The organism is Pontibacter anaerobius (assembly GCF_026241195.1).
Lineage (GTDB): Bacteria > Bacteroidota > Bacteroidia > Cytophagales > Hymenobacteraceae > Pontibacter > Pontibacter anaerobius.
Genome location: NZ_JAPFQO010000009.1, coordinates 229,805 through 287,475, shown reverse-complemented (window position 1 = coordinate 287,475; position 57,671 = coordinate 229,805). Strand labels below are relative to the sequence as shown.

General features: G+C 51.6%; 43 protein-coding genes (2 of these 43 running past the window's edge). 27 read left to right on the top strand and 16 right to left on the bottom strand.

The window, feature by feature from the left end:
• From OO017_RS14750 to OO017_RS14695, 12 genes are all read left to right on the top strand, one after another.
• Window positions 1-272: the final stretch of an NADH-quinone oxidoreductase subunit N gene (locus tag OO017_RS14750; RefSeq protein WP_266053337.1), read on the top strand. Its footprint begins 1,192 nt before the window's first position; 272 of the gene's 1,464 nt are visible here — the last part of the coding sequence; its start codon lies beyond the left edge, outside the window; the stop codon is at window positions 270-272.
• Window positions 273-338: 66 nt separating this feature from the next.
• Window positions 339-986 (top strand): hypothetical protein, encoded by a 648-nt coding sequence (locus OO017_RS14745; RefSeq protein ID WP_266053335.1) that lies wholly within the window; start codon window positions 339-341, stop codon window positions 984-986.
• 590 nt (window positions 987-1,576) lie between these two features.
• Complete coding sequence (locus tag OO017_RS14740; protein ID WP_266053334.1) at window positions 1,577-2,224, top strand: CatA-like O-acetyltransferase; 648 nt, start codon at window positions 1,577-1,579, stop codon at window positions 2,222-2,224.
• 120 nt (window positions 2,225-2,344) lie between these two features.
• Window positions 2,345-2,662 carry a hypothetical protein gene (locus OO017_RS14735; protein ID WP_266053333.1) on the top strand — a complete coding sequence of 106 codons (318 nt, stop codon included), beginning with the start codon at window positions 2,345-2,347 and terminating at the stop codon, window positions 2,660-2,662.
• A gap of 1 nt (window position 2,663) precedes the next feature.
• Complete coding sequence (locus OO017_RS14730; RefSeq protein ID WP_266053332.1) at window positions 2,664-3,158, top strand: DUF2231 domain-containing protein; 495 nt, start codon at window positions 2,664-2,666, stop codon at window positions 3,156-3,158.
• A 98-nt stretch (window positions 3,159-3,256) separates the two neighbouring features.
• Window positions 3,257-3,688: an HYC_CC_PP family protein gene (locus OO017_RS14725; RefSeq protein ID WP_266053331.1), complete on the top strand. Its 432-nt coding sequence runs from the start codon at window positions 3,257-3,259 to the stop codon at window positions 3,686-3,688.
• 94 nt (window positions 3,689-3,782) lie between these two features.
• Window positions 3,783-7,553 (top strand): efflux RND transporter permease subunit, encoded by a 3,771-nt coding sequence (locus OO017_RS14720; RefSeq protein WP_266053330.1) that lies wholly within the window; start codon window positions 3,783-3,785, stop codon window positions 7,551-7,553.
• A 173-nt stretch (window positions 7,554-7,726) separates the two neighbouring features.
• The gene (locus tag OO017_RS14715) at window positions 7,727-9,154 is read left to right on the top strand and encodes a TolC family protein (protein ID WP_266053329.1); all 1,428 of its coding nucleotides are present in this window, start codon (window positions 7,727-7,729) and stop codon (window positions 9,152-9,154) included.
• Window positions 9,155-9,381: 227 nt separating this feature from the next.
• On the top strand, window positions 9,382-11,145 hold the full coding sequence (locus tag OO017_RS14710) for an efflux RND transporter periplasmic adaptor subunit (protein WP_266053327.1): 1,764 nt from the start codon (window positions 9,382-9,384) through the stop codon (window positions 11,143-11,145).
• An 11-nt stretch (window positions 11,146-11,156) separates the two neighbouring features.
• A complete protein-coding gene (locus OO017_RS14705) occupies window positions 11,157-11,285 on the top strand; it encodes a hypothetical protein (RefSeq protein WP_266053326.1) in 129 nt (42 codons plus the stop codon).
• A gap of 30 nt (window positions 11,286-11,315) precedes the next feature.
• Window positions 11,316-11,948 carry a DUF3347 domain-containing protein gene (locus tag OO017_RS14700; RefSeq protein WP_266053324.1) on the top strand — a complete coding sequence of 211 codons (633 nt, stop codon included), beginning with the start codon at window positions 11,316-11,318 and terminating at the stop codon, window positions 11,946-11,948.
• A 431-nt stretch (window positions 11,949-12,379) separates the two neighbouring features.
• On the top strand, window positions 12,380-14,818 hold the full coding sequence (locus tag OO017_RS14695; protein ID WP_266053322.1) for a TonB-dependent receptor: 2,439 nt from the start codon (window positions 12,380-12,382) through the stop codon (window positions 14,816-14,818).
• 169 nt (window positions 14,819-14,987) lie between these two features.
• On the opposite strand, the gene OO017_RS14690 is transcribed toward OO017_RS14695, so the two are convergent.
• Together OO017_RS14690 and OO017_RS14685 are read right to left on the bottom strand one after the other, a co-directional pair.
• The gene (locus OO017_RS14690) at window positions 14,988-15,584 is read right to left on the bottom strand and encodes a hypothetical protein (RefSeq protein ID WP_266053321.1); all 597 of its coding nucleotides are present in this window, start codon (window positions 15,582-15,584) and stop codon (window positions 14,988-14,990) included.
• The gene (locus OO017_RS14685) at window positions 15,585-16,970 is read right to left on the bottom strand and encodes a glycoside hydrolase family 30 protein (protein WP_439651316.1); all 1,386 of its coding nucleotides are present in this window, start codon (window positions 16,968-16,970) and stop codon (window positions 15,585-15,587) included.
• Between the two features lie 213 nt (window positions 16,971-17,183).
• Here OO017_RS14685 and OO017_RS14680 point away from each other — a divergent pair, with 213 nt between their 5' ends.
• Window positions 17,184-18,233, top strand: a complete 1,050-nt coding sequence (locus OO017_RS14680; protein ID WP_266053319.1) for an iron-sulfur cluster-binding domain-containing protein — start codon at window positions 17,184-17,186, stop codon at window positions 18,231-18,233.
• Between the two features lie 110 nt (window positions 18,234-18,343).
• On the top strand, window positions 18,344-19,807 hold the full coding sequence (locus tag OO017_RS14675) for an aminoacyl-histidine dipeptidase (protein ID WP_266053318.1): 1,464 nt from the start codon (window positions 18,344-18,346) through the stop codon (window positions 19,805-19,807).
• Window positions 19,808-20,802: 995 nt separating this feature from the next.
• Here OO017_RS14675 and glgP read toward each other — a convergent pair.
• Window positions 20,803-22,458: an alpha-glucan family phosphorylase gene (gene glgP, locus OO017_RS14670; RefSeq protein ID WP_266053317.1), complete on the bottom strand. Its 1,656-nt coding sequence runs from the start codon at window positions 22,456-22,458 to the stop codon at window positions 20,803-20,805.
• 272 nt (window positions 22,459-22,730) lie between these two features.
• Between glgP and OO017_RS14665 the strand changes: the two genes are divergently transcribed.
• The 5 genes from OO017_RS14665 (at window position 22,731) to OO017_RS14645 (ending at window position 29,556) form a co-directional block, all read left to right on the top strand.
• The gene (locus OO017_RS14665) at window positions 22,731-23,192 is read left to right on the top strand and encodes a GbsR/MarR family transcriptional regulator (protein WP_266053316.1); all 462 of its coding nucleotides are present in this window, start codon (window positions 22,731-22,733) and stop codon (window positions 23,190-23,192) included.
• Between the two features lie 82 nt (window positions 23,193-23,274).
• Window positions 23,275-24,630, top strand: coding sequence for a TolC family protein (locus OO017_RS14660; RefSeq protein ID WP_266053314.1), 1,356 nt, complete (start codon window positions 23,275-23,277; stop codon window positions 24,628-24,630).
• A 28-nt stretch (window positions 24,631-24,658) separates the two neighbouring features.
• Window positions 24,659-25,714 carry an efflux RND transporter periplasmic adaptor subunit gene (locus OO017_RS14655; protein WP_266053313.1) on the top strand — a complete coding sequence of 352 codons (1,056 nt, stop codon included), beginning with the start codon at window positions 24,659-24,661 and terminating at the stop codon, window positions 25,712-25,714.
• 251 nt (window positions 25,715-25,965) lie between these two features.
• The gene (locus tag OO017_RS14650; protein ID WP_266053312.1) at window positions 25,966-29,145 is read left to right on the top strand and encodes an efflux RND transporter permease subunit; all 3,180 of its coding nucleotides are present in this window, start codon (window positions 25,966-25,968) and stop codon (window positions 29,143-29,145) included.
• 150 nt (window positions 29,146-29,295) lie between these two features.
• Entirely contained in the window at window positions 29,296-29,556 is a 261-nt protein-coding gene (locus OO017_RS14645; RefSeq protein ID WP_266053310.1) for an acyl carrier protein, read from the top strand.
• 132 nt (window positions 29,557-29,688) lie between these two features.
• On the opposite strand, the gene OO017_RS14640 is transcribed toward OO017_RS14645, so the two are convergent.
• The 3 genes from OO017_RS14640 to OO017_RS14630 all read right to left on the bottom strand — a co-directional run bounded on the left by OO017_RS14640 (window position 29,689) and on the right by OO017_RS14630 (window position 32,760).
• Window positions 29,689-30,435, bottom strand: coding sequence for a metallophosphoesterase family protein (locus OO017_RS14640; RefSeq protein ID WP_266053309.1), 747 nt, complete (start codon window positions 30,433-30,435; stop codon window positions 29,689-29,691).
• A gap of 3 nt (window positions 30,436-30,438) precedes the next feature.
• Window positions 30,439-31,197: a nucleotidyltransferase gene (locus OO017_RS14635; protein WP_266053308.1), complete on the bottom strand. Its 759-nt coding sequence runs from the start codon at window positions 31,195-31,197 to the stop codon at window positions 30,439-30,441.
• A 234-nt stretch (window positions 31,198-31,431) separates the two neighbouring features.
• Window positions 31,432-32,760: a glycoside hydrolase family 2 TIM barrel-domain containing protein gene (locus tag OO017_RS14630; RefSeq protein WP_266053307.1), complete on the bottom strand. Its 1,329-nt coding sequence runs from the start codon at window positions 32,758-32,760 to the stop codon at window positions 31,432-31,434.
• Window positions 32,761-32,960: 200 nt separating this feature from the next.
• Here OO017_RS14630 and OO017_RS14625 point away from each other — a divergent pair, with 200 nt between their 5' ends.
• Window positions 32,961-34,763 (top strand): glycosyltransferase, encoded by a 1,803-nt coding sequence (locus OO017_RS14625; RefSeq protein ID WP_266053306.1) that lies wholly within the window; start codon window positions 32,961-32,963, stop codon window positions 34,761-34,763.
• Window positions 34,764-34,839: 76 nt separating this feature from the next.
• Window positions 34,840-35,796, top strand: a complete 957-nt coding sequence (locus OO017_RS14620; RefSeq protein ID WP_266053305.1) for a hypothetical protein — start codon at window positions 34,840-34,842, stop codon at window positions 35,794-35,796.
• An 867-nt stretch (window positions 35,797-36,663) separates the two neighbouring features.
• Here OO017_RS14620 and OO017_RS14615 read toward each other — a convergent pair.
• Window positions 36,664-37,485 (bottom strand): glycoside hydrolase family 25 protein, encoded by an 822-nt coding sequence (locus OO017_RS14615; RefSeq protein WP_266053303.1) that lies wholly within the window; start codon window positions 37,483-37,485, stop codon window positions 36,664-36,666.
• A gap of 53 nt (window positions 37,486-37,538) precedes the next feature.
• On the bottom strand, window positions 37,539-38,657 hold the full coding sequence (locus OO017_RS14610; protein ID WP_266053302.1) for an alanine racemase: 1,119 nt from the start codon (window positions 38,655-38,657) through the stop codon (window positions 37,539-37,541).
• A gap of 159 nt (window positions 38,658-38,816) precedes the next feature.
• Here OO017_RS14610 and hemN point away from each other — a divergent pair, with 159 nt between their 5' ends.
• From hemN to OO017_RS14595, 3 genes are all read left to right on the top strand, one after another.
• A complete protein-coding gene (gene hemN, locus OO017_RS14605; protein WP_266053301.1) occupies window positions 38,817-40,193 on the top strand; it encodes an oxygen-independent coproporphyrinogen III oxidase in 1,377 nt (458 codons plus the stop codon).
• 371 nt (window positions 40,194-40,564) lie between these two features.
• Window positions 40,565-41,095, top strand: coding sequence for a CopD family protein (locus OO017_RS14600; protein ID WP_266053299.1), 531 nt, complete (start codon window positions 40,565-40,567; stop codon window positions 41,093-41,095).
• A 361-nt stretch (window positions 41,096-41,456) separates the two neighbouring features.
• Window positions 41,457-42,083 (top strand): hypothetical protein, encoded by a 627-nt coding sequence (locus OO017_RS14595; RefSeq protein WP_266053297.1) that lies wholly within the window; start codon window positions 41,457-41,459, stop codon window positions 42,081-42,083.
• Between the two features lie 72 nt (window positions 42,084-42,155).
• On the opposite strand, the gene OO017_RS14590 is transcribed toward OO017_RS14595, so the two are convergent.
• Together OO017_RS14590 and OO017_RS14585 are read right to left on the bottom strand one after the other, a co-directional pair.
• Window positions 42,156-43,073, bottom strand: coding sequence for an AEC family transporter (locus OO017_RS14590; protein ID WP_266053296.1), 918 nt, complete (start codon window positions 43,071-43,073; stop codon window positions 42,156-42,158).
• A 147-nt stretch (window positions 43,074-43,220) separates the two neighbouring features.
• Entirely contained in the window at window positions 43,221-44,801 is a 1,581-nt protein-coding gene (locus OO017_RS14585) for a PQQ-dependent sugar dehydrogenase (protein WP_266053295.1), read from the bottom strand.
• Window positions 44,802-45,194: 393 nt separating this feature from the next.
• Here OO017_RS14585 and OO017_RS14580 point away from each other — a divergent pair, with 393 nt between their 5' ends.
• Window positions 45,195-47,378 (top strand): T9SS type A sorting domain-containing protein, encoded by a 2,184-nt coding sequence (locus OO017_RS14580; protein WP_266053294.1) that lies wholly within the window; start codon window positions 45,195-45,197, stop codon window positions 47,376-47,378.
• A 55-nt stretch (window positions 47,379-47,433) separates the two neighbouring features.
• Here the strand turns inward: OO017_RS14580 and OO017_RS14575 are convergent, their stop codons facing one another.
• The 6 genes from OO017_RS14575 to OO017_RS14550 all read right to left on the bottom strand — a co-directional run bounded on the left by OO017_RS14575 (window position 47,434) and on the right by OO017_RS14550 (window position 54,891).
• On the bottom strand, window positions 47,434-49,341 hold the full coding sequence (locus OO017_RS14575; RefSeq protein ID WP_266053293.1) for a DUF294 nucleotidyltransferase-like domain-containing protein: 1,908 nt from the start codon (window positions 49,339-49,341) through the stop codon (window positions 47,434-47,436).
• On the bottom strand, window positions 49,331-50,041 hold the full coding sequence (locus OO017_RS14570; RefSeq protein ID WP_266053292.1) for a 3'-5' exonuclease: 711 nt from the start codon (window positions 50,039-50,041) through the stop codon (window positions 49,331-49,333). Before OO017_RS14570 ends, OO017_RS14575 begins: the two co-directional genes overlap by 11 nt.
• Window positions 50,042-50,788: 747 nt before the next feature.
• Window positions 50,789-52,564: an aminopeptidase P family protein gene (locus OO017_RS14565; RefSeq protein WP_266053291.1), complete on the bottom strand. Its 1,776-nt coding sequence runs from the start codon at window positions 52,562-52,564 to the stop codon at window positions 50,789-50,791.
• Window positions 52,565-52,640: 76 nt separating this feature from the next.
• Entirely contained in the window at window positions 52,641-53,078 is a 438-nt protein-coding gene (locus OO017_RS14560) for a DoxX family protein (protein ID WP_266053290.1), read from the bottom strand.
• 80 nt (window positions 53,079-53,158) lie between these two features.
• Window positions 53,159-53,842 carry a 2'-5' RNA ligase family protein gene (locus OO017_RS14555; protein WP_266053289.1) on the bottom strand — a complete coding sequence of 228 codons (684 nt, stop codon included), beginning with the start codon at window positions 53,840-53,842 and terminating at the stop codon, window positions 53,159-53,161.
• Window positions 53,843-53,892: 50 nt separating this feature from the next.
• The gene (locus OO017_RS14550) at window positions 53,893-54,891 is read right to left on the bottom strand and encodes a hypothetical protein (RefSeq protein WP_266053288.1); all 999 of its coding nucleotides are present in this window, start codon (window positions 54,889-54,891) and stop codon (window positions 53,893-53,895) included.
• A gap of 304 nt (window positions 54,892-55,195) precedes the next feature.
• On the opposite strand from OO017_RS14550, the gene OO017_RS14545 reads away from it, so the two are divergent.
• Window positions 55,196-56,443: an efflux RND transporter periplasmic adaptor subunit gene (locus OO017_RS14545; protein ID WP_266053287.1), complete on the top strand. Its 1,248-nt coding sequence runs from the start codon at window positions 55,196-55,198 to the stop codon at window positions 56,441-56,443.
• 183 nt (window positions 56,444-56,626) lie between these two features.
• Window positions 56,627-57,671, top strand: the 5' portion of a protein-coding gene (locus OO017_RS14540; RefSeq protein ID WP_266053286.1) for a TolC family protein. It continues 437 nt past the right edge of the window; the window shows 1,045 of its 1,482 coding nt (coding positions 1-1,045); its start codon is at window positions 56,627-56,629; its stop codon lies off the right edge, out of view.

Below are 57,671 nucleotides of genomic sequence, written 5' to 3'. Positions count from 1 at the left end.
GCACACAGTTGTGGCTGCTGGTGGCTATGCTGGTGCTTAACAGCGTCATCGGTTTATACTATTACATCAAAGTGATTGCCGTGATGTTCCAGCAACCGGAAACCGAAGCAGAGACTCCCAAAAAGCGGTTACGGCCGTCTATCTACCTGGCTAGTGTGGGAACGCTGGTGGTGCTTACTCTGCTGCTGCTTATAGTGGGCGTGTACCCTGCTGCGCTGGTTGAGATCATCCAGAATGTATTTGCAACGGCACCGGAAATGGTGGCCAGGTAAACTTACTCTTTCAAGCACAACATCCGGCATCCTTACCAAGTATGACTACTGTAGGAGGATGCGGGGATGATAAAGACACTTATAAGGCTGTTAGCCATACTTTTACCTTTTGCTGTTGATGGCCAGGATCGTTCCTGGGAAGTAGCGGTGGCCGGTGGTGGTGCCCATAATTTTCGTACGCCCCTGCATGTACAACAGCGAAACGCCGAGGATATCGAAGTTGACGCCAGGTACCGCACAGAGCCATTTAAGCCGCCGGTATATTATGATGTGCGGGTGAGTAACTGGCAAAACGAACGCGGCTGGGAGCTAAAGTTCACGCATCACAAACTTATACTTGATAACCTGCCCCCGCAGGTGCAGCGCTTTTCCATCACCAACGGCTATAACCTGCTCTCTTTAAACCGCCTTTGGCAGCTGCACGGCCTCACCTTTTCCGCCGGGGCCGGACTTGTCATCACGCATCCGGAATCCACCATATTTCACAAGGCATACCCCGAGAACAAAGGCATCTTTAACAAGGGCTATTACATCTCGGGGCCATTAGCAGAAGTGGCTGTGGCGAAACGCTACTACTTCTCTAAAAGATGGTTTATACTTGCCGAAGGCCGTTTTACAGCCTCTTATGTAGAAGTGCCGGTTGCCAACGGCGAAGCGAGCCTCTCTCAAATGGCAGTACACGGGCTGCTGGGCTTGGGGTTCAAGGTGAAGTAACTGGTTGCGTGCAGTCCAACCTCTCCTCAGCGCTACGCTCTCGACCTGTTTAGAGTTAGGGAAGGGTGAACCCACCCCAGGCCCCTCCAAGGAGGGGAGTTGATCGGGAACGATTGTCATCCCCCTTCCCACTTCCGAATCAAGTCCGGGATCTGCGACTTCAAAGTGGGACTCGGTTCAAGCTCCGTTAGCGGCTACTATCGAAACTGATCCCAGTCTTTGGGTTGAGCGCCTATGCGAGTTTTTCCGGTGACGAACGAAAGTGAGGCAGCCCGAGGCACGAGGGCAGGAAAAGCTCCCAGCGCGATGCCCGAAGACGAGGCCTCCCGGCCTCGAGGGAGCCAAAGCCACGGATGCAACGATAGGCAAATAAGACTGAGGATGAACGGCAGCTAGGAAGGATAGCTTGTTTCAAGTTGCAGGAAGCAGGGGCTATGAAAGTATAGTTTGCCTCAACTTAAAAAAACCAGCTACAGTACACACCAGAAGATCGATAGCAAAATCAGCAAGCTCCCCTACCAAAACTAATCCCAAAACTCCTTTTCGGCCTTTTCCCAAAGCCGTACCTTTGCGGCATATTTCAAGATTACATGACCACGCAAACACGATACGCGAAAACGCCATTCGATACCGAGAACTGGGAGCGACGGGAGCATTTCCATTTCTTCCGAAACTTCACCCAGCCTTTCTTCAACGTGCACACCGAAGTTGATCTCACCAGCCTTTACCAGTATTGCAAACAGAACGGGCTATCAGTTTTTCTGGCATACCTGCACGCCGCCACCGAGGCAATACGGCAGACGGAAAACTTCCTGTTGCGGCTGGAGGGGGATGCCGTGGTAAAGTATGAGGCTGTGGATATCTCCACCACCATCCTAAAAAACAACCATACGGTATCCTTCGTGCACCTGCCGCACCACCCCGACCTCCATATTTTTTGCAAGGAAGCCTCAGGGATAGTGGAAGAGGTGAAGCAAGGCGATCAGCTTTTTTGCGGCTACAACGGCCCGGACCTGGTACACGCCACTACCCTGCCCTGGTTTAAGTTTAACGGCATGGAGCACGCCCACATGGATAACCCCGATGACGCGATCCCGAAACTGGCTTTTGGCAGAATTGAGAAGCAGGGTGACAAAACTATACTTCCGATAAGCATGCGGGTACACCACGCGCTGGCCGATGGATACCACATACACTTGTTCCTGCAGCGCATGCAGGCAAGTATAAATAAGTGGTGACGGGACACCTTGTTCAGCCGATTACCGTATCCAAGGGGTGCGAAACAGCACAACTTCTCCTGACGCTAGGGGATAAATAGAAATTTGTTTATATTTAAACTTTAACCATATAAAAAAACTATGAACCGTATCAAACCGATTTTATTCGCCTTCCTGTTTATGGTCCCATTCCTGTTCTCTTGCCAGGAGGGTACCGATGTAGTAGAGTCTGGCACCTACCAGGGTACTGTGGATGAGGTAGAGGCAGAGAAAACCGAGATCTACGTGAAGACCGACGATAACAAGCGCCTGGAACTATACTTTACGGAAAGCACCACCCTGACCAGAAATGGCGAGACAGTGGCTTTTGACCAACTGCAGGAAGGCCAGCGTGTAGAGGTTGAAGTAGAGAAAACAGGCCAGCGCCTGGACCCTAAAGCAGTGAGAATACTGGAATAGCATGACCGAACCCGCATTCTGGCGAACAGAAGTATGGCACCCCCTCACAGTGCATTTCCCGATTGCGCTGCTGACCTTTGCCACCCTTCTGAAACTGTTTGCTATCTTTTTAAAGCCCGCTTCTGCCGATTTCTGGCAGAAGGCGGGCTCTTTCCTGTTATACGTTGGTACCCTTGCCGCCTGGCTCAGTTTTTTCACCGGAGACATGGCCGAGGGCATCGTTTCCAGAAAACTTTGCGACCCTACGGTTCTCAAAGACCATGAGATATTCGCTGAGTTGCTAACGTATACGTTTACGATTGCCGCCCTGCTCGATATGGCACAACGGAATAATTTGGTAAAGTATAAACCGCGTTTACTGCAGGTACTGGTAATTTTAATGATGCTAACGGGTACCGGCTTCCTGATTTATGCAGGTCACCTTGGGGCACAAGTGGTATACCAGCAGGCTGGTGGCGTGTATGTTCCTTCCGCAAATTGCGCTGAGTTTAATTAACTATTTCCGGTGTCAGGGAGAAATAATGTAAAACTTTTTGTTAATAATGTAAGCATACTTGCCACACACCTTATACCTTTGCAGCAAGTATAAAAAACATGAACCTATTCCGCCGGATCATACTGCTAACCCTCATGCTGCTTGTGCTCGTCTCCTCGACGGGTATGGCTGTGGGTATGCATATTTGTGGCGGTGAGTTACGCGATATTACCTTCTTTGGTTCAGAGGCGGAGTGCCCGATGGAAAAGCCGCAGGAGCAAGTGCCTGCCTGCCACGCGCCTCAGCAAGATGCCAGCGATGAAGACTGCTGCGAAGATCACCAGATGATCGTGGAACGGCTGGACGTCGCTGCCAAGCACAAAGATTTTTCCTTAAACAAGCTGCAGGACATCAAATTCATAGCTGTTGTAAAAGCAGTTATACTTCAGTGGTACGCCCCTGAAACCGATCTTAAGCCTGCATACGCCCTTTACGAGTCTCCCCCACTGGCCCGCGATATTCCGGTGCTTGTGCAGTCCTTCCTCCTATAACCCCTGCTTTTTCGATTTCACCCGTCTTTAGGCTGGTGTAGTTTGTTGCTGCCTTTCCGGTAGCCATACTTCTATGTATTCAATCGAATAAAGCATGTTAAACAGCATTATAAAATTTTTCCTGGAGCAGAAACTAGTAACTACCCTGCTCCTGCTGCTCATCGTTGGGTGGGGCATTGTAACCGCTCCTTTTAACTGGAACGTTAACTTCCTGCCCCGTGACCCGGTTCCGGTAGATGCTATTCCGGATATTGGCGAGAACCAGCAAATTATCTTTACTGAGTGGATGGGCCGTTCGCCACAGGACGTGGAGGACCAGATCACTTATCCCCTTACCACTTCCCTTTTGGGTATGCCGGGTGTGAAAACCATTCGCTCTACCTCCATGTTCGGCTTTTCCAGCATCTACGTCATCTTTGATGAGGACACAGAATATTACTGGAGCCGCTCCCGCATTCTGGAGAAACTCAACTCCCTGCCCGCCGACCTGCTGCCAGACGAGGTAACGCCAAAACTTGGTCCGGATGCGACAGCACTTGGCCAGGTGTACTGGTATACGTTGGAGGGCCGCGATGCTGAAGGCAAACCTGCCGGTGGCTGGGATCTGCACGAACTGCGCTCTATCCAGGACTTTTATGTGCGCTATGCCCTGTCTGGTGCCGAGGGCGTAGCTGAAGTGGCCTCTGTGGGTGGGTATATAAAAGAGTACCAGGTAGACCTTGACCCGGTTGCCATGAAGGCAAACAACATCTCGATGATGGAGGTGATGAACACCCTGAAAAACAGCAACCAGGATGTGGGTGCCAATACCGTGGAGATCAACCAGGTGGAGTACCTGGTGCGTGGCCTGGGCTATGTAAAAGACCTGGAGGACATTGAGCAGGCGGTGGTAAAAGTAAACAACAACGTTCCGATACGCATTCAGGACATTGCCCGCGTGAACATAGGCCCTGCCGACCGCTCTATGTTGGGTATACTTGACAAAAGCGGTGCCGAGGCTGTGGGTGGTGTGGTAATTGCCCGCTACGGCGATAACCCACTGGCCGTGATTAATAACGTGAAGGAGAAACTGGACGAGATTGCTGCTGGTCTGCCTACCAAAACCCTTGCCGACGGACGAGTTTCCAAAGTAACTGTGGTGCCTTTTTACGACCGTACGCAGCTGATCAATGAAACGCTGGGCACGCTAAATGAGGCGATCATACTTCAGATACTTATCACCATCATCGTGATCATTGTGATGGTGTATAACCTGCGGGCTTCACTGCTTATTTCTGCCCTGCTCCCGCTGGCTGTGCTCATGACCTTCATCATGATGAAGTACTTCAACGTGGATGCCAACATCGTGGCCCTGTCAGGTATAGCCATTGCCATTGGCACCATGGTGGACTTGGGCATTATATTGAACGAGAACGTGCTGCGGCACATTGATGAGGCACCGCCGGGGCAGTCATTGCTGAAGTCGGTTTATGAAGGCACCACAGAGGTAGCCACGGCTATTATTACGGCAGTTTCAACCACCATTGTCAGCTTTCTGCCGGTGTTTACGCTGGAGGCTGCAGAAGGCAAACTGTTTGGTCCACTGGCCTTTACCAAAACTTTTGCGCTGGTGGCTTCGCTGGTGTTTACCATCCTGATCATGCCGGCCTTTGCTCATACTATACTTGGCCTGAAGTCGAAGAACATTGCCTGGTCCAGAATTCTGAACTGGGTGCTGTTAGGACTTGGTGCCATTGCAATATTTATACTTCCGCTGGCAGGTATCACACTAATGCTGATTGCAGCCAATAACCTGCTGAACTATTACCAGCCGGGCCGTTATGGAAAGTATAATACGCCGGTAATGGTTGGCATTGCCGTAGTGGCCGTGTCGTGGTTATTGGCTGAGAACTGGATGCCGTTGGGTGCCTCTGTGAGTTTGATCATAAACTTTCTGTTCATCCTGCTCATCATTGGGGTAGTTCTTGGAGCATTTGCCCTTTTCATCGGTGCTTATCCGCGTATCCTGAACTGGTGTTTGGCAAACAAAGCGAAATTCCTGGCCATACCTGCGGTGATCATGGTTATCGGCCTGCTGAGCTGGGTTGGCTTTAGCTCGATGTTCGGCTGGGTAGCAAATGGGTTCGATAAAGTTGGGGCGAACATCCGCACTACTTCGGTTTGGAGCGGACTAGTTCATACTTTCCCGGGCATGGGCGAAGAATTTATGCCTTCCCTGGACGAAGGTGCTTTCCTGCTCATGCCTACTTCTATGCCGCATTCCGGCGTGGAGGCTAACAAACGCATCGTGCAGCAGCTGGATATGCTCATCACGGCCATTCCTGAGGTAGAGATGGTAGTGGGCAAAGCAGGTCGCGCCGAAACAGCCCTGGACCCAGCCCCGATGTCGATGTATGAGAACATCATCCAGTACAAGTCTGAGTACATCACCAATGAGCATGGGTATAAAGTTCGCTTTGCAGTGAACGACGAAGGCGAGTTTATGCGCGATGCGAATGGAGAATTGATACCGGATGATGACGGCGAATATTTCCGCCAGTGGCGTGACCATATCAAAACACCGGATGATATCTGGGATGAAATTGTGCGCGTGGCCAACATTCCGGGCGTTACTTCGGCTCCAAAGCTACAGCCTATCGAAACACGACTGGTGATGCTACAGACAGGTATGCGTGCCCCAATGGGTATCAAAGTATATGGGCCGGACCTGAAAACGATAGAAGATTTCAGCCTGCAGTTGGAGCGTTACCTGAAAGAGGTGCCATCGGTTAAGCAGGAGGCCGTATTTGCCGATCGCTCACTGGGCAAGCCTTACATGGAGATTGAACTGGACCGCCGCGCCATGGCCCGTTATGGCCTGAACGTAGCCGATGTGCAGGAGTACATAGAGGTAGCGATGGGTGGCATGGGACTGACCACCACTGTGGAAGGTCGCGAACGTTACTCCATCCGGGCACGCTATGCCCGCGAGTACCGTAATAGCCCGGAGGCTGTAGACCGGATCCTGATAACAACAGCCAATGGTGCACAGGTACCACTGGGCGAGATAGCGGAGTTGGAGTACCGTCCGGGCCCGATGATGATCCGTGGCGAGAACTCCTTCCTGACCGGCTATGTGCTGTTCGATAAGCGCGATGGCTTTGCAGAAGTACCCGTGGTGGAAGATGCGCAACGTTACCTGAATCAGAAGATTGAAACAGGTGAGTTGGTAGTACCGGCCGGCGTGAGCTACAAGTTTTCTGGTAGCTACGAAAACCAGGTGCGTGCCGAGAAGCGACTGTCGATCGTGATTCCGCTCAGTTTACTCATCATCTTCCTGATATTATACTTCCAGTTCAGGTCCGTTACCACTACGCTGTTCATCTTCACGTCTATTGCCATGGCCTTTGCCGGCGGTTTTATGATGCTATGGCTCTACGGGCAGGACTGGTTCATGAACTTCTCGTTCCTGGACACCAACATGCGGGACCTTTTCCAGATGCGCACCTTCAACCTGAGCGTGGCCGTCTGGGTTGGCTTTATCGCCCTGTTTGGTATTGCCACCGATGACGGTGTTGTGATGGGAACATACCTGATGCAAAGCTTTGAGAAGTTCCACCCGGAATCGAAGCAGCAGGTACGAAAAGCGGTGCTAGAGGCAGGTATGCGTCGTGTAAGGCCATGTTTGATGACGACAGCCACTACCCTGCTAGCCCTGCTGCCGGTACTGACTTCCACCGGTCGTGGCTCCGACATTATGATTCCGATGGCTATCCCGACGTTTGGCGGGATGGTAGTAGCCCTGATCACCCTGTTTATTGTGCCGGTACTTTACAGCTGGCGCGAAGAGGTTAAGGTTAGCAAACGAGTTAAAGAGTTAGCATAATGAAGACTATGCAACAGAAACTTAGGCCAGGTGCACCAAATGACGCTCCACTGTCCGAGCGTTCAGCGAGTTTGGAGCGTCTTGATTCTTTTGCATACTTTTCTCATCAAGGAGAAAAGTATGGCCTAGCCGGCGAGGCGAAAAGCTGGCTAAAAGCATTAAGTGAGATAAAAATGAAACAGTTAATAGCAAGTATACTTTTTCTCCTGATACTTACTCCTACCCTGCAGGCACAAACCCTGCAGGAGTACCAGGTAATTGCCGGCGAGAACAACCCGCTTCTGAAAGCCCGCTATGCCGAGTACCAGGCAGCGCTGCAGAAAGTGCCCCAGGCCGGCGCCCTGCCCGACCCGGAGGCTAACTTCGGCTTCTTTCTAGAGCCAATGGAAAGGCTGATGGGCAACCAGGTAGGTGAAGCTTCTGTCATGCAGATGTTTCCGTGGTTTGGTAGCTTGGGCGCGGCCAAGAACGAAGCCAATTACATGGCGCAGATGAAGTTTTCGAATTTCATGGAAGCCAAGATCAACCTGTACCATGATGTACGTACTACCTGGCTGAACCTGTACCAGATTGACGAAGAAGTGCAACTGCTGGAGCGCGAACTGGAGATACTACAGGCGCTGGAGCGGGTGGCACTGGCCAAGTATAAATCAGCCCCGGCAGGTGCTGCGCCAAGTACACCACAGCGTAGTTCAGGTAGCTCGTCAAGTATGGGCAATGGCTCAGCTGGCACCTCTTCCTCCGGCATGGCAGGTATGGGCGGCGGCTCAACAGGCAGCTCTTCGCCAAGCAGGCAAAGCAGCGGAGGAGGCTCTATGGGCAGTAGTATGGCTTCATCTGGCAGCAGCATGGTAGATGTTATACTCATACGGGTGCAGGTAAAGGACATGGAGAACAGGCTGGCCTTGCTACGCGATTCTAAAAAACCTTTGATCGTTGCTTTCAACAACCTGCTTAACCGTGAGCCTGACCTGGCGGTGCAGCTAACAGATACACTACAGCCAATCGAATTGCCAGCATCTCTGGCCCTGATCCAGGACTCCATCCGCCAGAACCACCCCATGCTGCAAATGTATGAGTGGGACGAAAAAGCCCGCGAGGCACAGTACCGTATGGCGCAGCTCATGGGCAGACCGATGATTGGCCTGGGCCTGAATTATATGATTCTTAAACCCAGAACAGATGAAACATCGCAGATGCAGATGGGCGGGAAAAACATGGTCATGCCGATGGTAAGTGTGACGCTTCCGATCTACCGTAAGAAATATAACGCAGCTAAAAAGGAAGCCAGGTTTGAGCAGGAGGCAGCGGTGCTGAATAAGGAAGCGGCCGAGAAGGCGCTGTTTACAGAGCTAGAGAACCTCCTCTACGACTATGAGCGGGCCACCAGAAACCTGAAGCTACTGGAAGACCAGATTACGCTGAACGAGCAAGCTATCCGTTTGCTGACCACTAATTACAGCGTGGCGGGTGCGGGCATTGAAGAGATACTTCGCCAGCGCCAGGCCATACTTGGTTACAGGCAACAGCAACTGCAGGCCGTCACGAACCAGCACATTGCCGTGTCGGCTATCAACCGAATGATGAACAGCGATAGTTAAGAAATGTCCCTTTGAGGGTAGGGCCATTTCATTCGAATAAAAAAGTGAAAACCCCTGTCATTCTGTTAAGAAACTTGTGGGAGAAAGAGGGCTCCTACCCCCGTGAGGTTAAGCTTGTCCTCCCAGTCACCAAGATCCTTTCAGGATGACAAAAAAGATAAAATGAAGCACCCCCTGCCCTTAAGGGGAGGATTTTAAAGTCACTTATCTATAAGAGAGATAAACAGATGAACCCAAGAAATAAAAAATACGCAACATACATCCTTGTAGCATTGGCAGGCCTGTTCCTGGGCTGGCTGATCTTCGGGGGCAGATCCGCCGAAGAGGCGCACGACTATGAGGGCGAAACAGCCGGTGTGGTAGAGTATACCTGCTCCATGCACCCACAGATCCGCCAGAACGAACCAGGCAAATGCCCTATCTGCGGTATGGATTTGATACCTGTTTCTTCTGCCGGTGGCGCTGGCGAGGCAAGCCCTTATGTGCTGGAGATGACTCCGGAGGCCATCGCGCTCTCCAACATCCAGACATCGCCGGTACAGATGGTAGACCCTGAAAATGAGCTGTTGCTAACCGGTACCGTGTCTTTAAATGAGCAAAAGGTCTCTTCTATTACAGCCAAATTTCCGGGCCGAATTGAGCGACTCTACGTGAACTTCACTGGTCAGGAAGTGCGTAAGGGCGAGCGCTTAGCCTCTGTGTACTCTCCTGAGCTGATAACGGCACAGCGCGAACTGCAGGAAGCGGCCAAATCAAAGGATATTATGCCGGAGTTATATGAAGCGGCCAAAACGAAACTTAGGTTATGGAACCTGTCCAACAAACAGATCCAGCGCATCGAGAACGCCAACGAAACCCTCACCAACTTCGACATTTACTCCGATATGTCGGGAGTGGTAACCGAGCGCATGGTAGCTGTGGGGGATTACGTAAGTACCGGCTCCGTACTGTTTGAGGTGGCCAATTTATCATCGGTTTGGGTGGTGCTTGATGCTTATGAATCAGACCTGTCGTGGGTAAAAGAAGGGGCTACTGTAAACTTTACCGTGCCGGGCATACCTGGCGAAGAGTTCAAGGCCAAGGTACAGTTCGTGACGCCGGTACTGGATGCCAGCACCCGCGCTGTGCAGGTGCGCGCAGAGGTACAAAACCCTGGCAACCAACTAAAACCAGGCATGTTTGCCAACGCCCGCATCAAAACATCTACAAAGTCTGCCACACAGGAAAGAGCCCTGGCGGTACAGCGCACCGCCGTACTCTGGACAGGCAAGCGTTCTGTAGTATACGTGAAGGTGGATGAGCGCGAGGCACCCGCCTTTGAGATGCGCGAGGTTACTTTAGGGCCTCGTTTAGGAGACATGTATCTGGTGGAGTCTGGTTTGAGCGAGGGTGAGCGGGTAGTTTCCAATGGTGTTTTTGCCGTAGATGGCGCAGCGCAACTAAGCGGAAACTATAGTATGATGACCGCACCGGCCAATAAATTGATGGAAGTACCGGAAGCATTTCAAAAGCAGGTTACGGGGCTGGTAGACAACTATTATACGTTGAAAAATGCCTTGGTAGCCTCAAACGCGGACGCAGCACGTCAGGCGGCCGGTAAGTTTAACCAGGCCCTGAGCCAAATGGATATGAGCATGCTGGATGGCAGCACGCACGCCAAGTGGATGCAGCTCTTGCCCGCCCTACAGTCAAACGGTGCGTTGCTGCAGAAAAGCACCTCTATTGAAAAACAGCGTGAAGCGTTCTCAACCCTGTCGAACCATTTGATAGAGGTAGTGGAAACCTTTGGCACGAATAAGCAAATCGTATACAAGCAAAAGTGCCCGATGGCCTTCGACGACCAGGGAGCGTTCTGGCTGAGTGAGCAGAAGGAGATCCGCAATCCATACTTTGGAGAGGCCATGATGGCCTGCGGTGAAACGACGCAAACGTACAGGCAAGGAACAGCTTCTGAAGCGAAGCCAGAACCAGTGCAGCCTCACGCACATTAAACTATTAGCCCATGAAAGACTGTTGCAGAACGGAAGGTACGGAGCCGCGCCAGCCGAATAAGAACTGGCTGAAGTGGCTGATCTATGCCGCTGTTGTACTTGCACTGGCGTTTGTGGCGCTTCAACAAGTAAATCATTAATTTTACACTTATAAAACTTATTGCATCAACATGAAAAAGACACTTTTCGCAGCCGCTGTACTAGCCGCTTTCACGTTTACATCGTGCTCAGAGAGCAACACGGAAAACGCAGAAACAACCACTGAAAACCATGAAGGCATGGCGCACGGCGACATGAACCAGTCTGAAGCACCTGCCGGTGTGGTAGTGGAAACGCCGGATTACACCACCGTGGCTGAGCCATTCAAGACGCAGGTAAACGAGTTGGTAAGTGAGTACATGAAGCTGAAAGACGCGCTCGTTTCCTCTGATGCCGAAGCTGCCAAAACGGCCGCTAACCAGGTATTGACGGTAGCCAAGGCCATGCCTGTAGCTACCATTTCGGATGCGGAGCAAAAAAGCTACGCAGAGGAAAAAACAGAAAAAGTTATCAGCAGCGCCACAAATATAGCCGGCGCAGCCGACCTGGCCGCCCATCGCGAGAACCTGGAGCAGCTGTCTGAGTCTGTGTACGCTATGGCAAAGGCCTACGGTGCCACCGACGAGAAACTATACTACCAGCACTGCCCAATGGCCATGAACGATAAAGGCGGTTATTGGCTAAGCTCTAACGAGGAGATCCGCAACCCTTACTTTGGCGATAAAATGATGAAGTGCGGCAGCACCGAGGAAGTGCTGAACTAAGTATAAAGTATAAACTGAATAAAAAAGGCAGAGCCCCAAATGGGTGCTCTGCCTTTTTTATTGGTAAGTCTCGGAAGCAATTTATACTTGCCCCATACTTTTTCTTCCTGCCAGGTCTCATCTTCTCAAGTTAAAGTCCAGGCATCTGCACCCACTCTATCATGTTTATGCTACCTCCATACTTCTATTAAAAATTTACCGCCCACAGGCAACTCTCCTTCCCTTTCCTGCATCTTTCTAACAAATTCCTTCGCCAGGAAACACTAACACATAAAGAAGCCCCCTTGCCCAGGTTCGGCTGGTGTTAGAAGATAAAAAATCCCGGTTCGTCTAAAAGTCTCTTTACAAACAAAACAGTACCTTGCTATACAAAGTACTATAACATAACTTTGCATCATCGATCCATTTACATCACTACACAAAATAAAACCATGAAAAGAATTTACGTTTACCTCACACTTCTTCTCTTCCTCTGTAGCAGTCATACTTTCGCGCAGTCTGCCGGTATGCTGACAGGCACCGTTATTGACGACAAAGAACTGCCCGTAGGCTTTATAAATGTAGCCGTGCTGGAAGCAGGTACCGCCAAAGTGGTAACCGGCGCTATTGCCAACATGGACGGAAACTTCCAGATCATGACGCCGCCTAAAGGCAACTACCTGCTAAAACTGACCGCGCTGGGCTATGCGGAGCTACAGACGCCAGCCTTCGAAGTAACGGGCGCCAGCTTCTCGAAAGACTTCGGCAAGCTGCAGGTTAAGTCCGACACCAAGGTGCTGGCAGAGGTGCAGGTGCAGGCTATGCGCCCCACGGTGATCAACGAAGCGGATAAGATGGTGGTTAGCGTGGAGGGCACTGCCCTGGCCAGCGGTGCTACGGCCTACGAGGTGCTCACCAAATCGCCGGGCGTTTGGGTGGACCAGGACGGCAACATCCAGCTGAACGGCAAGGCGGGTGTGCAGGTCATGATCAACGGCAAGCGCAGCTACCTCTCCGGAAAAGAGCTGCAGACGCTGCTGCAGGGCATGTCTGCCGAGAACATCAAAGACCTGGAGCTGATCTCTAACCCCTCTGCCAAGTATGACGCGGAGGGTGCCAGCGGTGTGATCAACATCAACCTGAAAAAGAACGTGGATACCGGCATGAACGGCAGCATGTACGCCGGCTACCAGTACAACAACCTGAGCACCTATACTTCCGGCGCGGAGGTGAGCTACAAGAGCGGCAAATGGAACTCCTTCGGTAGCCTGGACCTCGCCCGCCGCACCCGCTACCGCAACATGGATATGGAGCGCATCTTCCTGAACCCGGATGGCAGCATAAGCAACTTTGACCAGGTAGGCCGTGAGGAGAACGAGCGTTATGAGCCTTCGCTGCGCATCGGCACTAATTACGACTTTAACGAGAAGCACAGCGTAGGGGCCATGGCCAACGTCATTACCAGCAGCAGCGATTTCTTCTTCCACACAGAGTCGTACCTGCGCTTCCCTAATGAGAGCAACGATCTGTTTATCGATGCCATGAACAAAGGCGAGGGCAAGTATACCAACGGCACGTTTAACATGCATTACCTGGGTAAACTCGACACAGTCGGCACCACCCTCTCCGCCGACCTGGACTATGTACATATCAACAGCCGGGATAATGCCTCTTTCGACAACTTATACTTCACGCTGCCTGCCACCACACCGGACTCCGTAGAGATGCTCAGCAACAATAACCCCACCAGCTACGACATCTACTCGGCCAAGGTAGATTTTACAAAGCCAATCACTAAAAAAACTAAACTGGAATTGGGTGCCAAGGCCAGCCATGTGGTATCCGATAACGAGCTGCGTTTCTACGAAGAAGCCGACAGCAGAAAAACACTGGATCCTAAGCGCACCAACCACTTCATCTACAAAGAGAACATTTATGCCGCTTACGCCAACCTGAACACCAACCTGGGCGAGAAATGGACGCTGCAGGCAGGCTTGCGCGCAGAGCAGACCGACTCCAGAGGCAACTCCCTGACTAAGAACGAGAAGACAGACCGTAATTACCTGGACCTGTTCCCAAGCGTGTTCCTGCAGCAGAAAGTAAGCGACAACTACCAGATCGGGTACAAGTATAGCCGCCGCATCAACCGGCCAAACTACCAGGCGCTTAACCCGTTCATCTTCTACCTGGACCCTTATACCTGGGCGCAGGGCAACCCGCAGCTGAAGCCGCAGTACACGAACTCCTTTGAGATGACACACACGCTAAAGCAAACCTACAACCTGATCCTGGGCTACTCCCTTACCCACGATTTTATAGCGGAGGTACCTTTTCAGAACCCGGAGGATAACACCACGGTTTTCCAGCAGCAGAACGTGCGCGACATGAAGAACGCCAGAGCGACGTTGGTGGCCCCGATCAAGATCTCAAATAGCTGGGACATCAGCAATAACGTGGTGGTAATGTACCAAGAGTTTACCAATGCCGTTAATGGCGAGTTGGTGATAAACGATCAGGTTACAGCCATTGCGCAGACCACGAACAACATTCTACTGCCACACGACATCCGCCTGGAACTAGGTGGCAGCTACCAGAGCCCGGCCGTGTACGGCCTTTACAGAGTAGGCGAACAGTGGTGGGTGGATGCCGGCCTGAAGCGCAGTTTCCTGGACGACAAGCTGACCCTGAGCATGAACGTGACAGACATTTTCAAGAGCCGCGTACTGAAAGTAGACACTGAGCTAAACGGCAACGTGAACGCCATTGAGCAATACCACGGTGCCCGCAGCGTACGCCTTAACTTACGCTACCGTTTCAGCAAAGGCTCTAAGTTCGAGTCGAAGAAACGCAACGTGAACCTGGATGAGCTAAACCGCACCGGTGGTAACTAACACCTATTTTGTGTAAAGCGAAAAAGTCCTGCAGCGTTTGCTGCAGGACTTTTTGCATTTTGTACTTTGTTTGGCCAGTCCTAAGGTAGAAGCGGGCAATAACGCCGAATGGAGCTTTATACTTTTCCCCTATTGAAAGGTCCTATACTATATAGGAAGTGTATTTTTTTTACAAACTGTCATTTGGCAACTTAATATTAACCGGAGCAGGAGGAGGTGGAAGCAGTACGTCTTCAGTAGTACTAAATTTCCTATTCTTGCTCTTAGTTAGATTTTGTTTATCAATTATCATAAGGAGCTTGTATACTTTTTTCCAATAGCCGTCTGGCAAAGTACCTTGCATCTTGACTTCTCCATTGTGGAAGATAAATTGCAAAGAGAACCAACTTGCGTCCTCTTGATTGTAATAGTAGTCCTTCAAGCTGTTAAAATCTGTAGAGTCAAGAAAACCGTAGACGTTCTCCATACCAACCGAATCAAGCTTAGCTTTATAATTTACGACAATAGTTCCGCTGTGCCTTTCCCTTAAGCGATAGTAAAGTATACTGTCTGGGGTAATTTCAACATCCTTTGCGTACTTCTCGCTGCTCCACCCTGGCCGAACTGAAAAAGTAATTCTTTCAAAGCTAATGTTCTCCTGCTCTGCAGGAGCTTCTTCAGGAGATACAACAGCTACCTGTTTACTTTTATCCTGACCTCCACAAGATGAAAGAAGTGCCAAAAGTGTTAGGAGAACGGAGTTGGTCAGAATTTTAATTGCCGCCATCTACCAAACATATGTTCCCACAGCGCCCGCATCCAGCATGGTGGCTACCAGTTTTCCTTCGTGGCTGATGTTAAAGCGCTGCCGGTACTCGCTGTCGTTCAGCACGATCAGCACTGTTTGTCCCTCAGGTGTTTTGTAGGCCACGTTTGGCAGTGCATCCGGCACATTGCTTTTAACGCGAACCGAGCCAGGGCGGGCAAACCTGGAAGCGTGGGCCACGATGTAGTAGGCAGGGTTGCGGTTTACGGTGTTGCCATCAATAGTGACAGCGCCAAGGCACTCGGTACAACCTCCGGGCGTATGCGGGTTCTGCTCCGGGTCGGCGGCAAGGTTCCACTCCAGCACGGTTTTGGCCCAATTACGCGGTGCCCCTATGATCAGGTTCTTGGTATGCCAGCGCAGGTCCCCCGAAAAATTACCCGGGGCCCCGATCCACTGTTCGGTAAAGTATAAATTCTTATCTGGGTGCGCCTCGTGCACTTTCGTGAGCGCATCTATCGTGCCCCCGTACAGGTGGAAGGCCGCCCCATCAATGTACTGCTTCGCCTCTGGGTCGTCGAGTATGGAGATCGGGTAGTCCGGGCGGTCGGCGTTGTGGTCGTAGATCACGATCTTGGTATCTAAGTCATTAGCCTTGAAGGCAGGGCCTAAACTTTGTTTGATGAAGGCGGCCTGATCCTGGGGCAGCATCAGCAGGCTTGGGTTGTTGCCCGGGTGCAGCGGCTCGTTCTGAATGGTGATAGCGTCAATGGTGATACCTTCTGCGGCCATGCCCTGAATATACTTCACAAAGTACGCCGCGTACGCATCAAAGTACTCCGGCTTCAGGCTCCCGCCTTTCGAGTTGTTGTTCGTCTTCATCCAGGTGGGCGGCGACCACGGCGAGGCCATGATCTTGATGTTGGGGTTGATGGCCAGTATCTCCTTCAGCACCGGAATCAGGTATTTTTTGTCGGGCGAAAGGTCGAATTTTTCCATGTTCACATCCGTCTCGCCGGCTGGAAGGTCGTTGTAAGAAAACACCTCCGGGTCCAGGTCAGATGCCCCGATGCTTACACGCAGGTAGCTGATGCCAATATTTTTCCCCTCGGTGCCGAAGAGTTCCTCCAGCAAAGCTGCCCGTTTCTGCGGTTCCATCTGGTGTAGGAGCAGGGCGCTGCCACCGGTCAGCGAGAAGCCGAAGCCATCCATACGTTGGTACGCTTCAGAGTCATCCACGGAGATGGTTGGGTACTGGTTTGCTTCATTCCCAAAAGTTATACTGGAGTCCTGGCGCGCAAACAGGGCCGACTGGTTCGGGGTCGTTAGCCAAAGCGCCACCTCAGGGCCCTTGCTTTCAGTTTGGCTGGTGCTTTCCTTTTTGCAGGAGGAGAGGCAGGTAACCATCAGCGAAAGCGCAAGGGCATGGTGCAGAAACGACTTTAAAGGTTTTTGATGAAGCATGCGGGGATAAGGTTAAGGTGAAAGTATAGCAAGTGTAATAATAGCAAAGCGCGATATTAAAATTAGTAAAAATTACCTGACAGGCCAGAAAGCTGTTATATTTTCAAAAAGGGCACTCGTACCGATCATGCAAACCTTTGCGTATGCAATCACACTATGGCAAACCAATCAACCGCATCAGACCACTATACCCTTACCGTTACAGCAATCCATGAGGAACGCCCGGATTTCAAGACCTTTATACTTAAACCGGACAAACCGATCGACTACAAAGCAGGCCAGTACCTCACGCTCGTGCATACTGAAAAAAACCAGGACATCCGCCGCTCCTACTCCATCACCTCCTCGCCTGCCCTGCAGGAGCCGCTGAGCATCGGCGTGAAACGCATCGAAAACGGTTTTTTCTCCCGAAGGCTGGTAGATGACGTGCAGGTGGGCGACAAAGTATACGCCGCCGGTGCCGCCGGGCTTTTTATACTTCCGGAGAACATGCACGACTACCGCCAGGTGTTTCTGCTGGCTGCCGGCAGCGGCATTACGCCGGAACTGTCGTTGCTCAAAACCATACTTTATACTTACCCTGATGTGGCCGTTATGCTCATCTACAGTAACAGCAAGCCTGCAAAGGCGATCTATAAAAAGGAGCTGGAGCAGCTGGCTCATACTTTCCCGAAGCGTTTCCGCTTGCAGTTCCTGTTCAGCAACTCTCCAAACCTGGCGCAGGCGCGGCTTTACAAAGACCTGCTGCAGCAGTTTGTCAGGCAGTTTGCCGAGGCGCCGCTGCAACAGGTGCTGTTCTACATCTGCGGGCCACACAGCTATATGCGCATGTGCTACTGGGCGCTCCGGCAAATCGATGCACCTAACGAAAACATCCGAAGGGAGAACTTTAACACCACTAAAGTCTCCGTGAAGCAGATGCCCCCGGACACCGAACCGCACGAAGTTATACTTCGCTACAAAGACCGGGAGTATAAACTAACGATGGAGTACCCGGACACTATACTTCGGGCGGCGCGGAAAGCGGGTTTAAACCTGCCCTACAGCTGCGAGGCAGGTAAATGTGGCAACTGCACCGCCCGCTGCACCAAAGGTAAGGTATGGATGTCGTATAACGAGGTGCTGACGGAGCGCGACCTGCAGCAGGGGCTTACACTTACCTGCGTGGGCTACCCCGTGGGAGGACCGGCAGTGTTGGAACTGTAGCTCGTCGAAAGGCTTTCTGTACTTCTCCCCCTGTTTTTACAGCTGAAACCCGTAACTTTAAGCCAGCAGCAACAGCTGTATCAAAATCGGAAATTAAAACTATATAAACTATGAGCACTGAAGTACGCAGCCTGGAACCGAAGGCGCTTTGGGAAAACTTTACTGACTTAAACGCTGTGCCACGCCCGTCTAAAAAAGAGGAGCGCGTGATACAGTTTATACTTGACTTTGGCCAGAAACTCGGGCTGGAGACCTTTAAGGATGAGGTGGGTAACGTCATCATTAAAAAGCCGGCCACCCCGGGCATGGAGAACCGCCAGACTGTGGCCATGCAAAGCCACCTGGACATGGTGCACCAGAAGAACAACGATACAGACTTCGACTTCGACTCACAGGGCATCGACATGTTTGTTGATGGAGATTGGGTAAAGGCCCGCGGCACCACCCTGGGCGCTGACAACGGTATCGGCGTGGCGACCATCATGGCCCTGCTTGCCTCAAAGGATATCTCCCATCCGGCCATCGAGGCGCTTTTTACGATTGATGAGGAAACCGGCATGACCGGCGCGCTGGGCCTGAAAGGCGGACTGCTGGACGCAAGTATACTTTTGAACCTCGATACCGAAGACGATCGTGAACTGACCATCGGCTGCGCCGGCGGCGTGGATATTACGGCAACCGGAAAGTATGAGCAGGAAGCCACCCCGGCAGGTATGGCCGGCTACAAACTCACGGTGAAAGGCCTCACCGGCGGCCACTCCGGCATGGACATTATACTTGGCCGCGGCAACGCCAACAAACTGATGAACCGCCTGTTGCACCACGCAAGTAAGTTGTTCGACCTGCGCATCGGAAGTATAGACGGCGGCGGCCTGCGCAACGCAATTCCACGTGAGTCTTCTTCATTAATTGCGGTGGCAGAAGGTGATAAGGCTGCTTTTGAAAAATATGTGGAGGAGCAGCGCGCCATAGTGGTGCAGGAGTATAAAACCACCGACCCGAACCTGCAAGTGCAGCTGGAGACAATAGAAGCCCCGACACAGGTAGCTTCCAAAGATTTTGCAGCAACACTGCTGCGTGCACTGTACGCCACTCCAAACGGCATCTACCGCATGAGCCCTGAGATCGAGGGGCTGGTGCAGACATCCAACAACGTGGCGCGCGTGGAGCTGAAAGACGGCAAGTATAAAATCCTCTGCCTCACGCGCAGCTCCGTGGATTCTGAGAAAGACGACCTGGCCACTGCCATACAATCTGCGCTGGAACTGGCAGGTGCCGAGGTTACCCTGAGCGGCTCTTACCCAGGCTGGGCTCCTAACCGGGATGCCTCTATCATCAAGCTGATGAGCGACCTGTACCGCAGCAAGTTCAACAGTGAGCCCGACGTGAATGCCTGCCACGCCGGCCTGGAGTGCGGTATACTTGGCTCCAACTACCCGGGCATGGAGATGATCTCTTTCGGCCCAAACATCCGTGGCGCCCACTCCCCGGATGAAAAAGTACAGATCAGCTCCGTGCAGAAGTACTGGGATTACCTGCTGGACACGCTGCAGCGTATTCCGGAGAAGGCGTAGATAGATAAAACTGATGTAAAGAAGCCGCCCATATACTGGGCGGCTTCTTTGTTTTTAGATTTTACTGAAGCACGCGAGCTTCAACCCTCAGTGCGATGCTCGCTACCTGCCCCTACTGCTATAAACTTTTTCTGGCGCGCGTCTCCAGACTCGTGTCCTGCAAATGATGTGAAGTCTCCGGCTTCACTGAGGCCGGAGGTGTCAGGTTGAGTTCTGTAAACAATTATCATCCCCCTGCCCCCTTCCAAGGGGAACTTTCCATAGAACGATTAACCCACCCCTGCCCCTCCGAGGAGGGGAATTCAGCAGACGATTATCCAACCACTCCTATAGACCCTCAAGGGGACAGTGGCGAGTGCAGCGGCTAATGAGGGGAATTTCACCTCTCCCCAACCCTCTCCTAAGAACAGGAGAGGGAGCCCAGCTCAAGCTCCGTCAGCGGTGGGTATTGGAAAATGATCCCAGTCTTTCCGTTGAGCGCCTTTGGAGTTTTTCCGGTGACGAGCGGCAGCGAGGCATTGCGACGCAGGAGCAAAGGAAAAGCTCCCAGCGCGATGCGGGAAGACGAGCCCTCCCGGGCTGGAGGGAACCAAAGCCGGAAATGAAACGGTAGGTTCGTAAGACTGAGGATGAACAGTAGCAGAATAGGATAGCTTTTGTCCAGTTGATGGAAGCCGGGGCGATGAAAGTATAAGTATGCGGATTAGGAAACCCGCGGCAGGAAAGTTCCGGACAAGGATGTCCGGAACAGCGGGAGCGACAAGTATAAATGTATGGCCAAAGTATAAAGTATGGCTACAGTTGAGGCAGAGACTCAACATCATTTATAGACACAAGTCTGAAAACTTGCGCCAAAACGGGTAGCTTTAAAAAATGTCGCAGCTAAAGTAGCGGATAAACGGGTATCCCAACAACTAAAAAAGAATCAACCTAAAGCAAGAAGCCGCTCTTACATTGAGCGGCTTCTTGCTTTTGTACTTGGCCAACTGCAACAATTAACTATTAAACAGCTGCTCATAATACTGATGCGCCATCCGGTTCGATTCGAAATGCGGCACCACGTTGCGCATACTTTGCTTCATGATATGGCGCCAGCGGTCCTGGTTGTGATAGTAGATTGGCACGATTTCCTTCTCTAGTAACCGCATCAGATTACTGTAGTCTTCATCGTCCTGCGCCTCGTTGGTTTTAGTGGTATCTGCAACCGGCAACACAAAGCTGTTTTCGCCGTTGCGGGCGTACTCTGGCAGCCAGCCATCCTGCACCGATACGTTTACACCGCCATTCATGGCCGCTGTCATACCGCTGGTGCCGGATGCCTCCCTCGGGCGTCTCGGGGTGTTGAGCCAAATATCACATCCCTGCTTCAGCTTCCGCGACAGCTCAATTTCATACCCGGTCAGTACGGCTACGTTATCCAGTTGCTGCGAAATCTTGACAAGCTTGTTGAATACATTGATCGCTCCATAGTCAAACGGGTATGGCTTGCCCGCCCAGATCACCTGCACCGGCATTTCCTGGTTGGTTACCAGGTCCACAAAACGCTGGATGTCGCGGGTTATCAGGTCAGCGCGCTTGTAAGCGGCAAAGCGGCGGGCCCACACGATGGTAAGTACATCAGGCCTGAAAAGCTTGCCTGCCTGGTTTGCCACCTCCTTAAACAACTGCCGTTTCAGCTCCTCTTTCCTTTTGCTCATGGCCATGTCATCGTCCCGCTCCTGCGCGGCCCAGAGCTCCATATCGGCCCAGAAATTAAAGTTCTGCGCATTTGTGATCGATTTAATCTCGCAAACGCCCTCATTGTCGTACCACATGTCGCGGGCCACCTCACCGTGCAACTGCGACACGCCATTGGCAATTTTGGCCAGGCGCAGCGCAGCCAGTGTATGGTCAAACATCTGCCCGTGCATAGCCGTCAGTTCCCGTACCTCGTCCAGCGAGATGCCATTGAAGAAGCTCATCCTGTTCAGCAGGTAAATATCATGCTCCTCATTGCCCGCCTTCTCCGGGGTATGGGTGGTAAACACCAGGCGCTTGCGCACCTCGTCCAGCTTGCCATACTCCTCGAACAACCTGAAGGCCAGCGGCAGGGCGTGTCCCTCGTTCATGTGGTAAATCTCGGCACCTCCGAGCGCCTCCACCACTTTGGCGCCCCCTACACCCAGCACAATGCTCTGCGCAATGCGCGTTTGCTCCTCCGGGTCGTAGAGGCGGTGCGTAATGGTGCGGGCCAGGTGGTCGTTATCCGGGATATCGGTGGTGAGGAAGTACATAGGCACGGTGCCGAACACCTCGGGCCGCAGCACCAAGGCCTTTACCAGCACAGGGTGCTCGTTTACCACCACCCGCACGGTAATCCCCGGGTCTTCTAGAAAAGAATACATCTTCTGCTGAAAGTGCGGCCGCATCGTTTGGTCCTCGTTGCGCTCCTGGTCGTAATAGCCGAATTTCCACAGCATGCCAATGCCGATCATGTTCTGCCGCAGCTCGTAGGCGCTGCGCATGTGCGAGCCAGCCAGGAAGCCAAGGCCACCGGAGTACACTTTTAGTGCCTGGTCTATGCCATACTCCATGCAGAAGTAAGCCACGCGTTTCTTGTATTGGTCATTTATTTCGTATGGGTGAAACCACCTGTTATATTGTGAAGCCATAATGAGCTATTCTTTTAGATTGTAAATTCATTTCCGGTGCTAACACACTGCCTGTTAAACACAAGCCGGAATAAATGGTATACCCTAACCTCCTACGCAAGTTTCAGTTTTAAAGATAGATACCGTTTTAAACCACCCGGGATGCTCGTTTTACAGGATGATTTTATACTTTTGCAGGCATTAATTTGCAGTCATCTATTTAGTTCTCAAAATTAGGAACTAACAGAACTTATCCATACCTTTGTTCTGTTCTCACAAAAAGAGAAATTAATATGAAGTTAACCGAAAAGCAACAGGCACTGATAGAGCGCATAGGAGTTTTCCAGGAGAAGACCGGTATGCAACCCGTGGCTGGCCGCATCATAGGTTTGCTCTACGTTTCCGATAAGCCGGAGCTCACTTTTGACGAGATCCGGGAGGTGCTGGGCATCAGCAAAAGCGCTACAAGCAATGCGCTTAACCTGCTGCAGCACCTCAACAGGCTGGATTACATCACCTTCAGCGGCGACCGCAAACGCTATTTCCGGCTGAAGCTGGACAGGTGGCGGGAGTTGGTGCTGCAGGAGATCGACTCCATCACGAATTTCTCAGATACGCTGCAGGAGGTAGTGGCCGAGCGCACGAAGAGCACACCGGAGTACAACCGCAACATACTGGATGTGGCTGATTTCCTGAAGTACCTGCACAAAGAGCTACCAATGCTGCTTCAGCAGTGGGAGGAGCAGCGAAAATAATTTTTTTGTTTACAAAGTTCTCATTTTCCAGAACTAACCATAACTAAACAGAACTTACTAAATAATACATAACCACACAACCGTGATAAAGAAGTATTTTTTAATTGGCCTGATGGCGGTTTTCCTGAAGCCAGCCTTTGCCCAGGAGCCAGTCTCTGGCGGACAGGCGCAGGAGCTGACGCTGCAGGAAGCCATAGACTATGCCCTGAATAATAACCAGGATGTGAAGAAGGCGACCTACGACGAGGAAATAGGTACACAGCAGATACGCCAGGCCCGTAGCCAGGGACTGCCACAGTTAAATGCATCCGGCGGAGTTGATTACTACCCGGCCCTGCCGACCCAGATTCTACCGGGTGCCCTGGCAGGAAGACCTGGGGAGGATATACCAGTAAAGTTTGGTAAGGACTATAATGCCAACGCCAACGTGCGCCTGACGCAGCTGCTCTACAACCAGTCATACTTTGTTGGCCTGAAAGCAGCCAAAACCACGCAGGACCTCTACCGACTGCGAAAGGAAATGGCAAAGGAGGACCTGATCTATAACATCGGCACCGCCTATTACCAGACGCTTCAGACAAAGGAGCAGTTTGAAACCATAGATGCCAACCTGAAGCGCCTAACAGAACTGGAGCGCATTATGGAGCTGCAGTATAAGAATGACCTGGTGGCCAAGGTGGATGTGAACCGCATCAGAGTGAATAAGACCAACCTGGAGAACCAGTTGCAGTCGCTTACTACAGCTTATGAGCAACAGAAGAATATTCTGAAGTTCTTCATGAACATGCCGTTGGAGCAAGATATAACGCTTACCAATGCTGAAGGCGGGGTTGATAACGTGGTAACGGAGGCGATAACTGCAGAGCAGGCAACCGCCCAGAAAACGCAGTTCAAGCTCCTGCAAACGCAGAAGCAGCTGCAGGATTACAGCATCAAGAATACCCAGGCGGGCTACTACCCTACTTTGTCTGCCTACGGCCAGTATGGCTACAATACGCAGCGCGATGAGCTTTTTGGTTCGGAAGTGCCTTGGTTCAAGACATCCGTTGTAGGCCTGCAGCTAAACATCCCCATCTTCGACGGCTTCAGAAAAGACGCCCAGGTAAAGCAGGGGCAGCTGGAGATGAAAAAGATTGAGCAGGACATGTCTAAGCTGGAGAATAATACAGCCGTTGAACTGACCAATGCCCTTGCCCAGCTCCAGAACAGCCAGCGCTCTATTGAGGTGCAGCAGCAGAACGTGGACCTGGCGCAGGAAGTGTACGATATTACCAACGATCGCTATAAGGAAGGGATCTCTCCGCTCACCGACCTGCTGGAGGCTGAGGTAAGCTTGCGGGAGGCTAACACCAACCTGAACAATGAAAACTTAAAGTATAAAGTAGCCCAACTAACTTATCTGAAAGCCAGAGGCGAGCTTGAGAAACTAACTAATTAAGACAAGAAATATAACACCATAAAGACACATGAAGAAGGTAATTTATATCGTAGTTGTACTGGTTATTTTGGCTGCTGTTGGCTACAAGCTGATGAGCAACAAAGAGCAGATGGCCGCCAATGCCGCAGTAGCAGAGATTAAAAGCGACGCCATTCCGGTAACCCTGGCTGAGGTTGAAACGGCAAAGCTGGACAAGTCTTTTACCGCACAGGGTAACTTCGCCCCTATCCAGAGCCTAACGCTTCTTTCGGAAACGCAGGGACAGATACAGCGCGTGCTGAAGCGCAAGGGCGATAAAGTGAAGGCAGGAGAGCTACTGCTGCAGGTTGAGAGCAACACCATGGCTGCTGACCTGGCTACAGCGCAAACAAACGCCGAGAAAGCCAAAAGAGACCTGGAGCGTTTTGAAAACCTGGCTGCCGGCGAAGCCATTACCCAGCGCCAACTGGAGGAAGCCCGCTTAGCTGCTAAGTCTACACAAGCACAACTGGTTGCTGCACGCCAGCGCTTGAACAAGACCCGTATTACTGCCCCTATCAGCGGCGAGATAAACGAGATCTATGTAGAAGTTGGCTCTTACTTAAACTTGGGCTCCAAACTATACGACATCGTGAACGTGGATAAGCTGAAGCTGCAGGTTAAAGTAAACGAAAGCGAAGTTCTGCTGATCAACAAAGGAGACAAGGTAACCGTGAAAGCCGATGCAGGCTCCGGCCAGGAATATGAAGGCGTGGTTACCGCCATTGGTGCGCAAGCCGACCCAACATTGAAGTTCGATGTGGAAGTGGAGGTAAAAAATGCCGCTAACAATAACCTGAGAGCCGGCATGTATGGCACTGCCTTCTTCGATGTAGCTGACCAGCGCGACGCCACCCTCTTACCTCGTGAAACTATAGTTGGCAGCATTCAGAACCCGAGTGTTTACGTGGTTAACGACGGAAAAGCCTATACCCGCAAAGTAAAGGTTGGTGTTGTTTCACAAGACAAAGTAGAGATACTGGAAGGTGTGAAGCCAGGCGAAAAAGTGGTCCAGAGCGGCCAGATCAACCTGCGCGAAGGCATTAAGGTGTCGGTCCTGAAGTAATATCCGGGTTTCGATTGTCATCCCCCTACCCCCTTCCAAGCGGGACTAACCGCAAGGTAAAATTCCCCTCCTTGGAGGGGCTAGGGGTGGGTTAATATCTAAAGCTTACCTCTCTTCACTCAAGATCCCATCAGGATGACAAAGTGGAAAAGTAAAGCGGAAAAGTCCCCCTTTGAAGGGGGTAGGGGGATGAAAAACATCAGGAGATAAAGCTCCAAAGTATAAAACTTCTTTCTTAAGAGAATCTAGAAATGAACATAACCAAATTATCGATACAGCGATCAACCCTGGTAGTGGTGGTTTTTACCGTCCTTTCACTGCTCGGGATTGTCAGCTATCAATCGCTTAACTATGAGCTTCTACCGAAGTTCAGCCCGCCGGTACTTACCATTAGTACTATTTACCCGGGTGCTTCGCCAAACGAGGTGGAGAACTCAGTAACAAAGGAGATTGAAGACGCGCTTTCTTCGCTGGAGAACGTGAAGGAGATGAAAAGTACCTCCCTGGAGAGCTTTTCCATCATCACCATTCAGCTGAACCAGGGCACCGATGTGGACCTGAGTTTGCAGGACGCGCAGCGTAAGATCAACACGATTCTGGCTAAACTGCCGGAGGATGCTGATGCACCAACCCTGAACAAGTTCGACTTCGACGACCTTCCAATTATAAAGATGGGCGCTACGGCCAACATGTCGGCAACTGAGTTCTATGATCTGATTGATAAGAAGATCAAGCCGGAGCTGTCGCGTGTACCAGGTATGGCTGCCATCAAGATTTTGGGTGGTCAGGAACGTGAGATCAAGGTGAACATCGATGCTGACAAACTGGAAGCTTACAACCTGTCTATCCTACAGGTGCAGCAGAAGATCCGCAACTCTAACCTGGACTTCCCTACGGGTAAGATAAAGCAGGAAAGCGGGCAGACGCAGATCCGTTTGGCTGGTAAGTTCCAGTCGCTGGAGCAGTTGCGCAACCTGATCATACGTGAAGATGATAAAGGTATAGTTCGGCTGGCTGATGTGGCCGAAGTACAGGACACCCAGAAAGACACCGAAGTACTGACACGAGTTAACCAAAATGCTTCGGTAGGTATTACCATCCAGAAGCAGTCTGATGCCAACGCCGTGGAGGTAAGCCGACTTACAAAAGAAGCACTTGCCAAGTTGGAGCAAACTTATGCAGAGCAGGGCTTGAAATTTAACGTTGCCAGCGACTCTTCCGACTTTACCCTGGAGGCTGCCGACTCGGTAATGCACGACTTAATGATTGCGGTTATACTTGTAGCGGTAGTGATGTTGCTTTTCCTTCACTCGCTGCGTAACGCGGTTATCGTGATGATCTCCATCCCAGCTTCGTTGGTAGCCACCTTCATCGCCATGTACCTGCTGGGTTACTCGCTTAACTTAATGTCGCTGCTGGCGCTGTCGCTGGTGGTGGGTATATTGGTGGACGACGCCATTGTGGTGATTGAGAACATTCACCGCCACATGGAGATGGGCAAAAAGCCGGCACAGGCTGCCTACGATGGTATCCGTGAGATTATGGCGACAGTTACCTCCATTACATTGGTAATCGTAGTCGTATTTATCCCGATTGCGCTTTCTCAGGGTCTGGTGTCAGACATCCTGCGCCAGTTTGCGGTGGTGGTAGCCGTGGCAACGATGATCTCTTTGTTCGTGGCCTTTACCCTGATCCCGCTGCTGGCCAGCCGTTTCTCACGCCTGGAGCATATCTCGGATAAGAACATCTTCGGACGATTTATACTTGCCTTCGAGCGCCTGCTGGACAGGATTATTGATGGCTTTACAGCTGCGCTGAAGTGGGCTTTTAACCATAAGTTTATTACACTAGCTGTAACTATACTGATGCTGTTTGCTTCGTTTGCACTAGTTCCTTTTGGCTTTATCGGATCAGAATTTATACCTGCCGGCGACCGTGGTGAAGTAAGTTTACAGCTGGAGCTGCCTAAGAACGCGACGGTAGAGCAGACAAACTTTGCCACCAAGCAAGTGGAGCAATACCTGCAGGCCATCCCAGAAGTAGAGAAAGTGTTCACCACCGTAGGTACCACTTCGTCGGCACAAGCCGGGCAGAATACCGCTTATAAAGCAGACATATCGGTAACGCTGGTAGATGTGAAGGAGCGCGATTTCAGCACAGAGCAGTTCAGCCGCCAGGCCAAGGCAGATATCGAAAGCAAACTGCCGAACGTGGAAGTAACGCCGGTTCCGGTGGGGCTGGTAGGTACTGCGCAGGCGCCGATCCAGCTCATTATCTCGGGTTCTAACCTGGATTCTGTTATGACTTTCGCGCAGCAAGTGATGGCCATCACGGAGAGCGTGCAAGGTACTGCCGACGTGGACATGTCGGTGGAGGGCGGTAACCCTGAGATTGAAGTAGTGGTGGACCGTGATAAGATGGCAAACGTTGGCCTGTCGCTGGAGAATGTGGGTGCAAGTATGCAGCTGGCCTTCAGCGGTAACTCTGATGTTACCTTCCGTTCCGGCACCGAAGACTACGACATCAACATCCGTCTGGATGAGTTTGACCGCCGTAGCGTTACCGACATTGGCAACCTGTCTTTCGTGAACAACAAAGGGCAGATCGTACGCCTGGCGCAGTTCGCTGATATCAAACAGTCTACCGGCCCGTCGCAGTTGGAGCGCTACAACCGTGTTACTTCGGTTAACGTGAACTCGCAGGTAATCGGCCGTCCGTCTGGTTCGGTAGGTGCCGACATACAGGCGAAGATCGCTGAAGTAAAAATGCCTGACGGTGTAAGCATCGAGTTTGGCGGTAACCTGAAAAACCAGAGCGAAGGTTTCGGTACATTGGGTATTGCCTTGCTTGCTTCCATCATCTTCGTGTACCTGATCATGGTGGCGCTTTACGACTCTTACGTGTATCCGCTGGTTGTACTGTTCTCTATACCGTTGGCGATCATTGGTGCCTTGCTTGCACTGGCGCTTGCAGCCCAGTCGCTGAGCATCTTCTCTATACTTGGTATTATTATGATGATCGGTCTGGTGGCGAAGAACGCGATTATGGTGGTGGACTTTACGAACAAGCTGAAAGATGAAGGCGTGTTTGTGAAAGACGCCTTGGTAGAAGCGGTTCGTATCCGTTTCCGCCCTATCCTGATGACAACGCTGGCGATGGTGATTGGTATGTTGCCGATCGCACTGGCAGGTGGTTCGGTGGCTGCAACCAAAAACGGTCTGGCATGGGCTTTGATCGGTGGTCTGAGCTCGTCGATGTTCCTGACGCTGATCGTGGTGCCGATTATCTACTACGGCTTCGACCGTATACTTGCCAAGTTCGGATGGGACAAGAAAAAAGTGATCGAGCTGGAAGACAAGAGCATGGAAGAATTGGAGCTCGAAACTAAGGAACTGGAAGAGAAGAAGATGGCGCACGAGTTTGCGCACTAAGAAAAACCTGTTTTTATACCTAAACAACTGTTTTGTGGTGAGATTGCGGGGGCTACTGGCCTTCGCAATCTTTTAAACCATACCCCCGGCTCACGGTACATTAACAGAGCCAAAAGCAGCTATATTTTACCTGATTTACCCTTACATGCCATGAAAAATGTAACTCTAAATACACAGGCAATCCAAAATGAAGTGGTGCACATCATCACCTCCATTACTAACATTAACCCCAACCGCCTGCTAAAGGTACGCGACCTGACCCGGCTGGGCCTCGACATCATTGATGTGGTGGATATCATCCTGAAGGTGGAAAAAACCTACCAGCTTACCATTCCGGATGAGGTGCCGGTTTACACAGTAGATGATTTTGTGAACTACGTTTGTACCCACCGCGCCATGCAGGCAAGCTAACATAGCTGGGAGTGTAAGCAGAAAAAAGGAGCCACAAGTATACGTGCGGCTCCTTTTTTTATGGTCCTTCATGAAGCAGTCTTATACTTTGTGTAAAGTATAAACCCTGGTCATACTTTCTTACAGGCTCAGTTATACTTCAAAAATAAAGAAAGGCGGGTCGAAGCCTTCTTTCTGAAGTATGGGTTTAGACACATTGTATACTTTCACGCCTTTGGAAGTTTCGCCCTCCAGCGTACCGATGTGCGCATGCCCGTGAAAGGCGGCCACCACCTCTCGCCGGTTAATGGGTTCCGCCAGTCTTGATGAACCCAGAAACGGGAAAATCTGCTCCGGCTCCCCCACCACAGTCGCTTTGATGGGAGAGTAGTGCAGCACGGCTATCTTCTTCACTTCCACATGCTCACTGTCAATGCGGGCCAGGGCACCATCCAGCTTCAACGACTCGTCCACGGCCTCTTGCACGAACTGCTTGATCATCGGCTCCCCGAACATCCCCAGCATACTATTATCAAAGCCTCCACCAAAACCTTTTACGCCGGCAAACCCAACGTTTCCGATCACAATGCTATCGCCATCCAGCAGGTGCACGTGCTGCTTTAACAATACCTTACGGATTCCTTTCTGATGGTCTCGCTCATAATCGTGGTTGCCCAGCACAGCCACTACAGGTATGGTGCAGGACTTCAGCTCCTCTGCCAGCACCTCTGCCTCAGCTGTGCGGCCCGTGTCGGTCAGGTCGCCGCACAGCAGCAGCACATCCGCCTCCTCTGACACTTTCTCAAAATACGCTTCCCATTTCCCACGGTCTGTCTCCCGCACATGTATATCCCCTACTGCCGCAATCCTGGTTTTTTTCTCTTTTTTATTAGTAGCCATTGTTTATACTGATCTGATGGTTACAACCTTAAAGTCCCAGTCGGTGATGTCTATCTTGTACTGGGTCTGGTCAATGAGGGGGCCCCTGCAAATTTTCTCTTTCGGCGCCGGCATCTCCAACTCGTTTTTTGCTCTTTTAAACAGCTCATCCACGAGCCACACCGGTATAATATCGCGCTCCGAAGGGTACACGAACTGGAAAGAAAGGAACTGGGCCAGCAACAGCTGCCAATGGGTTTCCATGTGCTGCCAAAGCCACTTCCAATCCAACTTATCGCCATAGCGCAAAATAATGTGGTTTATATCGGCCCCGTCGTAGCGCTCCCTGTTCTGCACATACAGCTTAGACCAGATCAAGGTTTCCGCAGGTATCACCCTCACTTTTATGCCCAGCAATTCGCTCAGCGTTGATCGCTCAAACCAGCTATCGTCCACGGCGCAGTGATTACCGGGGTTGTTAAAGATAATATCCATGAAATGCTCGCCCTTAATGGCCTTGGCCAGCCAGCGTACATCAGTTAATTCGGTGTCGAAGCCATTCTCTTTAAAGGCCTTAAGAATAGCGGGAGTATCGCTTGCCTTGCAAAACACATCGAGGTCTTTCGTGTCGCGCATAATGTCTGTGTAGAGGCGCAGGGCAAAGCCCCCTCCCACCATAAAATCAATATTGCTATCCGCCATTATGCCCAGGGCCTCACGGTAAAAGTCGTGCGCAGCCTGGCGGTGGATTCCTTCCTGTAACTCTATTACTTTAGCCATCATGTTTTGATTTCAGAATTAGGTTTAAGCAGCCGCCAAAGCAGGCTGCGGCTGGCTGAGGTGGGCACTGCTTTGGGAGCAGCCATCACAGGTGATTTCACCAAAGCAGCGTAAAATTGTTGTACTACCTTAGCCCCCTGCAGGTTGCCTGCTTTTGAACAAATTACGCCATAAGCAGCTCTTAACAGCATTAAAAGTATAACTACCAAACGATAGATTGCACTATTTTAAGCAGGGTTATTTCAAAGGCTTGTTGGTAACGTAGAAGGGGATATTCGCCGTGGACAGGTTGTTTTGCCCATCGCGCAAGTATAAATATAGCCGGTAAGCACCTTCTTTTCGCGGAGTTTGCAGCCATACTTTGGTGCCCTCCTGCTTTACCAGCGCATTAGCCAGAGGCCTGGGAGTTTCCTGCTTATCGGCGTTGCCGTCCTGCTGCTCTGCCTCAGGCAGCACCTCCCACTGCACCTTTACAGAATCCTGCTCCGGATCGAAGGTATAGGCAGCGCCCTCGAAGGTCTGCCCCGGCTTCAGGTAGATCTGGTCAAAGGCGAATTTACCGTTCAGTTTCAGGTAAGCAATGTAGGGAGGCATGTTCAGGTTGGATGTTGAATCGCCCCAGAGTTGGCGCATCTCGTGCACCAGTGCCGTCTCCTCGCCCTGCGCATTAATCAGGCTGAACCAGGTAGGCGTGGTTTCCTGCTTATTGCCCCACAAAAACACGTAGGAGCCGAGGCAGCGGCTGGTATCGGCCAACACAGCCTGCTCGTAACGCTGTCGGGCAAACTCGGCTTTCTCAGAACTGGTCTGCTCAATCGGTGCCATCCACCAGGTAAAGTATGATTCCCAGTAACCACGCGCCCCAAACTCGGAGACCAGGTATGGTCCCTCCCAGTCGGTTCTGGCAAGCTCCTGCGGCAGGTCGTGCATAGCCCCGAAAGCGTTGATAGAAAGTATATCCAGGGCCGGGGCACGTTTCACGATCAGGTTCACTACTTTGTGGGGCACGTTCATCACGGTGGTGGTTGTCGGGTGGTCCGGGTCTACTTCATGTATCATCTCTGCAATACCGTTCACGGCGTCCCATACTTTCACGTTTGATCCTTCGGCGTAGAGCTCGTTGCCAATTCCCCACATCAGCAAGGCAGGGTGGTCTTTATACTTCAGCACTACCTCGCGTAGCTCCTCCCGCTGCTGCTCCACCAGCTCTTTATCATAGTAGTTAAACCCTTCGCGCTCACGGGCCAGCCACAGGCCAAGCGTAACGGTTAGCCCATGTGCGTGGGCAGAGTCCAGTATCTGCTGCGCATTATCGGTGTGCCACACCCGCACGGAGTTGCCGCCATACTTGCTCAGGCGGCCGTAAAAGTCATAGCCGGCGGCACCTTTTATAAAGTATGGCTTCCCGTTCCGCATCAGCGTAAACGTCTCCCCTTTCTTCACTACCTCCACTTTACGGCCCTGCGGTTTATACTTGTCAGAGACATCGGGCGTGGAGCTGCAGGCAAAGAGAAGTTGGCATAACACCATGTACACGATAAATTTTGGCAGGAGCTTCTGTGGCAAAGGGTGAAGCATAGGAATAAGCAGGATGGTAAATTTTATTGAACGGATTAGGTGGTGTACGCAGAACATTTCTGCTTGTTTCAAGTATAAAGACGTGTTGTAAGCGATGTTCACACGTATCGAACGGAAGCTAAAATAGCAATATACCGCACTAAGAAGCTAAAACACCACACATTTACACCCTTAAGCCGTGTTTTTACATGCGACACTTTTTATCCTCGCTCCATACATCAACTCCATCACAAGACCAGGCACCGCTTCGGCGTGATGTGCGCACGATCCGCTTCATGATCTGGATGGGCCTTCTCACCATGGCGCTTTTCCTCTATTGGTTTCTAGATGAAGACCATATCGGGTACGAGCCGCTGTACTGGTTACTCACAACGGCACTAGGCTTTAAATTACTGCGCACCCTGCACGAATGGTACCACTACTACTCGGTAAGTGTGCCCGTGAAGCCTGCACTGCGAACAGCTTATACGGTGGATGTGCTAACCACCTACTGCCCCGGCGAACCGCACAGCATGATCATCAACACGCTGGAGGCGATACAGACTATCCGTTACCCACACACCACCTACCTCTGCGACGAAGGCGACGATCCTTATCTGAAGGCTGAGTGCGAGCGTTTGGGGGTGGTACACGTTACCCGTGAAGAGAAGATTAACGCCAAGGCGGGCAACATCAACAACGCCCTGAAACAGGCCACCGGCGATATCTGCCTGGTACTGGACCCCGACCATGTTCCTGCTCCGGAGATCCTGGATGAGGTACTGCCCTACTTTGAGGATCCGGAAGTGGGTTTTGTGCAGGTGGTGCAGGGCTACAGCAACCAAAAGGAGAGCCTGGTGGCCTACGGGGCAGCGGAGCAAACCTACAGTTTTTATGGCCCCATGATGATGGGCATGAACAGCTACGGCACGGTGCAGGCAATCGGGGCCAACTGTACCTTCCGCCGCGAGGCGCTGGATAGTATAGGCGGTCACGCGGCAGGCCTGGCAGAGGACATGCACACGGCCATGCAGCTGCACGCCAAAGGCTGGAAATCAAAATACGTTCCTAAAATGCTGACGCGCGGACTTGTACCGGGCACGTTGGCTGCCTACTATAAACAGCAGATAAAGTGGGCGCGTGGCACCTTTGAGCTGCTTTTTATGGTGTACCCCAGGCTCTTCCGCCACTTCACGCTGCGCCAGAAAATCCATTACTTCACACTGCCGCTATACTACCTGTTCGGGGTCTTTAACCTCATCGACTTTTTGATTCCGGTGCTGGCGCTGGTGCTGGTGGAGTTTCCGTGGTATGTGTCGCTGGGTGAGTTTGTGGTGATGTTCCTGCCCTTCTTGTGTATCTCCATCTGCATACGGCAGTTTGCGCAGCGGTGGTACCACGAGAAAAATGAAAAGGGCTTTCACATGTTTGGGGGTATCCTGCGCACAGGCACCTGGTGGATTTTCCTGCTTGGGTTCATCTACTCCATACTGCGCATTAAAGTACCCTACATCCCAACGCCCAAGGACGATAAACCCAAGAACAACTTCCTGCTGAGCCTGCCTAACGTGCTGGTTATACTTTTAAGCATCGGGGCCATCTGGTATAGCCAGCATGAGTACGGGCACCTGTATGACAACCCCTATGTGCAGATGATGGCGCTGTTTACGCTCACTAATGTGGCCATACTTGGCAGCATCGTGGTGATTGGCCAGGAGCAGTTTATGGAGTGGGTGCGCCGTTACCTGCTGCACGCGTCGCTGCTGCAACCCCTGATCATGCCTTTGCGCTACGCTGTCTGGCGCACCCGCCATGGCTTTTACGACGGTATCCGGCATGTGGCCGTCGCGATGGTACTGCTGGCAACGGTTATCTCTGTTACCTTTATTTTTGCCAGGGATGAAGTCATGCATTACTGGCCCCAAACAAAGGCTCAGACCACTCCTGCTTCCGAGCTTTCGGCACAGACAACTGCTTTCCCCCACATACTGCCGGTTAAACATGGAAAGTAATTTGGCTCAACCCCTTTAGTCTCTATCCGTTTAGAGTATAGAATAAAATCGCTTTTTAAACCAAATCCATAGAACTATGAACTCAGATTATTCGAATTATTCTAACCGCTCAGACAGAGACGAGAACCGCAGTTTCCAGACGCACCGCTCCGAGCGCTACAGGCATCCTGAAAGAGACAGCAGCTACCGCTTTGATGACTATGGTTCATCGGCCCGCGGCGGCTATGGCAACGAGAGCCACAGCGGCACCTGGGGCAACCAAGGGAACGAGATGGGCGGCTCGCGCGGCAATGACCTTGACCGCGACCTGTACGGCACCTACAGCACCTCCCGAAACTTTGGCAACATGGGCAGTTACGGCGGGGCTCAGGGCTATGGCGATTACAGAGGCGGCCAGCATCGGCAGGGAAGCGACTATAACTACTACAGCGGCAGGGGCAGTTATGGTCCGGAGCGCCGCCGTAGCTATGGCTACCAAAGCGACTACGACAGCCATGGCACCGGCTACAGCCACGACACGCACCCCGACCTGTATGGTCCCGACACCTCGCGCAGGTTCCAGGGCTCCGTCCAAGGCCGCTACGACTTCGACCGTGACAACTACAACCAGGGCAGTGGCAGCCTCCGAAGCTCCGACAGGGATAGAAACAGAGGCTACGGCAGTTCTTCGTCGTCTAGCTACGGCGGCTCCGAAGGAAGCTACATGGGCAGTGGCTACAACCGCACCTCAAACCAAGACTACGACACCGGCAACTATGGCTCTATGGGCAGCTATGACCGCGGCAGTTCCAGCACCAACTACGGCGAACCTTATGGAGCACGCGACTACAGCAGCCGCCACACGGAGTATCCAAACGACACCTACGCCCGCGACGCAGAAAACACACGCATCCAGCACCGCGACAGCGATTATGATTACGACCCGAACCACAGCTTTAATGTGCGCAAGGACCCGTACTACATCGCCAGCCACAACCGCAGCCGCACCTGGGACCAGGAGCATAACCGTGAAAGAAACATGGACAGGTTTTAGATTGGATCAGAAGTATGATATAGGGAAAGCGCAGCCGTTTGGTTGTGCTTTTTTTATGAGATTTTGTTGGCTAGCGTAGTGGTTGATATTCTCAATTTATACTTGTTGCACTATACTTTCTGGCTGCTGATTCTTGATTTTTACTTTCTGGCTGACGCTGATTTCAGCTCTGCACATCCCTTCTGGCGCAAGTCTTCAGACTTGTGTCCTTTTATGGTGTTGAGTTTGAAACTCAGCTGTAGCTATACTTTATACTTGGGCTATCTTCTTGTACCTGTCAATTTTGCTGTTCCGGACATCCCTGTCCGGAACCTTTCTGCCGCGGACTTCTAAGTCCGCATACTTATACTTGCATAGCCGCTGCCTTCTGCCACTTGAAACAAGCTATCCTTCCTAGCTACTGCTGATCCTCAGTCCTACAAACCTACAGGCACCTCCGGCCTTGGCTCCCTCCAGCCCGGGAGGGCTCGTCTTCCCGCATCGCGCTGGGACCTTTTCCTGCCCTCGTGCCTCGGGCTGCCTTCGCTCGCGCTCGTCACCGGAAAAACTCCAAAGGCGCTCAACCCAAAGACTGGGATCAGTTCGATAGCCACTGCTCACGAAGCTTGAACCAAGTCTCCCTTTGAAGGGGGTAGGGGGATGACAATCGTCTGCTGAAAATTCCCCTCTCGGGAGGGGCAGGGGTGGGTTTGTACTTCTGCTGATAATACCAACAGCCATGAAATTTATACTTCAGCCAAAGCAATTACAGGTTCCGTTCCTTAGCCTACCGAGAACGCACGTTCGAAACTAGCAAGCGTAGCACTGAGTTACTGGATAACTTAAAAGCACAAGCAGAGCTTTGCGTCAGAAATAATCAAGATCCGCTTAAGGAATACAGACACTCTTCAGATCACGCATACTGCCGTAAAACACGTTGCAGTCTACAGAGGCATCTATGCCTTCTATGGAGCCGTTATCTGTATGTTGCCAGAAGGTGAGCTTGCTGGTGTTGGTCTTTTCTATGTGCAGCCTGGGCACTTCGTAGTGCGCAATCCAGAGTGGATAACTGTCGAAGTGGCCGGCAAGGTAATCTTTGTAGAAGTGATACCCTGTATAGATGATCGGCTTGGTGCCGTAGGCATTCTCCACATAATCCAGCCATACTTTGAGGTCTTTCCGCAGCTGTGCCACAGGCTTTCGGCCGCGCACCTCCACATCCAGCACGGGCGGCAGGTCTCCACTTTGCAGCTGCACGGTTTTGGTGAAATGGCGGGCCTGCTTCTCCGGGTCCAGGTACGGCAGGTAAAAATGGTATGCTCCACGAATAATCCCTACCTCTCCCGCTCCGGCCCAGTTCTGCTCAAACTTCTTATCCCTCAAGGAAATACCTTCCGTGGCTTTTACAAAGGCAAACGTTATCTCGCCCTCACGCACTTTACTCCACTCGATATCCTTTTGGTAGTGGCTCACATCCACCCCGTAAATGCTATGCCCAATGGGCCAGACCGGCTTTGGCTTCACCACGAAATACTCCACATAAAACACCAGCAGCGCAATGCCCAGCAGCATAGCCACACCTATCCAGAAACGCTTGGGCACACCGCCAGACCGCTGCTTCTTGCGTGGCTGCCTGGGCTTGGCAACACGCTTGGCAGGAGCCTTTACGGCAGGTGCTTTTTTTACCGGTAGCTTAGTGGTTGTGGCCATATCTCTCGCCTACAAAAGTATAAACCCGGAGGCAATTTGCTATACTTTATACTTTAAGAATTCAGCTCCCTGTGCGGCAGGCCCGTCAGGTGCTCTATTGGCTCGCCCTCTGTGGTCAGGTAGCCCTGCATCAGGTCAGCAGTGAGGCACGAATGTACCGGCAGCACGTACATCAGATCGCCGATGTTATACTTCCTGAACAGCTCCGGCGATGCCTTCACCACGCCGTGCTCCTGCGACAGCGACACCACCTCGATTCCCTCCAGCGACTCCGTCCAGCCGTTCTCCGTCAGCTCCACCACCCGTCCGTAGATAGACGAGCCATCCTCCTGAAGTATAACATCTTTTGAGAAATGCACACTACCGCCGTAAAGTATGATCTCGCCGCGGTCGGGGTGTTTGGCCACAACAGGGCAGGCCATACACACGGCAATGTCCTCGAAGGCGCAGGAGCCGATGCGCTGCTGCGTGAGATCATAGAACACAAAGTTGCCCGGGCGTATCTCGTCCACACCCTGTATGTTCTCGACGATGCTGCAGGAAGGCGTATCGCCGATGGAGAGCTGCAGGTTCGGGAATTTGGCCTTGTAGCGCTCACGCAGCAAATGCAGCTGGTATACCGATGTGTTGAAGATGGTCTGGATGGCGTCTGCGTCGGTTTGTTTGTAAGTATGGCCGTCGTGCACCACAAAGCCGGCAAACTGCAGCTTCTCCTGCTCCCGGATCAGTTTTACAATGGCATCCACCTCCGCATAGTTCGTGGCAAGTATGCCGGTGCGGCGGTAGCCGGTATCGATCTTGAGGGAGAGCTGCACCGGGTGCTGCAGGCCCTGGGCCAGCGCCGTAACCGTTTCCTGATTCACGGCGATCAGGTGCAGTTTTATGCGCGAGGCGAGCTCATTTATACTTTCCATCTCCAGCACATTGGCCGGGAAGGCGACCATGATATCGTTCCAGCCGTGGTTGGCAAAGTAGCGGGCCATGCGCACCGAAGAAACCGTGATGGCCTCCACCCCGGCCTCCCGGAACCACTCCCCCACCTGCACCGACTGATGCGTTTTGAAGTGCGGGCGCAGTCGTACCTTGTTTCGCCGGGCTTTATCCACCATGCGGCTAATGTTACGCAATGCTTTCTGCTTATCTAAAAGTAGCGTGGGTGTTGTTATTTTCATAAGTACAATAAGGTGCAAAAAGTAGCAAATCCTGTGAATTTAAGCACTTTTCTGAAAGAAAAACAGCCTCTTATACTTTAAGGTGATAAATATCATTTCCTGGTCCTTCTATACTCCTGACATTTGCATAGAACAAAGTTGAAAAGAGGAAAACCAAGAATGCAAGACGCACTGAAGTCCACCCCCGCCGAACTGCTGGCCAAGTATGATGTGCCATCGCCACGCTATACCAGCTACCCTACCGTGCCGTACTGGGACGCTAAACCGCTGACGCAGGCACAGTGGATGCAGCACGTAAAGCAGGCTTTCCGGAAAACGAACAGCTCGGAGGGTATCAGTTTATACTTGCACCTGCCCTTCTGCGAGAACCTGTGCACCTATTGCGGCTGCAACAAGCGCATCACCAAGAACCACGCGGTGGAGGAGCCATACTTGTACGCCATTCTGCAGGAGTGGGAAAGGTACCAGGTCGAGTTTGAGGAGCAGCCCCGCCTCACCGAGCTGCACCTGGGGGGTGGCACGCCAACCTTCTTCAGTGCCCAGAACCTGAAAAAGATGCTGGAGGCCATACTTGAGAAAGTGGAGGTAACACCTGATGCGGCCTTTAGCATTGAGGTGCATCCGAACGCCACCAACGCCGAGCAGCTGCAGGTACTTTACGACCTGGGCTTCCGGAGGCTGAGCGTGGGCATTCAGGATTTTGATCCGCGTGTGCAGTTCGTGATAAACCGCATGCAGACTTTTGAACAGACTAAGGAGACTTTTGATGCGGCCCGTGCCATTGGCTATACTTCCATCAACGCGGATATTATATACGGACTGCCGTTCCAGAATGCGGACTGCATACGCCATACCATTGAACGTGTAAAAGAGCTGCGCCCGGAGCGAATTGCCTTCTACAGCTATGCCCACGTGCCCTGGAAGAGCAAATCACAGCGCCGCTACTGTGAGGCGGACCTGCCGGAGCCGGCCGAGAAACGCGCCTTGTATGAACTCGGGCGAAATATGCTGGAGGAGGCGGGCTACATAGAAATTGGCCTGGACCACTTTGCACTGCCGGAGGATGAGTTATGCCTTGCCGCCCTGAATGGCACGCTGCACCGCAACTTTATGGGCTACACGCCCCGTCATACCGAGCTGCTGATCGGCCTCGGTGCTTCCAGCATCTCCGACACCGGCACGGCTTTTATGCAGAATATTAAAGAAGTGGAAGCTTATGAGGAGGCGATAGAGGCCGGTGTGCTTCCTCTGCTGAAAGGCCATGAACTGACAGAGGAAGACATGATCATCCGCAAGCATATCCTGAACCTGATGTGCCGTCTTTATACTTCCTGGGCCGAAGATGAGCTGCCCTACATAGTGGATGCGCTCATCAGGCTGCAGCCGCTGGAGGCAGACGGTTTAGTAGACTATAGCAACCATGATATTCAGGTGCTGGAGGCTGGCCGTCCCTTCCTGCGCAACATCGCCATGTGCTTCGATGCCAAGCTTTGCAAGGCCAAACCAACAGAGCCTGTGTTCAGCAAATCGGTATAACGAAGGCTTTTCATGATTAATTTGATTTTGGGGATGAAGAGACGCAGTAACATAATGCGTCTCTTTTTCTTTACTGGCGCCGGTATCTAACCGGTGCCAGTAAATGTGCAGCGAGTCTTCAGCATCGCATTCATATATGAAAGCATATCCTGTTCTAAGTGATCTAACCACCCCTCCCCCTCCTTGCCAAAGGAGGGGGAGGCTTTTGTTACTTTATTTTAAGTAAGAGTTTCATAGCTGCTGGCATCGCGCGTACAGGTCGCGACCTATCCCTACAAGGCATAGACACGCCCATCTGAGAATAGGACCCATACTTTACCTCCCGCAATTAAACATTTCGCCTTACCTTTGCAGAAACACGACCCGCTGCTATGAGCTATTTCTACGTAAAGGCGCTGCACATCATCTTTGTAGTAACCTGGTTTGCCGGACTGTTCTACATTGTGCGCCTGTTTATCTACTACGCTGAAGCGGCCGAGAAACCAGAGCCTGAAAAATCCATACTTCAGAAGCAGCTCGGTATTATGCAGAAACGGTTGTGGTACGGCATCACCTGGCCCTCCGCCGTCCTGACGCTCATATTCGGGCTTACCATGCTGTACCTGTACGGCTCCATTCCCGGCTGGCTCGTCTGGAAACTGAGCTTTGTAGTGGGGCTTTACGTGTATCATTTCCTTTGCCACGCCATCTTTAAACAGCAGCAGCAGGGCATCATCAAGTATAACTCCACCCAACTCCGCATCTGGAACGAGGTGGCCACGCTTTTCCTCATCAGCATTGTGTTTCTAGTGGTGCTTAAAAGCACGCTCAGCATGCTCTGGGGCATTATTGGGCTCATCCTTTTCTCCGCCATGCTCATGCTGGCCATCCGAATTTACAAACGCGTGAGGGAGGAAAGATAGGGAGAGTTTGAGAGTTAAAGAGTTGGGGAGTTTAGGAGGTTAAAATATACAGTTCATGCCGCAAGTTTAGCGGTAGCGTAACTTGTGGCTAAGTATGGTAGCAGTTTGTAACTGCTTTGCTCCGGAGGAGCAAGACCACAATGTCTGAAGCCACACTTTATACTTTGTCTATAGTTAAGGAAGCATTAACCTTCTGCTAATCTTCACTTTTCTACTCACACAAAAAGCCAGTTGCAAACTGGCATCAAAGCTAGCCACAAGTTACGCTACCGCTAAACTTGCGGCAGATTAACAACCTCCCAACCCTATCTAACCTTCTAACTTTTTAACTTTCTAATTTATAAGCCTTACCTTTGTAAGTATGAACAAAGCACTGAAGGCTAACGAGAGAGAACTGATTAAACTGATCCGCTTTTTCAGCAAGCGCGCCGAGCAACTAACAGCAAGTGAGGAACTAAGCGAGGACCAGAGACAGCTGACACAGGCTTGCCAAAACCTGGAGAAGCAACTGCTGCAGCACGCCGAAAACCGCGTGGCTATCATGGATAAGCGTGCCCGCCTGGAAAAACTGATCGAGGATAATGCCCAATGCCCCAAGTGCCACAAAGCCGAAATGCTGAAGCAGCAGGCCGTTACCACCAACGAGCATGGCTGGAAGCTGAATACCTACCGCTGCCGCCGCTGTAATACCTCTTTTACCTGGAACCGCCCTAATAACCCCTGGCACATGATGGAGTTCATGGAGCTCTACATTAAAGAGCTGGAGGAGTCGCTGGAGGCAGGTTTGGAACCGTCCATACGCCAGCAAACCGAGGCCGCCATTCCGCAACTACAGGATAGCCTTTACCGTCTGCGCCCCGTGCTACAGGATTCCGATGAAGAGGTGCAGGCACTCACCGAGAAAGAGCGAGAAATGGACAAGCTCATCCACCAGTTTAAAAATTACCTCCTCATTGAGAAAATCAAACTGGATACCTACCAGGAGTAGGTATTGGTTATTAGTTGTTGGTTAAAAGTTACTGATTATTTTTTTTGATTTCCAACCAATAACGAACAACCATCAACCAATAACAAAATTTAAAATCCAGTACCAGAAGGCAAGGGTAAGGAAAGAAATGGGGATTCCGAAACCCACCATCATATTGGCCAAACGTGGTTTCAACCCGTAGGATGCCGCCACGATACTCCCGGTGATCATGGGGGCCATAGCGGCCTCCATCACGCTTATCTCCAGCAATTCTCCCCGCACACCAAGCACCCCAAAGTATAAACCAAGTATGAGCAGCGGGGCCAGCATCAGCTGAAAAGTAAGTCCGAGCGCCAGAAAGCCCCAGTGTTTGCTGCGCCACTCCGGCTTTAGCTGCAGGCCCACCGACACCAGCGCCAACGGCGACACGGTACTGCCCAGGCGCTGGAAAACATCTTTCATATCTGCCGAAAAGCTAAAACCAACCAGGTTGAGGATCAGGGCCAGCATAAATGCAATAAATGGCGGGAACAGGAAGATCTTGCGTGCTATAGTCCCGATACTGGCTGCCCCCCTTGAAAAGCTCGCAGCCAGCGCAATGCCAACTGTTGAGAGCACCACAAAGGTGCCGGGCTGGTCTATAAGTATAACCGTTTCCAGGCTATCGGCACCGTAAAGCGCCTCAATAACCGGCAGCCCGATAAAGGACGTGTTTCCAAGTCCACCTGTAAGTATGAGGCAACCAACCAGCTTGCGCGACCACCCAAAGGCTTTGCCCAGCCCCCAGAAGAATAAGGCCGCCGCACCAAAACAAATCCAGGCAAGCCCGACCGGCAGCAGCACCGTGCTATCCAGTTTTACTTCAGGTATAAAGTATAGCGCCAGTGCCGGTAGCGAAATGTAAATGATAAACTGGTTGAGCACCTGTGGCGTGTTCTTCGGAAAATCCTTTACCCGCTGCAGCAGCAGGCCAAGGCCCAGGCACCCAAATAAAAGTATAAAACTGCTCATCTAGGTTTTTTAAAAAGAAAATATGTCGCAGTTTAGCCGCGACGGGCAAAGGTAAGGCAGCAGGTTTTAATTAACAGGGCCACCTGTCATAAAAAAGGCAGCAACACATTGCCATGCTCCTGCCTCTAAACAATTAAATCATGCTCGTTACTGCAGCACCACCCGCTGCACTACCCGGGTATCACCGGAAATAATGCTCAGAAAGTATACCCCGGCCGCTAAATGCTGCGTTTCCAGTTGCAGGTTATGCTCACCGCTGTGCAGCCGTTTGGTTACATCCAGCACATTTGCCGATTGGGCATTGGTAAGTACAAACCGCACTTCCGGGCGCTTCAGCCCGTTCACTTTCAGGTTGAGGTTGCCTGCCGATGGTACCGGGTATACCTGCACGGCCCGCTCCAAGGCTTCTGCTTCAGCGGAGGCCAGAGGGCCGGTATAAGAGAGCTTATAAATGGCATGGGCCTTATCATCAGAGATAAAAAGATTTCCGTCAGGGTCTACTGCAATGTCTACGGGCCGGGCGTAAGCTTCGGTAGAGTCGCTGTTGAGGAAGCCGCCCACCAGGTCTAGCTGATCGCCCGGCTTATCGCCCTGCCAAGTGAAGTAGATGATTTTGTAGCCAGTGGCTTTGGAGCGGTTCCAGGAGCCGTGCAAGGCGATCAGGGCGCCGTTGCGGTAAGGCTGGGGCAGTTTAGTGTCCTGGGTAAAGAGCAACCCCAGCGGTGCCGAGTGCGCTTGTATGCCTTTGCTGATGCGGTCCATGGCGGTGCAATCCACGGCTCCATCGGCGTTCAGCTGCACATCCTTGACAAAAGGCATGTTATCCATCCCCTCGCGCGGGTCGGGGTTGCAGAAAGGCCAGCCGTAGTTGCCGCCATCGCGCACCAGCGTAAACTCCTCCGGTGGGTTATTGTCAACGTAGCTCTGCACCACCTTGCCATAATTGCCGGTTCCATCTTCATAAGGATAAGCTACGTTATCGCGGTTATTAACCGTTACCCATAGGTTGTTGGTGCCCGGCACAAAGTCCAGACCTTCTGCGTTGCGTAGGCCCTCGGCAAACAATCTGCCTCCTGAGCCATCGGCGTTATACACGTAAATTGCGCCACGTTTGGGGTCACTTTGGGTATCTTCTATACAGGCGTTGCAGGTAGAGGCGATGGATACGTATAGCTTATCATTGCTGTCGATGGCGATGTTTTTGAGTACGTGGCCGTAGCTGCCCTTCAGTTCCGCCAGACTTTCATCAGGTAGGTTATCTACCACTACCTCCATGTTCTGGCCCTGCGTATCGCCATCGGTATATTGATGGCGGATGATCCTATTCTTTTCGGCAATGTACACATACTGCTGCTCTCCTATTTTATGGAAAACGATATCGTGCGGCTTCTGCAGTCCAGAGGCGAAATCAAATTCCTGTGGCGTGCCGCCGTTTGGATCCGGGCGGAAGATTTTGACAAAGCCGTTGTCTGGTTTGGAAACGAACAGGTCGCCGTTGGGTGCCACCGCCATAAACCGGGCACCGCTGAGGCGGGCGTACACTTCCAGCTTAAAGTTAGGGGGCACACTGGCAAAACGATCCACATTAAACGGCGCCTTCCGCATGCTTTCCGGCACTTCTATTTTTACCGTTTCGGTGGCTGCAGGGGGTGTTTGCGCAAAGGTGAAAACCGGCACTGCCAGTGCAAAGGTTAGCAAGTATGATTTGAGTAAAAGCTTGAATGGCATACGAAGTAAAGGTTAGTGACGTGGTAAAGCATTATCTGCTTTTAGTGACTTCTTTGGGAAAAGTTACAGCTTACAACCTCCATTCTGTATAATTTGCAGCATTGCAGCAGACAGCTTTTTGCCTCTTCCCATAATTCCCTGACTACTCTACTGCTGCGGCTATTGGATTCACTCTAAGAAATGCGCCGTTTACTACTATAAAAATCTAATTTTATAATAGATAAGTATAAAATAAAGATAAACATCATCACCTCTTCCCATTACTTGCAAGGCCCCGGAAGTACTTACTCTAAAACCTTGCAGTACTTCATCTGGCTCTACTGCTCCTGAGACTACAGCAATAATCTAAATCCACTCTTCAGATCAGATGTACTAACCATAACCAAACACACTATGAAAACAAATTATATAAGGACTGCATTAAGTCGCCACGACTTCTTCAGGTATATTTTGATCAGCCTTTTTATTTCTCTCTCTTCCGCTTCTTATGCCCAGGAAATTGAGTGGGACAAATCTTTTGGCGTAGAAATCTCAAAAAGGCTCTATATCTCTCAGCAAACAACCGACGGTGGCTACATTTTAGGAGGTACTTCTGGTCCTTATTACAACGGAGGCGAGGCTGAAGGGGCAAGAGGAGGTACTGACTATTATATAGTGAAGGTAGATGCGAATGGCCAGAAAGTATGGGAAAAGACCTTTGGCGGTAGTGAGAATGACGAACTTATGCTAGTCCGGCAAACCAAAGACGGCGGTTTTATACTAGCAGGAAACTCTAGATCAGGAGTCAGTGGAGACAAATCCGAAGCTAACAGAAGCGGCTGCGTCACCCAATGCTTTTCACTTGATTTTTGGATAGTTAAGCTGAATGCTGCCGGAGAGAAAGAGTGGGACAAGACCTTTGGCGGAAAAGGCTATGATTTTCTCACCTCACTGCAGCAGACCACCGACGGCGGCTATATATTGGGAGGATATACTAGCTCAGGTAGCAGCGGTGACAAGACAGAAGCCTCCAGGGGAGGGTACGATTACTGGATTGTAAAAACCGATAGGCAAGGTGTGAAAGAATGGGACAAAACCTTCGGTGGTGCCAGAAGCGAAGAGTATGGCGATGAGGACCTTGACCTGCTCACGGCACTGCAGCAAACCAAAGATGGCGGTTACATTCTGGGGGGCTATTCATGGTCAGACGCAGGTGGTGATAAGAGCGTGGACAACAAAGGGAGATGTGATGCTGACAACTGTACAGGAGACTATTGGGTGATAAAGGTGAACGCGGCCGGTGCAATGGAGTGGGAAAAGACAATTGGAGGAAATGACGACGACCGCCTCACTTCCTTGGTACAGACCACAGACGGCGGTTATCTTCTCGGGGGCTATTCTGGTTCAGGTAGCAGTGGAGACAAGACAGTGGCAAACAATGGCCCTTGTTACATTGACCTTCTTTTGAACGACCTCGTCTGCACGACTGACTATTGGGTGGTAAAACTAGATGCAGCAGGCGACCAGGAATGGGATAAGGCCTATGGTGGCAACAGAGACGACAGGCTGACCTCGCTACAGCAAACGGAAGACGGGGGATACATATTGGGAGGCTACTCCAACTCAGCTAGCAGCGGTGACAAGACAGAAGAGAACCGCAGCATCTGCTATACGGATGCCACTACAGAGGATTTTATTTGCCCCTCTGACTATTGGGTTATCAAGCTAGACCCTAGCGGAGACAAGAAGTGGGACAAAACCCTTGGTGGCGACGAGCACGAGGAGTTACAAGATGTTAAGCAAACCAAAGACGGCGGATACCTACTTGCCGGTCTGTCTCGCTCAGGTATAAGCGGAGACAAAACCGAAGACCCAGAAAGCAGCACAGATATTTGGATTGTGAAGCTAAGCGTAGAAACCTTATGCACACCTCCCACCCCGTCCATCACCCTTGCCCCTACCTCTGATATCTACACTGGAGGCAACGCCAGCACCATTTACCTGGGTTACGGCCCGCAAAGCGTGCAGTTAGTGGCCTCTGGCGGCGAAAGCTATACCTGGCGCCCTGCTGATGGCCTGAGTAACGCGTCAGTTGCCAACCCTGTGTTTACGCCTACGGCTGCCGGCAGCTACTCCTTTACCATCACGGCCTACAACGGCGCCTGCTCGGCCACAGCCTCGGTCACCATCACGGTAGTGGATGTGCGCTGCGGCAACAGGAAAGTACAGGTATGCCATAAAGGTAAAGCGCTCTGTATCTCTCCTTCGGCCGTGGCCGCACACCTGCGCAACCACCACGAGGACCGGCTGGGCACTTGCGGCGTAGGTATACTTAAGACGCAGGCGGTATCGCTGCGCATTTACCCTAACCCACTCAGCGACTGGGCCAAAGTGGAGCTTACCCTGCCGGAGGATGAACCATACCTGCTGGAGCTCTACAATGCAGGTGGCAAAAATCTAGGCGTAGTAGCCGAGGGACAAGGTGGCGAGTTGTTGCAGCTGGAGCTGAGGGCAGAGAAGCTGCGCAAGGGCGTGTACTACCTCCGCCTCACCACCTCCAGCGAGGTGCAGACTTTTAGGCTTTTGATCAATAAGTAAAGGACGATAATTCAATACAAAAACTGGCTGTACCACAAAGTACTGCCGGCTTTTGTTACCCCAGCAGCGAGTTGGTGAACTTCAGCTTTATACTTGCCTGGAAGTTACCGATGGTCTTGAAGATCTCCTTTAGCGTAGCCTGCTCAATTTTGGTGAGGCTGCGGATATCGATGAAGTTGTCGGGAGCGGCTTTGTCCTGGATCATTTGCACGGCCTGCTTCTTCAGGCGCAGGCTCATCAGGTAATAGTAGGCATGCATCAGCTCGTGCAGGTCGTTCTCGGCGAACTCTCCTAAAACTTTTAATGCCTCCAGCCGCTCACCGGTATTGGTCTTAAACACCCTGCTCTTGAGGGCATGCACCCGCACCAGGTCCACGATCGGGGTCATGGTTTTCTTAATGTCGAACACCTCATGCCCTCCCTTGTTAAACGTTTTGATGTTTTTGAAGAACGTAAGCGGGGGCTCGTACTGCAGGGCATTCTGGGCCATGTGGTACAGGAACCTGCCCAAGGGCTTCTGCAGCTCCTCATCCAGAAACGCGCGCAGCTCCTCCATGATAGAGGCCTCCCCGTAGATGTAGCGGCAATCGAAGAAGGTGGAGAATTTCATCACCTTTTCCTGGTCCGGCTCCTGCATCCAGCTGCTGTAGTTGCGCTTCCAGTGCGAGAGAGAGTGCGTCCATTTAGGGTTTTTGGCCATAAAGCCGCCTTTGCAGTAACTAAAACCAATGGTATCCAGCCGTTCCGATACCTGATCGGCAAACCGCAGGAAATACTCCCGCACCAGCTCGCGCTGCTCGTTGGCCTTGTCTTCGTAAATGATGGCGTTGTCCTGGTCGGTGTTCAGGGTTTGCTCCTTGCGCCCCTCGCTGCCCAGCACCATGAAAACGAATTTAGCAGGAGGTGCGCCCATCTCCTCAATCACGCCCTCTATCACCTTGGTGGCGATGGTATCCGACACGGTGGTGATTACCTGGTTCACGATCCCGGGCTTAACGCCGCGGTCCAGGAGCTGGTATACAATTTCGGGCACCTTCTCCCATTTGCGCTTCAGCTCCTCTACCGATTGCGCCAGCTTTACTGACTGTATAAACATAAACGGTGACTGCGCCTGGTCGCTCAGTAGCTTGTTACGACTCAAGAAACCCAAGTACTGCCCGTTTTCCTCCACCAGCAAGTAGCGGGTTTTGGTCCGGAACATCAGAAGTATAGCCTCATACACAAAGGCCTGCGTGTTGATGCTGACGATCGGGTTATCCATCACCTGCCGCACCGGCTCCTGCACGCTTACCTGCCTGGCCACCACATTGTCGCGGATGCTGATGTCGGTGAGGTAGCCGATGACCTGCCCCTGGGTATTCTGCACAAACAGGCAACTCACCTTCTTCTCGGCCATCAGGCGGGCCACCTCATATATCGGGGTGTCGCCGTGGCAGGTAACCAGCTCGCGGTACACCAATGTCTCTATCTTGCGGGAGTACAGCTGGTCGGAAGCGATAAAGTTATCCTCGAAGGCAGTCGGTTTCTTCACAAAGTGGGCGAACTCGTCGTTGAGCATGCGGCGGCCAAACTCCACGGTAAAATAATGGAAGAAATCCTCGTAGGCCTGGCAGAGCTGCCTGAAATCGCGGCGCGGCAGAAAGTATACCACGGTGCCTTTTTTAGCGATCACAGAGCGCAGCGACCTTTTGCGGTTCAGCAAAACCGAAATCCCACCATAGCAGTAGCCGCTGTGGTGATGCTCTATTACGCGCCTGTTCTGCTCGCTGTCATAGAAAAAGCTCTCATACTCCCCCTCCACAATCAGGTCCACGCCTTTCATTTTGGTAACCTCCTGGTGGAAGATGGCCGTGTCCTTGGTGTAGCGCACCTCCTGCAACAGGTCGGCCACTCCTAGCAGCACCTCTTCCGGCAGCAGGTTAAAGGGCTTCACCGTTTTCAGAAAATCTAATTTATCCCTCATAAAGTATGATGCCTAAAACAGCAAGTATAATAATCGCAAGTATAACGAACAGGATGATCTTGGTTCTGGAGGAGGATTTGCGCTCCAGTGCCTTACTCTCCTCTTGTTGCATCAAAATGGTATCCGGCGTGATATCTCCCTGCTCGGCCAGCCTAAAAAAGCAGGCTGCGGTTGCCTTTACGTCCACGGCTGCATCGTGTTGCTGAAGCAGCGGCTCCTGAAACAGGCGCTCATACAGCTCCCCAAGCCTCAGAAAATGCTGCCGCGGATCCAGCAGAAATTTGGCAGAGGCGTTCATGGTACAAAAGGTAGGGAGTTGCAGCAGCGGGTTAGAGAGTTTTGCCCTATGGAAACCTACTCCCAGCATGTGGTAATCGAGCTGCATAAAATGCCCCACCACCAGTGGTTGGTACTGTTCCAGGTCCTGCGCCAACAGCGATAGTACCTGCTTTCGCTCTTTGCCGTGAGCCTGCAGAAACTCGGGTGTAATCCCGTGTATCTTTCCTGAGGTTTCCGATATCTGCAGCTCCGGCTCGTAAATGTAATGGTTCTCCGACTTCAGTTGCAGCCCTTCTTTGTTATACACTTCCCAGGCGATCTGAATGGAATATGGCCAACTATTGTCGTCAGAATAAGGCGCATCCCAGTCAAGCGGTTTGCCGGTGGTTTCGGTGTCGATGAAAAGTATAAAATCGCGCATGGCTTAGTTCGCGGCCGCTTCAGGTATTCCTGTTTTTCCCTTCATTAGTACGTATTTTTTGCAGCCTGCTGCAGTGTGATTTATACTTGCTTACTGGTGATTATCTTAGGTTTTATACTTTGGCTATACTTTAGCCCCAGCTTTCTTCAATTCGAAGCAAGCTAACTACAGCTGCTGTTCCGGATATCTCTGTCCGCCCCCCCTTTCTGCTGGCGCGAGTTTGTAACTCGTGTCCATTTATGATGTTGAGTTTGTAACTCAACTGGTTTGAAAAGCCATCTTTCGTAGCCGCTTCCTTCCATTCGAACTAGGCTATCCTTTTTAGATGCTGTTCATCCTCAGTCCTACAAACCTAAAGTTTCAGCTCTAGCTTTGGTGCCCTCAAGCCCGGGAGGGCTCATCTTTGGGCATCGCGCTGGGAGCTTTTCCTGCCGGGGGTAGGGGCCCTCTTTTCGTACCTCGGGCTGCCTCGCCTCCGGCTCGGCACCAGAAAACCTCGCATAGGCGCTCACCCCAAAGACTGGGATCATTTCTCGATAGCCGCTGCTCTGTCCAAAGTCCCCCTTCGAAGGGGGGGAGGGGGATGACAATCGTTCGCGAGCAATCCTGTACATCCCAAAATCCTGTAAATCCTGATTCAGACAGTAAGTAAAACTCCCCTCCTTAGACAAGGAGGGGCAGGGGTGGTTGGCCCCGGCACCGCCATCCCTCCCCTGTTTTAGGGGAGAGACGGGGTGAGGGTAACACCTATATCGCCTTCGCTTTCTCTTTCAGCCAGGCCAGTTCGTCCTCTGTCAGGTGTGGGCCGAGTTTTTCTACTACCTGTGCGTGGTACTCGTTCAGCCACTTGATCTGGTGGGCCTCCAGCAGCTCTTTCTTCACCGGAGTGGTGTCGATCAGGGCCATCGTTAGGTGCTCGAAAGTATAAAACTCGCCAAAGTCGTTGGTTTCGTCCTGCACGGTAAGCACCAGGTTCTCGATGCGGATGCCGTGCTTTCCGGTGCGGTAAATGCCTGGCTCCACCGAGGAGATCATCCCTAACTCTAGATCCACTGCCGTTGGCGTGGGGTTGAGCACATGCGGGCCCTCATGCACGTTCAGGAAAAAGCCGACGCCGTGGCCGGTGCCGTGACCGTAGTTTCGGGCATGGTCCCAGAGCGGCTTGCGGGTGATGGCATCGATCTGGTAGCCTTTCGTGCCTTTCGGGTAACGGGCCGTGGAGCCGTCAATCATCCCTTTCAGCACCAACGTATAATCTATACTTTCCTCCTCGGTTAGTTTTCCTAAGGACACCACTCGCGTAATATCGGTAGTGCCGGAAGTGTACTGCCCACCGGAGTCAACCAGGAAAAGGCCCTCTGGCTGCAGTTCGATATCGCTTTCAGGGGTAACGCGGTAGTGTGGCAGGGCACCGTGCGCTCTGTAACCGGAGATGGTATCGAAGCTCTCGCCCACAAAACCCTCCTGCTGGGCACGGAACTCGCGCACCTTCTCCACCACCGTCAGCTCTGTTATTTTGGTTTTGCCAATGTTTTCCTCCAGCCACTTAAAGAAGCGGGTCAACGCCACGCCGTCTTTGATCATTGTCTGGCGGGTATGCTCCATCTCCACTTCGTTCTTCATGGCCTTAAAGAAAGTGGTCGGGTTGGTGTCCTGGATCACGCGCACCTCCTTTGGCAGCTCCTTGTAAAGCGCATAGCAGTTGCGGCGCGGGTCGACCAGAATGCTGTTGCCCGGTATGGCCGACACAGCTCTTTCGATCATGTCGTAGGTCTCCAGCTCCACGCCGGCTTTTTTTAATCTGGCCTGATCTTCTTCGCTGAGTTTGGTGGCATCCATAAAGAGCATAGCCTTGTTTTGGCTAATGAGCGCGAAACTCAGCACCACAGGGTTACACTTCACGTCGGAGCCGCGCATGTTAAAGAGCCAGGCCATGTCATCAAGCGAGGAGATCAGGTGGTACTCGGCTCGATGCTTTTTCAGGGCCGCGCGCAGGCGCTCCAGCTTGCTTTCCAGCCGCTCTCCCACTACCTCCTCACCTAGTAAAAAGGCAGGTGCAGATGGCAGGTCCGGCCTGTCCTGCCAGATCGGCTGCAGGTAATCGCGGTCGCTGTTGATCTTCAATCCAATCGGCGTAAGCTGCGACTCCAGCAATTGGGCCAGAGCCACGGAGATCAGTTTTCCGTCGAAAGCCACGGTGGCGCCCTCCGGCAACCGCTCGCCTAGCCAGTCGATATATTCCGGTGCGTTCTGCACGCGTAGTTTCGCCAACTCAAAACCGGTACCCTCCAGCTGCTCATTGGCCTGCACAAAGTAGCGCGCATCCGTCCAGAGGTGGGCTGTGTCTTCGGTAATTACCAGTGTGCCCGCCGAGCCGGTGAAGCCGGAGGCAAACTCAATGCACTTATACCTGTCTGGCACATACTCACTTATATGCGGATCAGCCGATGGAATGATGTAGGCGCTCACGCCCTCGCCTTTCATCTGGCTTCGGATGGCTGCTAATCTTTCTTGGTAGGTCATGTAGAATGTAATTTTCGGTTTGAGGCAAATTAAGGAAAGATAGGGAGAAATGCTTGGCAGAAGCCGCTAAACCTTACTACTGCACGGCGGTGGCACGTCTTTTCCGACTTCGGCGCACACGCATGGCGGTATCCAGTGAGAAGCGGTTATACTTATGTTCAAAAACGAACAGCAGGCAAAAGTATAGCCCGTAAAACATCTGGCTGAAGATGCTGTTCCAGTTCTCGAGCAGGCTGGAGCCGAAGATAAGCGCCACCATCAGCAGCACTCCCACTGCCGACACCACCCGCGTAAAAAGCCCGACCAGCATCAGCGCCCCAATGTTCAGCTCCAGGTACGGCAGGTAATAGCCAAAACCCTGTACCAACTCCGGCGGTAACCAGGTATCCTTAAAGTTTTGGGCCATGCCCTCGCTAAAATCCCGCAACTTGGGCAGACGTACCAGGCCGTGGCCCAACATGCTCATGCCGATGGGTAGGCGCGCTAAAAAGTATCCGAAGGCAGCGTTTTTCATAAGTATGGTAGCTTACGAAAAAGTGGTGGGTTAGGGAGAAAACACAACTGAAAGATCGCGCCATCCACCTGAATACGGCCTTAGCCGAGGTTGAACCGGTGCAGCCTTTGCACGAACTGCTCGCGCTGGTACCAGTCGTTGTGCACCAGTTCCAGGGTATCCACTGTAAAAGTGCTGAAATCGTGGTTTCTATACTTTTCCAGCACCCGCAGGTAGGCCTCAGTATCGCGGAGGGGTGCCCGGAAGCGTGCCACCGTGGCATGGGCCGTTTGGATGGCGTAGCGCTTGTCTATACTTTGCTCCAGGTCTGAGTCCCTGAAATTGGCGCGCAGGTTATCGCGGAGATGGTTGAGGGTGTTATCGGATAAAAAGCCCTGCACCATCACACAAGACGGCGAGGCCGTAATGCCTTTAAAGCTGATCTCTATGCGGCTGTGAGCAGGTATACTTTTCCGGATGAGTTCCACATAATCCGGCACCGAAATCTGCCCCAGCTCAAAGCCGCTGTAGCAGGGGATAATGGACATCACGGTGACGTGAATATCGGAATCCGGGTAGTAGTACTGTGCCGGGTCGATAGCTCTCAATTCGCTGAGGAAAGCCTGTATTTGCTGTTTGGTTTGCTTGTCCGGACGAAGCAGCAGTGTTAGTCCCATCCTGTCATCCTCAGCCGAGTCGATCAAGGGGTCGAGTTGGTATTGGCCGGAGCGGATTTTCTCTATGGAGGTGCGGTAGAGGGTGTCGTAGTGCTCCGGGAGGTTCATGGGATAGGTATAAGTCAGCTTGCCTTATAACTTCATAGAATATTATTAAATCATTGATTAGCAGTTGAAGACGAAGGCTCCTTCTCTGCTTCTAATGGTATGTTTTTATCCAAACAGTATTGTTCAATTTCTGTGTCAGTAACTAAATATTGATCACAGAATTCATCAAGCTCTTTTTCTGTGGCTTTAAAGTAGCGCTCCTGAGCAGTCATTAGCTTTTCTGTTTGCTCAATAAATTTCTCAAAATCCTTATTGATCTTGCAAAGCTTATCAATAGTTTTAAAATCTAAGTCTCTATAGGTTGGTGTAAACAGGATCTTACTTTCAAACGGATTTGCATTCAGTTCTATGATTCCAATCCCAAAGGATTGATTTAATCTTTCCATTTCTTCAGTAAGATTGTCATTAATTTCGAATGCAACCAAATATCCATAATTAGCCCAACTTGAGTTCGAAACGGCTTGAAAGAAAGCTTTCTTAAGCTCTGAGTCACTATTTATTTCTTTCTTGATTTCGTAAGAGCTTAGCTTAAAAGTATCAACTCGATTTATAGCCTTTAGAAAATTTTGACTTGCCTTTGACTGAAGATTCATGAAGCTAATACCGATCATGTCTGGGTGTGTCCAAATTTGGTTGCTATCCTTTCCAAAAGTTGATTGCTCATGAAAAATAGTTTTTGAGTAGATTCCTGAGTTTTTGAGGTAACTGCTCAGAAGTCTATGCAAATCCCTTTCATCGTATGATTTGATCTTCCCATTCTTTTTGGGTGAAACCAGCTCTGTTGCTTGGGTAAGAGTATCAAGACCAATGTTATTCTCATTTTTTGTCAAATAATAAGAATATGACCCATCTGAAATCTTAATTCTTTTTACCCTTGTATCTCCTTTTCGGATAAAATCACCAAGCAACGCTGAAACGGTTGCTTGAGGCGTTTTAGCGTCTTTAAAATCGTAGTACTTGTTTGCTATAATGTGATTACAAACCTCCATATAGTTTGTAAGTGCATTTATCTCATCTAAGCTTTTTAAGATTGCTTCCTTTACTGTCATTTCTAAAGTGCTCTGGTGTTTCTCCAATAATTTGCATCCTTCTATAACTTATTGTCTATAGAAGCATGATATACCATCATCCTGAATATTGAAAATAAATTTAATAATATATTACAATAGTTAGAACCCTACTGGTTATTATCATTTTTCTCCCCCCTTCCAAAATCGCACAAACTGTTCAATATTGAACACCTACAAAAGCCTAAAAACCAGTATTTTAAATCTTAAATACCAATATATCAACTACTTACATAACTGGCATCTAAATTGGCTATACCCTCACGAGCAAGTATAAAATAAAACTATGGATCGTGAATTATCAGCCTCAACCAAACAAGCCAACCGCCACAAGCGCATCTGGCAATTAAGTATAGCCGCCGGCATTTTGCTGGCGGCCATATTCGGGTTCAGGAGCCTGCTTGCGCCGGGCATCAGCCGCAGTGAGCTTCGCACCGCCGTGGTGGAACGTGGGCCGGTGATAGCCACCCTTACCGCCTCGGGTGTGGTGGTGCCGGAACATGAGCAGGCCATCACAAGCCCCATCCAGGCGCGCATAGAGCAGGTGGTGCGCAGTGTGGGCCAGCAGGTGCAGCCCGGCGACCAGGTGCTGCTGCTAGATCGCTCCTTTACCCAACTTGCCTATGACAAACTGAAAGACGAGCAGCAGCTGAACCAGCACAAAAGCGTGCAGATGCGCCTGCAGTTGGATAAAAAACTGAACAGTCTGGAGTCGCAGCTGGCCATAAAGCGCATGAACGTGAAAAGCCTGCAGGCCCAACTGGAAGATGAACAATACCTGCTGAAGATAGGCGGCGGCACCCAGGAACAGGTAAAGCAGGCCGAACTAAAACTAAAGATAGCCCAGCAGGAGCTGGCACAACTGGAGCTCGACATTGCCAGCGAGCGCAAACTACTGAAAGCAGATGAACAGGAACTGAGCTATACTTTGGCCATGAACGGCCGCTCGCTCGAGGAACTGGAGCGCAAAATGAAACAAGCCGAAGTGCGCGCCACACGCCCCGGCGTGGTAACCTGGCTGAAAGATGAGATCGGCAGCAGCGTGAATGCCGGCGAGGTAATTGCCCGACTTGCCGACCTGAGCAGCTTCCGGGTGCAGGCCAGCATCTCGGATGCCTTTGCTGACCAGCTGCACGTTGGCGGAGAAGCTATCGCCCGCATCAACAACTCCACCGACCTGAAAGGCCAGATTGTAGCCATAGAGCCTGCTGTGAAAAACGGCACGGTTACATTTTATGTGGCCCTGGATGAAAGCAGCCACCAGCTGCTGCGCCCCAGCCTCCGCGTGGACCTCTTCGTGACCACGGCTACTAAAAGCGATGCCCTTCGCGTGAAAAACGGCCCTTACTTTAACAGCGGTTCTCTGGATAAGGTATTTGTGCTCCGCGATGACGAGTTGGTGCAGGTATCGGCCCGAACCGGAGTAAGCAATACTGATTTTGTGGAGCTGGAAAGCGGCGTGCAGCCCGGCGATGTGTTGGTGATATCGGACATGAAAGACTACGAGCACGTGCAGGAGGTGCGGCTGAAGTGATGGGCGAATCAAGTATCACAACACACGTAGCTCGACCTTCTTCTACTTTGCATAGATACATGATGTCCGCTATTTCTGATTTATAATCTGGAACGGCAAAAGCACCATAAGATGCTCAGATTCTATACCTCAAAATGATCGTGATACTTGATACGAACATCGTGATACGCTAAAGTTAAAACTATGAAAAACTACTACTTATATTGTTTGCTGTTTGTACTCCTGACCCTGCACTGCGGCCAAAGTATAGCACAGCCTGGACCACGGCAAATTAGCCTGCAGGAGGTGATCGCTTTGGCGCAGGAGCAATCGGCGGAGGCGCTGAAGGTGGAGACAAGCCGCGAGAACAGCTACTGGAAATGGCGCAGCTTCAGATCGGACTACAGGCCGCAGTTGACGCTGGAGGGCACGCTGCCGGATTTCAGCCGCACCATTACGCCGGTCACACAGCCCGACGGCACCATCGATTTTAAACCGGTATCCATCAACAACACTGACCTTGGCCTTACATTGAGCCAGGTTATCAGCCCAACCGGCGGAAAGGTGTTCATCACCTCGCTTATGCAGCGCTTCGATGACTTTGACCGCGACCAGACCCGCTACAACGGCAACCCGGCTATTATCGGCGTGGAGCAGCCGCTGTTCGCCTACAATGCCCTGAAATGGAATAAGAAAATAGAGCCGCTGCGCTACGAGGAGATGCAGAAGCAGTACGTGGAGGACCGAGAGGAGATTGCCGTAAAAGCTACCGGTTTGTACTTTGAGTTGCTGCTGGCGCAGGTAAACCAAAGTATAGCCGCCAAGAACCTGGCCAACAACGACACGCTCTACCAAGTGGCGCTGGAAAAGTATAAACTTGGCCGGATTTCCAAAAATGATCTGCTGCAGTTGCGCCTGGCCGTCCTTAACGCTGACCTGGCCCTGGCGCAGGCCAACCTGGATGAGCAGACCGCCGCACTGGCCCTTCGGAACTACATCGGCCTGAAAGACAGTAGCCACTTTAGCCTGCACGTGCCTGAAAACATTCCGGATGAGGCCGTAGCACCAGGACTTGCCCTGGCGGAAGCCAAAAAGAACCGCAAGGAAAGTATAAACTTCAGGCGCAGGACGCTGGAGGCCGAGAGTCTGGTGGCCAAAGCCCGAGGCGATAACGGGTTCAATGCCAACCTGTTTGCTACTTTTGGCCTCACCAACCGTGCTGGCACCTTTACCGACATCTACAGCAACC

Bases quoted from the DNA above. Each gene is read 5' to 3' on its own strand.
- OO017_RS14610 (WP_266053302.1), bottom strand. From the start codon at position 38,657: ATGAAAATAACAACACCCACGCTACTTTTAGATAAGCAGAAAGCATTG.
- OO017_RS14555 (WP_266053289.1), bottom strand. From the start codon at position 53,842: ATGAACCTCCCGGAGCACTACGACACCCTCTACCGCACCTCCATAGAG.
- OO017_RS14570 (WP_266053292.1), bottom strand. From the start codon at position 50,041: ATGCGCGATTTTATACTTTTCATCGACACCGAAACCACCGGCAAACCG.
- OO017_RS14600 (WP_266053299.1), top strand. From the start codon at position 40,565: ATGAGCTATTTCTACGTAAAGGCGCTGCACATCATCTTTGTAGTAACC.
- OO017_RS14590 (WP_266053296.1), bottom strand. From the start codon at position 43,073: ATGAGCAGTTTTATACTTTTATTTGGGTGCCTGGGCCTTGGCCTGCTG.
- OO017_RS14645 (WP_266053310.1), top strand. From the start codon at position 29,296: ATGAAAAATGTAACTCTAAATACACAGGCAATCCAAAATGAAGTGGTG.
- OO017_RS14565 (WP_266053291.1), bottom strand. From the start codon at position 52,564: ATGACCTACCAAGAAAGATTAGCAGCCATCCGAAGCCAGATGAAAGGC.
- OO017_RS14580 (WP_266053294.1), top strand. From the start codon at position 45,195: ATGAAAACAAATTATATAAGGACTGCATTAAGTCGCCACGACTTCTTC.
- OO017_RS14730 (WP_266053332.1), top strand. From the start codon at position 2,664: ATGACCGAACCCGCATTCTGGCGAACAGAAGTATGGCACCCCCTCACA.
- OO017_RS14575 (WP_266053293.1), bottom strand. From the start codon at position 49,341: ATGAGGGATAAATTAGATTTTCTGAAAACGGTGAAGCCCTTTAACCTG.
- OO017_RS14715 (WP_266053329.1), top strand. From the start codon at position 7,727: ATGAAACAGTTAATAGCAAGTATACTTTTTCTCCTGATACTTACTCCT.
- OO017_RS14685 (WP_439651316.1), bottom strand. From the start codon at position 16,970: ATGGTTACCTGCCTCTCCTCCTGCAAAAAGGAAAGCACCAGCCAAACT.
- OO017_RS14560 (WP_266053290.1), bottom strand. From the start codon at position 53,078: ATGAAAAACGCTGCCTTCGGATACTTTTTAGCGCGCCTACCCATCGGC.
- OO017_RS14710 (WP_266053327.1), top strand. From the start codon at position 9,382: ATGAACCCAAGAAATAAAAAATACGCAACATACATCCTTGTAGCATTG.
- OO017_RS14740 (WP_266053334.1), top strand. From the start codon at position 1,577: ATGACCACGCAAACACGATACGCGAAAACGCCATTCGATACCGAGAAC.
- OO017_RS14725 (WP_266053331.1), top strand. From the start codon at position 3,257: ATGAACCTATTCCGCCGGATCATACTGCTAACCCTCATGCTGCTTGTG.
- OO017_RS14655 (WP_266053313.1), top strand. From the start codon at position 24,659: ATGAAGAAGGTAATTTATATCGTAGTTGTACTGGTTATTTTGGCTGCT.
- OO017_RS14625 (WP_266053306.1), top strand. From the start codon at position 32,961: ATGCGACACTTTTTATCCTCGCTCCATACATCAACTCCATCACAAGAC.
- OO017_RS14665 (WP_266053316.1), top strand. From the start codon at position 22,731: ATGAAGTTAACCGAAAAGCAACAGGCACTGATAGAGCGCATAGGAGTT.
- OO017_RS14585 (WP_266053295.1), bottom strand. From the start codon at position 44,801: ATGCCATTCAAGCTTTTACTCAAATCATACTTGCTAACCTTTGCACTG.
- OO017_RS14705 (WP_266053326.1), top strand. From the start codon at position 11,157: ATGAAAGACTGTTGCAGAACGGAAGGTACGGAGCCGCGCCAGCCGAAT.
- OO017_RS14700 (WP_266053324.1), top strand. From the start codon at position 11,316: ATGAAAAAGACACTTTTCGCAGCCGCTGTACTAGCCGCTTTCACGTTT.
- OO017_RS14690 (WP_266053321.1), bottom strand. From the start codon at position 15,584: ATGGCGGCAATTAAAATTCTGACCAACTCCGTTCTCCTAACACTTTTG.
- OO017_RS14640 (WP_266053309.1), bottom strand. From the start codon at position 30,435: ATGGCTACTAATAAAAAAGAGAAAAAAACCAGGATTGCGGCAGTAGGG.
- OO017_RS14550 (WP_266053288.1), bottom strand. From the start codon at position 54,891: ATGACAGTAAAGGAAGCAATCTTAAAAAGCTTAGATGAGATAAATGCA.
- glgP (WP_266053317.1), bottom strand. From the start codon at position 22,458: ATGGCTTCACAATATAACAGGTGGTTTCACCCATACGAAATAAATGAC.
- OO017_RS14675 (WP_266053318.1), top strand. From the start codon at position 18,344: ATGAGCACTGAAGTACGCAGCCTGGAACCGAAGGCGCTTTGGGAAAAC.
- OO017_RS14695 (WP_266053322.1), top strand. From the start codon at position 12,380: ATGAAAAGAATTTACGTTTACCTCACACTTCTTCTCTTCCTCTGTAGC.
- OO017_RS14720 (WP_266053330.1), top strand. From the start codon at position 3,783: ATGTTAAACAGCATTATAAAATTTTTCCTGGAGCAGAAACTAGTAACT.
- OO017_RS14735 (WP_266053333.1), top strand. From the start codon at position 2,345: ATGAACCGTATCAAACCGATTTTATTCGCCTTCCTGTTTATGGTCCCA.
- OO017_RS14680 (WP_266053319.1), top strand. From the start codon at position 17,184: ATGGCAAACCAATCAACCGCATCAGACCACTATACCCTTACCGTTACA.
- OO017_RS14615 (WP_266053303.1), bottom strand. From the start codon at position 37,485: ATGGCCACAACCACTAAGCTACCGGTAAAAAAAGCACCTGCCGTAAAG.
- OO017_RS14545 (WP_266053287.1), top strand. From the start codon at position 55,196: ATGGATCGTGAATTATCAGCCTCAACCAAACAAGCCAACCGCCACAAG.
- OO017_RS14620 (WP_266053305.1), top strand. From the start codon at position 34,840: ATGAACTCAGATTATTCGAATTATTCTAACCGCTCAGACAGAGACGAG.
- hemN (WP_266053301.1), top strand. From the start codon at position 38,817: ATGCAAGACGCACTGAAGTCCACCCCCGCCGAACTGCTGGCCAAGTAT.
- OO017_RS14635 (WP_266053308.1), bottom strand. From the start codon at position 31,197: ATGATGGCTAAAGTAATAGAGTTACAGGAAGGAATCCACCGCCAGGCT.
- OO017_RS14595 (WP_266053297.1), top strand. From the start codon at position 41,457: ATGAACAAAGCACTGAAGGCTAACGAGAGAGAACTGATTAAACTGATC.
- OO017_RS14745 (WP_266053335.1), top strand. From the start codon at position 339: ATGATAAAGACACTTATAAGGCTGTTAGCCATACTTTTACCTTTTGCT.
- OO017_RS14650 (WP_266053312.1), top strand. From the start codon at position 25,966: ATGAACATAACCAAATTATCGATACAGCGATCAACCCTGGTAGTGGTG.